Raw genomic sequence first — 57,671 nt, forward strand, 5'->3', positions numbered from 1 at the left:
TGGCTATCAATTCAATTTTTCCTTAATTATATAAAAGTTAAAAAATTATAAAAATAGAATATATAATAAATATATATTTTAATTTAATAATATTAGTTTAATTAAATTTTATTTAAATGTTCATTCATTTTTAGAAAAAAAATAATAAGAAGATTTATGGAAATAATTTACTTAAATATTATGATTTAATTTTTTCTAATTCGCTTAGATCTTTTAAACCATAATGTTTGAGAAATTCTTTAGTAGTTCCATACAGGCTGGGACGACCTGGGGCTTCAAGTTTGCCAACTATTTCAATTAGTTGACGTTCAATTAATTGAGCAAGTATGCCTGAAGAATCAACACCTCGAATCGCGTCAATTTGAGGTCTTGTAATAGGTTGTCGATAAGCAACAATCGCCAATACTTCAGTGGCAGCACAAGAAATTTTTTCCGTTCTTTTTTGCCGATGTAAAATATCTAAATAGGGGGCATATTCTTCATGTGTGCGCAAGACATAACCTTGAGCAATTTCTTCCAATTTGAAAGCACGTTGATGAGCAATGAATTCTTGTCTCAAAGAATTAATAATTTGTCTTAATTGCTTAGGTCGTAAAGGATAAAGAGTATCTGTAATTTCACGAATTTTAGATAGGGGAAGAGGGTCGGAACTTGTGAAAAGCAGTGCTTCAATGACTTTTTTAATGGTTTGTTGTATTTGATGATCGAGTTGAATTATTTCTTCGATCTCATCAGAAGGTTCTTGCTCATGATATTCATTTGAGATTTCAACGTTGAGATTGGGTTTTTCATGAATAGAGGTTGAAGTAGTAGGAGATGGTTTTTGATCTCGAGACGAAGGAAAAGCAAATTCAGCCTGAAAAAAATTCCACTCTTTACTCATTTATCATCCTTTTGCTTAAGATATACCAAAACCTGAGATTCGGGATTTTTGCCAATACCTATACTTCCAATTTTCATCAATTCTAAAATAGCTAAAAAGATGACAATTAATTCTAAGCGAGGCATATCTGATAAAAATAAATAATCAAAAGGAAAAGAAGATTGTTTTTGTAGTTGTAATTTTATGAAGCGAATTTTATCGCTTACACGCCAATTTTCTTCTAAAATTTTTCCTTTCACTTGTTCTGCACGTTTGGCCATTTCCTTAAATAAAATTGATAATTCTTCTAGTGAAATATCTTTTAATCCCAAAGGCTTTTTCCACGCATTCTTTGAAGTTCCCCGGAAATAACAGGCTAGTTGCTTATCCTGTCTGGCTGAAAGTTCTTTAGCAGCTTGCTTAAAACGACAGTAATCCAAAAGGTGATGAATAATTTCAAAATGAGGATCTTCCTGAACTGTTTCTGCTTCTAAAGAAAGTTCCTCAATTGGTAGCAACATTTTACTTTTCAACCAAACTAAATAAGAAGCGCTTCCTACAAATTCGGCTCCTTTTTCTAAATAATGAGTTTCCCATTCTTTCAATTTTTCTAGAAATTGTTGAGTGAGCTCTTGAATAGAAACGTCATAAATATTGATTTCTTCTTTTTGAATTAATGAAAGGAGAAACTCTAGCGGTCCTTCAAAATTTTCTAAAGAGAAACGATTGTAAGTTTGAATCATAAACAAAAATCTATATTTTTTTAGTATTTGCAGAATAAAATACCTAAATTTGATTTCTTATGCTACTGAGATTGTGTTGATTTAAATATTTAACATGTATCTAAAATTAGATGTAGCGAGTCTAATCGTGAAAGATTTGGCTAAAAGCGAAAAATTAACTGCCATTTCTTAATTGGATCAAAAAAAATAAAGATAAAAGTAACTAAGAAATTTTTTACAGCCTGATTGAAAATAAATTTTAACACGTTTGACGAGTAAATAATTATCAATGCTAAATTTAAGTGGAGGCGAATAACTTTTCCTATGCTACGCGATTTGTACCCATAACAACTTGTGTTTTCCACACGAAATACTAGATATGGCTAATATATCCTTCAACTTCTTCAAGTGAATGAATATATAATAAGCAACTTAATTGTGTTAAACAGCATTCAGTCTATAGGGGTTTTCACATTTAAAAATTACGTAAGGTTCCCCAAGTTTACAACTTCATTACCGATTAAAAAAGGATTTGCTTCTGTATGAAATGCGATTCTTTGAACATGTAGTTTTTTGGATATAAAAATATTTACAGAAGAAGGACAACAAAATTGTCTTATTGAAAGCTTATCCGGATAAAATGGATATGCAAACGAAGGATAATCAATGAGACACAATGTTCAACTTCCTCCAATAACCAGCTAGTTTTAAACCGTACTTTTCAAAAGTTTTTATTTCGGGTTTGATTACATAAAATTCGAATTAAGTATTTTATAGGCTATTTTTTTCTTCTAAAAGGAATAACAAATCGCTATCATCATTCCAATTAATAAAAGGTTTTTGACACACGAATCCAATAAAAATCTCCCCAAATGCTACAAATATAATGCTAAATTCTTCCGCGACTTTATTAAAATCTCGCATATGTAATAAATTAGACTGATTGTTTCAGGTATTAATTCCAATTCTTTGATAATTTGTTTTTGAATAGCTATTTCTTCAATAAAATTAGGTATAGTTAGGAATATTAGCCTGAATTTTTGATAACTAATGTGAGAATTTCAAAGCGACAGGAATTTTAATATTATAGATTAAGCGGTTCTTTAAGGGAAATTTTATGAAGAAAGATGATTAAATTTTGATTGAATATGTTTTGTTTAAAGAATAGGGGCTATAGCATCTAAAAGAAATTCAGGTGAAAGGTAATGGCAGTAAATCCAAGCTTATTTTGTTTCTTAAATCATTACATAAAATGGTATTATTTTCATTAATAGTAATATATTTTCTAATATTTTATTTAATTTATTAGAGTGAAAAAAAGTTAGGATTTTTAGTTTGTCCAGCAGCTAAATGTTACGATATTTTTCAATGAATTATAGTAAGAAAATTATCAGTTAAATTATTATTATAAAATTGATTTTCTCTATATTTTTCATTGTTTATAATTTATAAAATTCTATTTTAAATTTTAAAGTGTCAATTTTTTTATTTATTTGTATATAAAAATTAACTTTAATAAATACTCCAAAAAAAACGATTGTTGTTTTAATAGACTTCTTGCATAACTCGCTTTTGGTAGATATTTTGGCTAATTTAAAGATACCTAAAGTTTTTGCCGATCTCTTAAATCCATCACATTTGAATATACTGGAAATTTTGAATTGAGAATGGATAAGATTTAAAAATCAATGATCATTCCCTTTTGGTAAAAATAGCTGTTTTAAGGAGCGTTATTTATGAATAAAAATTGGTTGAAGCTATGGTTTGTAACTTTGATGACTATCTTAGTTTCTATAGAAGCTCGAGAGCAAGATTTATTAAAATCTAGTGATATCGATCGAATCATGAGCCAGATTTTAAGCCAGCATGTCGATAAGCGAACCATGACGAGTAAAATTTTGAATAGCTCTATAGCGATTTTTATTAATCAATTCGATCCTGAACGTATTTACCTACTAGAGAGCGAAATAGCTCCTTATGCGCATTTATCTCAAAAGCAACTTGATGAATTAGTGGAACAATATAAACAAAACGATTTTGAATTTTTTGAGCAAATAAACAAAGTTTTTCAAAATGCTATTGAGCGTTCAAAAAAACTTCGTCATGAAATAGAAATTAAAGATAAAGAAGCCTTGTTTCAAACAACAAGGCCCTCGATTCAAAAAATTGAAGAAAGATTATTTGCTAAGGATGAAAAAGAATTAAAAAAACGGCTGCTAAAAAATTTAGAAAATTTTATTAGCCTATATAAAAGTCGTCATGGAGAGCTTTCTACAAGTTCTAAAAAAGAATTTGTTTTGAAAACTTATGAAAATCATTTAACAGAATTCGAAAATCAATATCTTTATCAAGATGATCAGGGAAAACCTTTATCTTACGCACAACAAGATAATTTATTGACGATTCATATTTTAAAAGCCCTTGCGAATAGTTTAGATTCTCACACGACTTTTTATCAAACTCACGAAGCTTATGACATGAAAGTTCGATTGCAAAAAGAATTTCAAGGAATTGGACTGATTTTACGCGATCAAGGAGATAAAATTATTGTATCTCGAATGTTAGAGGGTGGGCCAGCCGCAAAAAGTGAAGTTATCCAGGCAGGAGATATTTTGCTAGGAGTAGATGGAATTTCAACAGAAAAACTTTCTTTTGATAAAGTCATGGAAATGTTGCATGAATCTAAACAAGCACAAGTAGAGCTGTCTTTCAAACGAAAAGAAAAAGATAAGATAGAAGATAAAATTTTTAAAGTAGAACTTCAAAAAGAAGAAATTGTTTTAAACAATAATCGAGTTGATGTTAGCGAAGAGACTTTTGGCAATGGAATTATTGGCAAAATTACCCTTCATTCTTTTTATCAAGGAAATGGAATTTCCAGTGAAAAAGATGTTCGAGACGCGATTGTAGAATTAGAAAAAAAAGGTAATTTAAGAGGGTTGATTTTAGATCTTCGAGAAAATAGTGGCGGATTTCTTTCGCAAGCTGTTAAAGTAGCAGGCCTTTTTATTACTAACGGGGTCATTGTTATTTCTAAGTACTCCACTGGTGAAGAGCGCTTTTATCGCGATGTGGATGGAAAAATAGCTTACGATGGACCTCTCGTTGTTTTGATTTCTAAAGCTACGGCTTCTGCTGCAGAAATTGTGGCTCAAGCATTACAAGATTATGGTGTCGCCATTGTAGTTGGGGATGAGCATACCTATGGGAAAGGGACCATTCAAACCCAAACCGTAACCGATGATCAAAGTACGTCTTATTTTAAAGTAACAGTTGGAAAATATTATACAGTTTCTGGAAAGACTCCTCAAAAAAATGGGGTAAAAGCCGATGTCATAGCTCCTGGACCTTGGAGTCTTAAAAATATTGGGGAAGTAGATTCTAGCTCTCTCACTTCCGACTTCATTTCTGATGCTTATGAAGACAACTTATCTGACATCGCTCCGGATGTTAAATCGTGGTATTTGAAATATTATGTTCCAACCATTCAGAAACGTACTGATCAATGGAAAGATTTAATTCCCACACTCCGAAAAAATAGCGAATATCGACTAGCGCATAATAAAAACTATCAATTATTTCTAAAAGGAAAAGCGCTTGATCTAGAAAATGAAGAGCAAGATGAAGAGTCGGAATGGTTATCAACTGGGAAAAAAGCTAAGAATTTTGGGGTTGACGATTTGCAAATGCAAGAAGCTGTCAACGTAATCAAAGATATGATTGTTCTCTATTCTATTGAAAAGAAAAAATAGAGGTGTCAAGCCTCCTGATACAGATTCAGGAGGCTTGATAAAAGGTAAGAAAAGAAACTTATATAAAAACGTTGCACAAAAAACAACCATTCAATAAAGTACTTTCTTTAAGTTTGGCCAGATAGCTCAGTCGGTAGAGCAGAGGACTGAAAATCCTTGTGTCGCTGGTTCGATTCCAGTTCTGGCCATTCTTCTTTATTTCACTCATTAGTCAACTCTCGACTTTTATACTTATATTATGGCTGCCATAATGAATGAAAAATAAGAAAATTTGAGTCTGACTGTTAAAAATGCAAATTCCGTTAAATTGAGATAAGGAAATGTTTTTTTAACTAACTTGGAATCGGAAGCTTAGTTTTTTCGTTAGCAATCTAGTGCAATGTAAGTGACAAATATTTAAAATATTATGATCGGCTAAGAGAAAAATAATAAACGTGTTGAAATTAGATGAAAGTTTTTTTCTGATTGATTTCAAACGATAATTAGGGTAAACTTCGTTTTCTATTGATTTTTTAAACATCAGAAGACTGATTATTTATTGTTAAGGGGTTCACAATGTACGCCATTATTAAAACAGGTGGAAAGCAGTATCGTGTCCAAGAAGGAGACATCATTGATGTAGAACTGCTCAATACCGACCCAGGCGCTCAAGTTGAGTTTGGAGAAGTCTTATTCGCTTTTGACGGTGCGAAGACACAGATTGGCAAACCGGGTATTCCAAATTTTCTTGTTTACGGCGAAGTGGTAGGAACAGTTAAAGGGGAAAAAGTGACAAGCTTAAAATACAAGCCTAGTCATAATCAGTGTCGTAAGTGGGGTCATCGCCAGCACTATACACGTGTTAAAATAACTGGTATTGGAAGCAAGCGTAAAGGAAAGGAAGGAAATCATGGCTCATAAGAAAGGTCAAGGGTCAACCCGTAACGGAAGAGATTCTCATTCAAAACGTTTGGGAATCAAAGTTGGTTCAGGCGAAGTTGTTAGAGCTGGAAGCATTCTTGTTAGACAACGCGGTACAAAATGGCATCCTGCTAAAAATGTTGGCCGTGGAACAGATGATACTCTTTTTGCCCTAGCAGATGGAGTTGTAGCCTTTCGTAAGTCTAACAAAACTTATATTTCAATCGAAACTGGTGCATAATCTCCTCTCGATTCTTTTGATTTGAAACCTAGCTTAACTAGGTTTCAAACTTTCTTTGTTTTTTCTTCTTTATCTGTCAAATTTATATTAATTACTTATTGTTACTCCTAGAGGGATCATGTTTGTTGATCGTGTAATCATTGAATTGATAGCTGGCAAAGGCGGAAATGGTGTTGTGGCATGGCGTAGAGAAAAATATATTCCTAAAGGTGGTCCGGCTGGAGGAAATGGGGGGCGAGGAGGTTCTGTTATTTTAGAAGCAGATACCCAAATTTCATCTTTGGATTGGTTTCGCCATCGTCGCATATTAAAAGCTCAGAGTGGAGGAGATGGAGGAGGAAATTGCCGCCAGGGAAAAAATGGAGCAGATTTAATTTTGAAAGTTCCTTGTGGTACCCTCCTCAAAGATGCCAAATCAGGTAAAGTCATACATGACTTTGTAGAAGATAAAGAAAAATTTGTGCTCTGCAAAGGTGGGAGAGGAGGAAGAGGAAATGACAGCTTTAAGACCCCTACTCATCAAGCTCCTAATATTTGTACAGAGGGAACACTTGGTGAAATTCATCACATAGAGCTGGAGCTAAAGCTAATTGCAGATGTAGGATTGGTTGGTTTTCCAAATGCAGGTAAATCAACTTTGATTTCCTCATTAGCAGGATTGAGAGTGAAAGTAGCAGCCTATCCTTTTACTACACTACAACCTAACTTGGGATTTATTGAATTAGATAATTATAAACGCATTTATATTGCTGATATTCCAGGAATTATTGAAGGAGCTAGCCATAATCGAGGTTTGGGATTAGAGTTTCTAAGGCATATTGAAAGGACTAAACTTCTTATTTTTATTTTAGATGCATCAGGCATTGATGGAAGAACCCCTTCTCATGATTTTCGAATTCTCCGTGAAGAAATTGGAGCTTATAATCCTGAATTATTAGAAAGGCCCTATCTAGTGGTATTAAATAAAATAGATACAGAAGATTCGCCTTCTCATATTCAAGAATTTGAAAAAAACTTCTCTATTTCATCTGATATGCTTTTTAAAATTTCAGCTGTTTATGGCGAAGGTTTACAAGAGTTAATTGAAAAAATGACACAACGCCTTTCTCAGAAAAAAGAAATCGAGTATTAGTCAGATTTTAGTTCTTGCTTGGTAAAAGCACAATACGAAATATTAATCTTTGCTAATTCAAAAAATGGTAAAATTTGTTTTGAAATATTTTTTTTAAAAAACTATTTTTTATTTCTTAGAATTAAATTTTAACGAAGATCGTTTATGATGAGTCAAACCTTGAAAAGGTTTGACTCATAAAAATTTGCTGAGTTTCCATTTAGCTATTGCACTCGCTGACTAAATGAAGCAGGTTGAAAAGGTTGGCCAGTCAAAGCATTCCATTCTGATGCTGAAATTGAACCGTCTGGATTAAGGACCTCAAAACGGTAAACAGGTAAGAAAATTTCTTTTTCATTTCTAATTTTGAAATCGTTTCCAAAAGCCACTTGAGCTAAATTGACGATTTGATTGCGTGTATAAGTTTTGCTAGCTTTTTGATCATTAGTAACAGGTTTTGAAACAATTTGCTGTTTTAGCCTGGTTTGAGGAAGGATTAAAAAACGTGGATTTTCAAAATGAAGCTGTAAAATTTGTCCTTTTTGGATAATAAGATGTTTTTGTTTAGCACTCTCAATCCAAGGTTCAAAAATTTCTTTTTCAATTTTTAATTCTTTTTGAAGTTCATCTATGGTTAAAGCTCCTTGACGTCGAGCTAGAGCTTGGATAATTTTAAAATCATTTTTAGAAGCTCCACAATCTAAGCAATCTTTAAACCCATGTGTCGTTTCCCATGTATCACTATTAAGAACAATTTCTCCATTAGTTAATCCCCAAAGAACAACTCCTTCTCGAGGCCTTTGATCTTCTGTGTATTTCACATCTAAAAGTAGATAGGGGTAATATTTTTGAATGGGTTCTTGAAGTGTTTTACGATCACTATCGACTAGTTCTTGTCGATGAGTATTAATAATTTGTTCGGGAGAATACTTGGATTCAAGGGTTGAGATATCTTGATTATCCACGTAATGCAAAAGGCGATCTTTCCAGTCTGCTACTAATGTACTGTTTTCCCAAGCCCACCAACCACCAGCAGATGCAGCGATTAATAAGATAATTAAAAAGGGACGAAAAAAAGGCGATTGGTTATGCTGTTCTTTTTTACTCATACTTCACTCCATTTTCTGTTAAGAGATATGGGAAAGCATAATAAGACAGGTTTTTGTCGTCAATGTCATCGATTAATTTTGTTTCAAAATCGAATGTAAACAATCGTTATTTGTGGAGAGAAATTTTATGAAAAGGGCCTGAAGTTAAAGTTCAGACCCTTTGAGAGATTAATCTTTCATGGAGAGAAGAAATTCCACATTGCTACCTGTCTTTTTCAAGCGCCCTAATAAAAGATTCATTGCATCTCCCGGAGCTAAGTCGGCAACAGCTTGACGAAGAAGATAAATTTTTTCTAATTCATTAGGATGATAAAGTAACTCTTCTTTACGAGTTCCACTCTTAATCAAATCAATAGCTGGATAAATGCGACGATCAGCCAAGCGACGATCGAGCACTAATTCCATATTACCAGTTCCTTTGAATTCTTCAAAAATGACTTCATCCATGCGCGAACCTGTGTCGATCAAAGCCGTTGCAATGATTGTTAGAGAACCGCCTTGCTCAATATTACGAGCAGCTCCAAAGAAACGTTTAGGTTTATGTAAAGCATTTGCATCAATACCACCTGTTAAGATTTTACCAGAATGTGGTTGGATAGTATTATAAGCGCGCGCTAAACGAGTAATCGAGTCTAAAAGAATGACAACATCATTTCCATGTTCCACCAAGCGACGGGCTTTTTCAATCGCCATTTCGGCAACTTGAACGTGTCTTTCAGGAGGTTCATCAAAAGTGGAAGAAATGACTTCGCCGCGCACAATACGTTGCATGTCTGTTACTTCTTCGGGGCGTTCATCGATAAGCAAAACGATTAGTACAATTTCAGGATTGTTACAAGCGATCGCGTTGGCAATATTTTGTAAAAGAATGGTTTTACCTGATCTTGGTGGAGCAACGATTAAACCTCTCTGACCTTTACCAACAGGAGCGGCTAGGTCTAATACTCGTGTGGATAACTTTTCCTTGGATGTTTCCATCACCATTCGTTCATTAGGATAAAGCGGGGTCAAATTTTCAAATAAGATTCTCTCTTTTGCTTTTTCTGGTGGTCGACCATTGATTTTATCGACTTTGAGTAATGCAAAATATTTCTCTTTATCCTTTGGTGGTCGAATTGTTCCACAAAGAGTATCACCCTTTTTTAAATCAAATCGCCGAATTTGTGCAGGAGAAACATAAATGTCTTCAGCCGAAGGGAGATAATTATAGTTAGGAGAACGAAGGAAACCGAAACCATCTGGAAGAATTTCTAAAACACCTTCTCCATATAGAACTTCATTTGGATTTTCAGAGATTGCTTTGACAATTTCAAATACCATCTGAGACTTAGTTAAAGAGCCAAGGTGTTTAAGGCCAATTTTTTTGCCATATTGATTGAGCTGATCAATATTCATCCGTTGGATATCGGCAATTTTAGTAATTATCTCAGGTTGTTGAGATCTTTCCTGAACAATTTGTTGATGATATTGTTCAGAGTTTTGCTTATCAACTGAATTGTCCTCACATGTCAACGAGGTATCAACTGAAGTGTTCTCTTTGTTCTCTGGGTCCATTAAAAATAAGACTCCAATGTAAATGGTTAATAGTTAAATATATATTTTTAATTCTTGGTATAATTCTCTCAGGGATTGTTGAAGTTCTGATAAAGTTCCATTATTTAAGACGACATAGTCGGCTCGAATAGCTTTTTCTAATGGCGATATCTGCCTTGCCATTCTGCTTTGAAACTCTTTTTCACTCTTATGAGTATGTGTTTTGAATCTCTGAAGGCTGATTTCTGGATCAGCAACAACCGAAATAATAGTGTCAAAAAATTTTGCACCGTCACTTTCATATAAGAGGGGAACTTCCGCAATGAAGAAAGGAAACTGATTTTTGCTATCCTGTTGTTTTTGATATTGTTGTTCTATTTCGCCATACACAGCCGGATGCAGAATTTTTTCTAAACCGGTTAAAAGTCGATAATTTTGAAAAACTCGCTCTGCTAATAAAGAACGATGGATTTGATTGTTTTTTAGAATAGATTTTCCTAATAAATCAACAACCTTTTGGCTAACGTTTACATCGGATGACAATAAGTGATGGACAATTTCGTCAGCGCTTACAGCGTAAGCCCCAAGTTCTTTTAAGATACGGCAAACTGAAGATTTACCACATGAAAGACCGCCTGTTATGGCTACTTTTCTTAATTTTAACATTCTTTCCAATTTTTGCCAATATGGATATTAACAATCAACGGTACCTTTAGATTTATAATATTTTCCATGGTATTCTTAACTAAATGAGAAATGGATTCTAACTCTTGGTTGGGAACCTCAAAAATAAGTTCATCATGAATTTGTAAAATCATAAATCCTTTTTTCTTTTCTTGTATAAGAAGGTTATTGATTTTTAGCATGGCCATTTTAATCAAATCAGCTTGCGTCCCTTGGATAGGAGTATTTACTGCAAATCGATCTGCTGTTGCTCGAATCATGGCATTTTGACTTCTAATTTCTGGAAGCAGTCTTTCCCTCCCATACATTGTTACAGCCTTGCCAGTCTCTCTTGCTGATTGTTTGCAAGCTTCTAAAAATTCTTTGACCTTTCCATAACGCTCAAAATAACGTTGAATAAAAGCAGCAGCAGTTTTTGTATCAATTCCTAGTTCATGAGCTAAGCCAAACGCTTGTTGTCCATAAATCAAACCAAAATTAACTGCTTTAGCTTGATAACGTTGTTCAGAGGAAACTTGTTGAAGAGGAACATCAAAAATTAAAGAAGCGGTATATTTGTGAATATCTTCATTGGATAAGAAAGCTTTAATTAGCACAGGATCTTCGCTTAAGTGAGCAAGCAAACGAAGTTCAATTTGAGAATAGTCTGCTGACAAATAGCTCCACCCTTCTTTTTCAGGTCGAAATGCCTCTCTAATTTGACGACCGACTTCAGTGCGGACAGGAATATTTTGTAAATTTGGATCTTGGCAAGACAGTCGACCTGTTGCCGCCATAGACTGATTAAAATTACAGTGAATACGTCCAGTTTTAGCGTTAACTTGAAGGGGTAATGAGTTAACATAAGTTGAGCGAAGTTTTTCTAAAGTCCGATATTCGAGGAGTTTTTCGGCAATGGGATAAGCATGTTTGAGAATTTCTAGAACTTCCGCATTTGTTGAGTGACCTGTGGCAATTTTTTTAGGGGGTTTGATTCCAAGTTTATGAAATAAAATTTGACTGAGTTGTTTGGGAGAGTTGAGGTTAAAAATTTCTCCTGCTAACGCATAAATATTTTGTTCTAAGCAATGAATTTCTTGCCCAATAAACTGGGATAAATGTTTTAGATAAGCCGTATCAATAAAAATCCCATTTCTTTCCATTTGTGCAAGAACGGACAATAAAGGAAGTTCTAAATCAAATAAAAGAGAAGTTAATTTTCGCTCCTCTAGTTGAGATAACAAAATGTTTTTAAGTCTAACGGTATAATCTACATCTTCACAACAATAATGGCATATTTTATCTAAAGCCACATTCTTCATGTTAAGCTGGTTTTTTCCTTTCCCGATTAATTCTTGTATAGCGATTTTAACCTTATCAAATAATTCTAGAGCCAAATGATCTAATGAATGTTGTCTTTTATGAGAATTAAGAAGATAAGAGGCTAAAATCGTATCAAAACTTATATTTGCAACAGAAATATTGTGATTTCTTAAAACATGATAATCGTATTTAAAATTGTGTCCATAAAAACCAATTGAAGGATTTTCAAGTAGTGGTTTAAGTTGACTTAAAACGAAATCACCATTTAATTGCCCGTTCAAGGGAATGTACCAAGCTTTCTTTGGTTCTACACCTAAACCAATTCCGACAAGTTGGGCTTCTAGAGGACGAAGATCCGTTGTTTCAGTATCTAGACAAATTTCTTTTTGCTGCGATAGATAGGAAATAAGGTTAGCTAAGGTTTCTTCATCATTAACAAGCTGATAAACTACCTCATTTTGACTCTCTAGGTCTGAAAAACTAATCCCACTTTTTACAGCTTCCAACTCTCGAATTAAAGAAGAGAAATTCATTTCCGCGTAAAATTCTTTTAAGCTTTGATAAGCAGGGGATGTTAATTTAAAAAAATCTTCTTGGTTGGGAAAGGAAACAGTTGTATCGACAATAACAAGTTTTTTACTTAACAAAACTTTTTCTTTTTCAGATATTAGCGTGTCTTGTTTTTTTTTGCCTGAAACTTCCAAAGGATGTTCTAAAATATAATCTAATGAACCAAATTTTTCTAGTAAGTCGGCAGCAGTTTTAGGTCCAAAGCCCGTAAGGCCTGGAATGTTGTCGGATGCATCTCCTATTATTGCTAAGTAGTCAATTATTTGTGCAGGCATCACACCAAACTGTTCTTTCACACCATTAGCATCAATAATTAAATTATCCTTAAAAGTGTTCAAAATCAAAATTTGGTTGCTGACAAGTTGGCACATATCTTTATCGCTAGTACATATATACGCTGTGGTGTTGAGGGTTGCAGCCCATTTGGCAATGCTGCCCATTGTATCATCAGCTTCAACACCTGGAACCATTAATTCTGGAATCCCCATCAGTTGACAAAATCTTTGCGACCATAAAATTTGGTAAAGCAAATCTTTAGGCATCTCTTTTCGATGAGCCTTGTAGGCAGGATAGAGTTCTGTTCTTTTTTGGGAGTTGTTAGGTCCATCAAAAACAGCTACAAGATGAGTTGGATTAAAATCTTTAATTAATTTTAAAACTGAACGGACGAAACCAAAAAGAGCATTGGTAGATTCACCTCTGGCATTGGTCATTTGTCGAATCGCGAAATAAGAACGATAAATGTAGCCAGAGGCATCTAGAATATAGAGTTTATCCATGATAAATCATTAGTGCCTTAAATTTATTGAGGATAATAAAGGTAAAGGTATTGATTTTGCAACAAAAGGTTGATGACAGGAGATACAGAAGCTTCATGTTTAATTGTCCCATTCAGCAAAGAGGACTGAGAAGAAAACAATCCTTTCCACCATCCTTTATTTTCAAGTCTAATCACTTGATAATGGTCATTATCAATACCAATTGTTATTAATAGTTCTTTGAGGGTTTCGCTGATTGTAGCTCCGCTTACGTCAATATACCCTTTTTCTACAGCATTTGGAGCAGGAAAAACATGAGCTCCATAATCTTTTACGAGTTTTTCTTTAGAAAGAGCAGGGCGATGAGAAGAGACAAGATCAACAAAATGAGTATAGTAATAATCAATAATTTGTCTATAGTTGTCTTCTTCCCCTGGTTTCCAAGGGCGAAGTGGATTCATCGCGTCTTTATCTTTACCCGCAGAAATGGTAAGTGTTTCAACCCCCAATTTGTCCAATAATTTTGTGACATTCATAAATGTAGGGGCAATAACGCCCACACTTCCAATCAAACTAATGTCACTAGCATAAATTTTGTCGGCTGCAAGAGCAATATACATACCTCCTGAAGCACATAAACCATCAATGTAAGCATAAACAGGGACTTGATATTTTTTTTTGTAATCAGCGAGCAGTTGGAAAATTCCATCTGCATCAGCAACAGTTCCACCGGGCGTATTAATATAAAGAAGAAGGGCTTTGACGCGATTATTTTTATAAGCTCCTTCCCGGGATTCGATTAGCTGTTGTCTTACCGTCTGTGTATTTAAATTTTCTGTTCCAATGATTCCATCAATATTCAATTGTAAAATGACGGGTGCATCACTTGCCACAACTTCTCGTTTACCTTTAGCATTAGGTAAAATTTCTTCTGTATTCACAAAGCTAATTTGGCTATCTTTTGAGGTTCCAGACAATCCTATCAGTATTCCTATAGCCAAAAAGCCCAAACAAATCCCAATAATAGCGCAAAAAGCGACGAATAGTGCTTTAAGAGCAGAGTAAAAAATAGAGTCGCGCATAAATACCAAACCTTTTTACAAGTACGTGATAAAATAATTTGTCTTACTTGTTAGTTGATGAGTGAAATAAAAAAAGATTGTTATAAACAATTACCTGTTTTTAGGAAAGTAAACAAGGAATTTGTTTTTATGCGCAAGTACACTTAAAACGTTACTTTTGCGAATAATTATTGTAAATAAATATAAACTTTTAATCTTAAAACATTTATATTTTATAGGAGCCTTGCTAAGAATAAATTTTTTTTGAGATATTAAATTTCGTACTATTTTTCTTGCTTGTCAATTAGTTGAGTATAATCAAGCAAGGCAGTAAAATATTTCTCTGATGCAAAAAAGTAGGTTTTTTATGAGAGTTTGGAAATTAATTATTTTAGTGGGTTTGTTTGGTTGGAGCATGACAAATGCAACAATTTCATCTCAGGAGTCGACCACTTTAATTCCAAGACATCTTCTATTTGGAAATCCTGAGAAAACAAATCCTCGATTATCTCCAAATGGTCAATATTTGGCTTATCTAGCGCCTGATGCCCAAAACGTTTTAAATGTTTGGTTAAAAAATTTAAAAACAGCAGAAAAAGACAGACAAGTTACGGCAGATAAAAAAAGAGGAATCCGCTCATTTTTATGGCAATTTGACGGGGACCATATTTTGTACGAGCAAGATAAAGATGGGGATGAAAATTGGCATCTTTATCAAACGCATATTCAATCTAATCTTACAAGAGATTTGACTCCATACGAAGGCGTGAAAGCTGAAATTGTGCAATACGATCCTAAATTCCCTCAAGATTTGTTAGTGCAATTGAACCTGCGCAATCCTCAACTCTTTGACGTATATCGTCTCGATTTGCAAACGAGAAATTTACAGCTTGATACGGAAAATCAGGCAAATGTCATTAGATGGGTGGCAGATCACAATCTTTGTATTCGGATTGCTCAATCTTATAATGATGATGGGTCAATGCTAATTAGAACAAGAGAGGGCAAAGATCAATCTTGGAAAGACTTTTTGAAACTTGATGCTAGTGAAATTAACGGGGAAGTTTACGGTTTTACAGCTGATAATCAATCAATTTATTTAATCTCTAGTTTGCAGGGAAATACGGCAGGTCTTTTATTAGTTGATCTGACGACAGGAAAACAAAATTTAATTGTGGATGATCCCGTATACGATTTATCCACTTTGATGACGCATCCAACAACTTATGCTCTTGAAGCAGTAGGATTTGATAAGGAAAAGTTTGAATGGAAAGCTTTAGACAATGCCGTCAAAATTGATTTTTCTTTATTATCAACGAAATTAAATACTCCTTTTAAGATCATTAACTCAGATCTAGCCAATCAAAAGTGGATTGTTGCTTCTTTGTCTGATCAGCGCCCTGTTCGTTATTATCTATATGAAAGACAGTCTAAATTTTTAACCTTTCTTTTTAGTGCTCAAAGTTCCTTGGAGAATTTCACTCTAAGTGCCATGTCACCTATCTCCTTATCGGCAAGAGATGGAATGAAGCTTTACGGTTACCTGACTTTACCGTCTGGAAAAGAACCTAGAAACTTGCCAATGATTTTACTTGTTCATGGAGGTCCTTGGGCAAGGGATTCTTGGGGATTAAATCCAACTGTTCAGTGGTTAGCTAATCGCGGTTATGCTGTCGTGCAATTGAATTACAGAGGCTCAAGTGGATACGGCAAACATTATTTGAATGCGGGAAATCGAGAGTGGTCTAAAAAAATGCACACTGATCTACTGGATGCAAAGCAATGGATGATTGACCAAGGATATGTTGATCCTCATAAAGTAGCTATTTATGGAGGTAGTTATGGTGGGTATGCCACACTGGTAGGGCTGACATTTACTCCTGATGAATTTTGTTGTGGGGTTGATATTGTCGGCCCTTCTAACCTCGTAACTCTTTTGCAAACACTCCCTCCCTATTGGGCTCCTTTAAAAGCAAAAATGGAGCTTCGTTTAGGGAATTTAGATACAGACGCCGAATTTTTAAAAGCATGTTCCCCTCTTTTTAAAGTTGACCAAATTAAAAAACCTCTCTTAATCGCGCAAGGTGCCAATGATCCTCGGGTAAAGCAGTCAGAGAGTGATCAAATTGTTAAAGCGATGCGAGAGAAAAATTTACCTGTCGAATATTTATTATTTCCTGATGAAGGCCATGGTTTCGCAAGGCCGGAAAATCGATTGAAATTTGCAGCTGCGGCAGAAGATTTTCTGGTGAAGTATTTAGGTGGAAGAAGTGAGCCCGCCTCTTCAGCCGAAGATTGGAAAACTCTTAGAAAATAAAGGATTTTATGAATTATTCTACATATAATAAACAAAATCCTTTTTTAGCTACGGTTAGAAATCGATACCAACTATCAAAATCTGGATCTCAAAAAAATACGCAACATCTTGTTCTTGATTTGCGAGGATCTCAGTTGACTTATGAAGCAGGGGATAGTATTGGAGTTTATCCCAGACATGATCCAGAGCTTATTAATAAAACATTGATTGCAGCAAGAGCCAGTGGTGAAGAATATATTCAATCAAAACAAACTGGTGAAACAATTTCTTTAAGAGATTTCTTTTCTAAACAAGGAAATATCACGGACGTAAGTCAGAAACTTTTAAAAGAGTTATATAATCGGCAAACAAATTTAGACAAAAAACACCAATTAGAACTGCTTTTAGATGAAAATAATCGAGTAGCATTGAAAGCATACTTGGCTTTACATGAGGTTTGGGATTTATTATTATTTCATGTTGAAGTGCATTTCACTCCTCAAAAACTTGCTGATTTGCTAATGCCTCTTTTACCCCGTTTTTACTCTATTTCTTCTTCTCAGAAATATGTGGGAGAAGAGGTGCACTTAACAATTGCTCATTTAGAATATGAAACAAATGGCCATAAAAGAAGGGGAGTTTGTACTCATTATCTATGTGAATTAGCGAAATTGCATAATCCTGAGGTTCCGGTTTTTATTCAGCCTTCTCACAGTTTTAGATTACCTGAAGATTTACACGCTCCTCTTGTCATGATCGGACCTGGAACAGGTGTTGCTCCTTTCCGAGCATTTTTACAAGAACGGGTACTGCACCACCAAACCAAAGGAAAACACTGGCTGTTTTTTGGTGAGAGGAATCGCTCTTCAGATTTCTTGTACGAAGAAGATTGGCGATTATTTGAACAACATGGACATTTACGATTAGATGCCGTTTTTTCGAGAGATCAGGAAGAAAAAGTTTATGTTCAACATAAGATGTTTGAACATGGGGAAGAGTTATTTAAATGGCTTGAAGAAGGGGCTTATCTTTTTGTTTGTGGTGATGCAGAGAGAATGGCAAAGGATGTTGAGATAACTCTCCTTGCAATTATTCAAGAATTTGGTAAAAAAGATTTTCAAGAAGCTCGTGAATATGTGAAACGCCTACGGCAACAAAAAAAATATTTAAGAGATGTGTATTAACGTTTTGATCAGGACTATTTTAAAGTAGTGATTCAAGATTTTATTTTAGACTGCTTCATGGTATTTTTTTAAATATCGGAGCATTCGATAGACATCTCTTGCTCTAATTGCCATTCCACCTACCATTCCTAAAAATGATGCGTGATTCGCCCCGGAAAACAAAAATAGGAATGTTTTGCATGTCGGAAGCAGTTCATTGAGAATCTCCGAAATAAAATCATTTCAAAAAAACATTACCTTTTTTAAAAAAAATAAAAAATTTTATTGAGTTGTTCAGATGTTTATCTGACAACAATAGCAATTTGAAATCACTACCTATTTAGAATTACCAGATTTTCCTTGTTGATCAATTTGTAACGCCAATATTTTTTTAGTAAAAAAAATTTGAATTGTTGATGAGGAAGTTTGCATTTTTATTTGTAAAACATTTCAATTTTGTTTGAAATTTAGTAGTTACAAAAAATAATTAATTTTTTTAATTATTCAGTCGTTGTGACAATAGCAAATGCTTGAACCCCATCTCCGCATCCAAAATCGGTTAATCCTTCACCTGAAGTCGCTGTCACTCCTACCTGAGTAATATCAAGGTTCATGACACGAGCAATATTTTGGCGCATTTCAAGAAGACGATGCTTAAATTTGGGTTTTTTTCCTTCTATAGTAATCGCAACATGAGTAACTTTTTGCCTTTCTAGAGTTTTCATCGCTTTGATTAAATAGATTTCACTATCAGTAATCCCATCTTTCAAACATAAATCATCAGCGATATTTCCTAGAATAAGAATTCCTGTTAAGGATGTAATGGCATTACAAATCGCATGAAATACGACATCTCCATCAGAATTAGCATTAAAACCTGGAGCATCATCAAAAATAATTCCTCCAATAATGCACAATTTAGATGAGTCTTGAGATAAAAAACGATGGCTATCTTGCCCAATACCAGTACGCACAGTCATAAAATCTCCTTTAGATAACCAGAAATTTACATAGCTAAGGGTTTTAATTTCATAGAATTTTTTGAATTAAACGGAATTTTCTCACAGGGATTCTTTAAAGTGAAAGAGAAAAATTTAAACATTCTTTTATCATGCTACCATAAATTAAAGTAATGATAAGTTAAAAAAGAAATATTTTATGCCTGTTTATTTGAATAATACTGATTTTGAGTTTGAATTGGCTAACCCTAGGCAAATGATATCTCAAAATTGGGAGCAATATCCTTTATGTCAACAGCTTCAATTTATTCCTCTTTTATACGCTTGTTCAGATGATGTCATTGCTGTTTCCACTTTTCCATCGGATCAATTCTTATGTTATTTACGCAATTTAAGTTGGAGAAAAAATCAACCTTTAGCCAAATTAGTTAATTGGCAAGATAAATGCGCATTTAAAAAACAGGTTGGTCGAGTTTGGGGCGCTTCTCAGCAAACTCAAATTTGGGCAGAAGAAAGAGAAATTTATTATCATTTTCCAATTAATTGGGAGATGATACGAGAAATTAATAGCAAAGCTTATAGCTTTAAATACACTACTCTTTCAAAAGCTGCTTTGATAGAAAATTTTGTTCAGTTAGAAAAGTGGTTTGAGCAAGTTAAGGGTGAAAAAGTGCTCAAATCATGTTTTGGATTATCTGGAAAAGGAAATCTGTTGATCAAACAATCGACTCTAACACCAGCTACGTTGAATTTTTGTGAAAAGGAATGGAAAGCTGGCAGAGTCATTATTGCAGAACCTTGGCTTGAGCGTTTTTTTGACTTCAGTTCTCAGTGGGTAATTCATTCAAATGGATCTCATGAATTATTAGGCTCAACTGTCTTTGAAACCGATCAAAGAGGGATGTATTTAGGAACTTTAGCCGGTGATGAAAAAAAACTTTTTAAAAACTTTTTTAAAGAACTTTCGGAACATTATCACTTTGTACAGAGAGTTTTAGATGATTTATTCAAAAAAGGCTTTTTTGGAAATGTAGGGATTGATGCTTTCCTCTATCAGTCGGGAGCTAAAATCCACCTTTATCCAGTTGTGGAAATAAATGCTCGACAAACAATGTCTTTAGTCGCTTTACGCTTACAAAGAAAATGGTTCCCCAATCAAACGATTCGGTTAAGATTTGCCTCCCTTCAAGATTTACAACCTTCTCTTTTACCTTTAGAAATTTTTAAAGAGCAGGAAACAATTCCTTACCAATTTTTTAAAAGAAAGCTTGTTTTAGATGTTATTTAATATGTATAAAAAAAAAATGGCTAAATAATTTACATCTTTTGGAAAAGAAAATTTTTTGTTAAGTGAAAATTTCTACCTTGACTTATAATAATTTATTATCCTTTTTATTCGGATTAATGACATTATTTCTAATAAATGATATAAGCTTGTTCTCAATTAAAAAGTGATAGGTAATAGGGATGGATGTGTTAAAAATTACAGGTGGGATTCCCTTAAAAGGGCAAGTCAAAGCTGCCGGAGCGAAAAATGCCATGACCAAATTGCTGGTCGCCTCTCTTTTATCTGATAAAAAATGCATTTTTTATAATGTTCCCAATATTGGGGATGTTGAAGTAACAGTTTCACTTTGCCAAGAAATTGGCATGGAAGTGAGATGGGATCGCTCAGCGGGAATCATGGAAGTCATTACAAAAGAACTTAAAACTTCTTATATTCCACAAAGATTTTCGGGATCTAATCGCATTCCTATTTTGATGATAGGGGCTTTATTAGGAAGAACAGACCAAGATATTATAGTTCCTACAGCTGGAGGATGTCCTATTGGACAACGGCCAGTGGATTTTCACATTCAAGCATTAGAGCAGCTTGGAGCAGTCATTGAATATCGAGGAATGAAAAGGGAAGGGGCCTACTTCGCGCATGCTCATAATGGTTTGAAAGGAACGCTTATCACATTGCCTTATCCTTCAGTTGGGGCGACAGAAAATACGATTTTAGCCGGAATCACTGCACGGGGTGTAACTGTCATTAAAAATGCTGCAATTGAACCTGAAATTGTCGAATTGATTCTCTTTTTACAAAAACTCGGAGCCATTATTACAATTGATGTCGATAGAACAATTCGAATTCAAGGTACTCGCCGTTTTTATGAAGTCGAACATACAGTCATTCCAGATCGAATTGAAGCAGCTTCTTGGGGTATGGCAGCGATTAGCTCAAAGGGAAAAGTGTTTGTAGAAGGGGCTCAGCATTTGAATATGATTACTTTCCTTAATAAGCTTCGAGAAGTAGGTGGAGGGTTCGATGTTCGTAGCAATGGAATTGAGTTTTTCTATGATGGGCCTTTACAAGGAGGCTTACATCTAGAAACAGATGTTCATCCAGGCTTTATGACAGATTGGCAGCAACCCTTTGTCGTTTTATTAACGCAGTCTTCTGGCACATCTGTAGTTCATGAGACAGTTTATGAAAATCGTTTTGGCTATACAGATACTTTAAAAGAAATGGGAGCTGATATTACCCCTTTTAGGCAGTGTCTGGGAGGTAAATCATGTCGATTTGCTTCGCAAAGTTTTAGTCATAGTGCGATTATTAAAGGGGCAACACCATTAGTTGGAAAGGAAATTCGCATTCCAGATTTAAGAGCTGGTTTTGCTTATATTATGGCAGCTTTAATTGCTAACGATACAAGTACAATTTCAGGACTTCCTTTTATTCAACGTGGTTATGAAAACTTTATTGGTAAATTAGCTGATCTTGGTGCCAATGTCAGTTTGGTTGAAGAAGAAAAAAACGTAAAAGAGATGACTGAAAACTCCTCCAAACTTCCTTTATTTGCCGAATTGCAGGTGAATTAAAATAAATGAATAGTTTGTTTTCAAACACCGGATGTTAAAAAAATCTAATAAATTTACGATAATTTAAAATCATTATTTTAGAATTGTTAAATGCTATTTTGTAGCAGTCCTTTTTATTTTGATATTTTTCTTTAAACATTTCTTTAACCAATTCTATGATTAATGTAAAAACAACTTTTAACTTGATTGCTTCAAAATCCCAATGCTTTATTGACTTGAATCCCCCAGAATCTTGGCGCCTTATCCAGAGAAAGAATTTCACGAATTTAAAAATTTTAGCAGATTTTTTAGCTTTAAATTTTGAGCAAAGAAAACAGCTTTTAGATAAACCTCCCTTTGCAATTAATGTTCCTTATCGTCTCGCGCAAAAAATGGCAAAAGGGAGTTTAGAAGATCCGCTAGTAAAACAATTTTTACCTTTCAAAAGTGAATTTGAAAATCATGATCTTTTTGTTCAAGATCCTGTGGGAGATGAACAATGTCGCCGCACAGCTCAATTGTTGCACAAATATCGGGGACGTGTTTTATTGGTTTGTACAAGTGCTTGTGCTATGCATTGTCGTTATTGCTTTAGACAAAATTTTTCCTATCAATCTCATGATAAGACTTTTCTTAAAGAATTAGACCTCATCCGGCAAGATTCGTCCATTCATGAAGTTATTTTAAGCGGCGGGGATCCTCTTTCTTTATCTAATGATATTTTGGCTAAATTATTCGAAGAGTTAAATGGAATTTCTCATCTTAAGCGAATTCGTTTCCATACACGTTTTCCAATTGGTATTCCAGAAAGAATAGATAAAGAATTTTTAAATATCATTGAAAACTGTCCTAAACAGATATTTTTTGTTATTCATTGTAACCACCCTTTAGAATTAGATGAGGATATCTTTGAGCGTTTGAAGGCTCTTCACCTTAGAGGTTGCGTACTACTTAATCAATCAGTTTTATTAAAAGGAGTAAATGACCGGATAGAGGTTTTAGAAGAACTTTGCGAGCTCCTTTCTGATCATGGAATTATTCCTTATTATCTTCACCAATTAGATCGAGTAAAAGGAGCTTCTCATTTTGAATTGGGAGAAAAAGAAGGGGCAGCTTTAATTCAAGAGCTATCCAAACGCTTATCTGGATATGCAATACCTCGCTATGTAAGAGAGATTGCTGGAGAAGCTCACAAAACACCTATTCAATTATTATTTTAGTCATTCAATTCTACATTTTATCAACTGTTGTCAATCCAAGAATGGTTAATCCTTGTTTGAGAACTTTGGCAGTAGCTTCGCATAAAAGTAGGCGTGCGTCTTGCTGAGGGGTCCCTTCCACGCGACAATCTCTAAAAAAGGCATTGAATTTCTCGGCGAGTGTATAAAGATAATCTGTTAAACGATTAGGAAGTAAATCATTAGCCATTAAATTTAGTGTTTCATGAAAACGTAGTATATGGAGCCCTAATTCAATTTCCGTCGAGTGTTCTAAGTTTATATGCGTGTTTTCTAAAACAGAAGGAAGGTTTGCTTTGAGTCGACGTTTGATACCAGCAATCCGCACATAAGCATACATTAAGAAAGCTGCCGTATTTCCTTCAAAACGAAGCATTCTATCGTAACTAAATGTATAATCTCCAACGCGATTACAAGACAAATCTGCGTATTTAATAGCTCCGATTCCAAGTGATTTGGCTAGATGACGTCTCTCCGATTCTTCCATTTCTGGATTTTTTTCGCTTAAAATTTTATCTGCGCAATTAATAGCTGTCCTAAGAAGATCAATTAATTTTTCAGTTTCTCCAGAGCGAGTTCTAAATTTCTTGCCATCTGTTCCTAAAACCAATCCAAAGGGGACATGGTCAACTCGAATTTGTGTTGTGTCAAGGTACTTCGCCTTTTCGGCGGCTTTAAAAATCATTTGAAAATGGGTAGCTTGCCCAGCGTCGGTGATGTAAATTAAGCGATCTCCTTTTTCATGATAAATGCGGTGATAAATGGCCGCCATGTCCGTTGTGTCATAATTATAGCCTCCATCAGATTTTTGAATCATCAATGGAAGATTTTCTCCTTCACGGTTTTGAAACCCTTCTAAGAAAATACATTTTGCCCCATCAGAAATTTTAACTAATCCCTTTTTTTCTAAATCAGAGACGATATTTGATAAAAAAGGATTGTAAAACGATTCACCACGATCTATGATTTTGACATCTAAAAGTTGATAGATTTCTTGGTAGGCTTTTTGGGAGATTTCGCAAATCATTTGCCAAGCTCCCCGAGCTTTTTGTTCACCTTGTTGCAATGCTACTACTTCAAGTTGTGCACGACGTTTAAATTCAGGTTCTTCATCAAATTTTTTTTTGGAAGAGCGATACCAGCTCACTAAATGAGTCAAGTCTGTCTTTTGTTCCCCGGACAAAACATTAGGAGCTTCTTCTTTCATATAGGCAATTAGCATTCCAAATGATGTTCCCCAATCTCCTAAGTGATTGAGGCGAATAACATGATGACCCAGAAATTCAAATAGACGTGCGAGGCTATCTCCAATAACTGTTGAGCGAAGATGTCCCACATGCATTTCTTTGGCAACATTGGGAGAAGAAAAATCAATGATAATTTTTTCTGGTTTTTTGGGAAAAGGAATTCCAAAATGAGCATCTCGTAATAAAATATCGAGATTTTTAGAAAGAAAATCTGTCGAAAAAGTTATGTTAATAAAACCAGGCCCCGCAATTTCGATTTTTGATAGGGGAGGCAAAGAGCTGGTTAATTGATTGACAATAGCTTCTGCAACTTGTCTAGGATTTTTTTTGAGAAGCTTAGCGAGCTTCATCGCGGAATTAAATTGATAATGACCGAATTTTTCTTGAGTACTTGGAGTGATTTCAAGTTGAAAATTGGGATCCAAAACAGAAAGATCTGAAAACGCATTAGCTGTGGCTTGTTGAAAAAGATTTGCTAAAACTGATAAAAGAGTATTCATAATTGTTAAGATAATTTTAAGTTATTTCGGAAATGAAGTTAGAAATTTATTGATCATGCCTGTTGTAGAATTATTTCTCAAGTCACTTACAAATATCCAAAATAACGTTCGAGAATCCAATGATTAAGATCCTTTCAAAATCTGATTTTTACTAAATTTTTATTAATTGATATAAAATAATTAAACTGTTTAGACTAGTTATTGAATATTAAAAAGGATTTAAAAATGAAAAAGATTCTTTTAGTAATTAGCTTTTTAGCTATCTCTTTAATTAAAGCAGAAAATTTAACCATAACAACTGAAGAGAAAGAACTAACTTTATCTTTACAAGAAATTGATCATTTACAAGCTTGGTGGCCTTGGTTAAGTACACCTAAAGACGTCAATCCTAAACCTTTATCTCCTTTTAACGTATTAGAACTAGAAAATAATTTAAGAGAAAAAGTGATTGGACAGTCGCAAGCTGTTAAAAATACGGTTAATGCATTATTATGTTATTATGCAGGAATTAATGATCCAAATAAACCTATTGCTTCGTTTTTGTATGTAGGTCCGACGGGAGTGGGTAAAACAGAGCTTGCTAAAGAGCTTGCACGACAGCTTTTTCAAGATGAAACTAAATTACTTCGTTTTGATATGTCAGAATACGAATCTCAGGTAGGAATTAATCGATTAATAGGGGTTCCTAATGGTTATAAAGATTCTGAACAAGGAGGGCTTCTTTCTAATGCAATCTTAGCGAACCCTCATGCTGTTGTTTTACTAGATGAAATTGAAAAAGCTGATCCAAAAGTAAGAGCTCTATTTCTACATATATTTGACGAAGGTTATTTTACGAGTGGTGTCGGCGAATTGGTTGATTGTCGCAATTGTGTGTTTATTGCTACAACGAACCTTGCCAGCCAAGCGATCTTAAATATTCATCCTTTTTCTTATGAGAAAGCCCTTGATACAATTGAGATTTATCTCATTAATGCTTTAACTCCAGAATTTTACAATCGAATTGAACCAGTCATTTTTCAAGGGTTAGATCGAGAAATGATGAAAGAAATAGCCCAAATTAAGTTAAATCAATTAGCGCAAAATATTTTAAAACAAAAAAAAGTTAAAGTTTATTTTGATGAATTCGTTGTAGACTATATTCAAACAAAGGGATATCATCCCGCGCTGGGCGCAAGACCTATGCAAAGATTGATTAAAAATGAATTGACACCATTAATAGCAAAAACAATTTTGCATGCTCAGTATTTACCTGGTGATGTGATGCATATCTCTTATTTAGAGTCAGAATTGATTATCAGTCGGCTCGCAGAATCAGAAGCTAACGAAATTTTGAGTGCTAATCCTTAAAAATGAAAGAAATCAGCATTAAATTATCAATTTGGTGCAGACAGTTAAAATAGTGTTTTAAGCTAATCCTAAGTGGTAACATACAAGTAAGATTAAAGTTTGCAGATGTTATCAACCCCTTGAGTTTTAACTATTCAAAGTTTAAATTTTCCGAATTTTTTGCATCAAATTCTCCTTGTGAGATAGATGAAAATTGTCTTGTATGATAATATTTTACAAGCTAATCTAATTAGCAGTAATCACAAGTTTATACAATGAGCGCAAAAAATCTTTTTTTTAATTCATTCATACTGGTCTAAAATTAGGCTTAAAACCGCTTTTTTAAAACCAATAAAGAAAAGAATAGTTCGCTCAAAAGTATAATTTTAATCTTAAATTTCCGGTAGAGGTTTTCATGACAAAAGTTGTTATAACTGATGAACAAAAAAAAATGTTAGAACAATTTCTCGATGAAAATCGCCCAGCTGAATTAATCAATACCTATCTGCATTTTATTGAGAGCAAATTCCAACTACAACCCGTACTTTTTCCTAAAGATAAAATTATCTATCAAAGTGCGGAAGATTGTATCAAAAGTCTAGAAAGGGAAGGAAAACTTTGGCATGAAACAGAAATTAAAATTGGTTTTGGTCATGCAAGTGTTAATGAGGAAACTAAGAAAGTTTACATTTGTCCATTCACAGGAAAAGTATTTGGAGATAACACGCATCCAAACCCTCAAGATGCTATTTACGATTGGGTATCTAAATGTCCAGAAAATACTGAAAGAATTGGCGGTTTGAGAGTCAAACGTTTCTTTGTTTCAGAAGATCCAGAGGTTATCAAAAGTTATATCGATAAAACCAAATCACGTAGAGATGCCATTAAGAAAGTTGTTTACTCTTCGGTTTTAAGTGGAAAACTCTTCAATAGTAAAGAAGCTGTGATCGAAGACTTTAAACGAAATTATTTGAAAAAATTGTCTTTAGTCGAAGTACAAATTCAAAATAAATTTAAAATTGAGGATCACTTTTTGGCCTTTATTCAAAAACATTTAGTAGAAGATAAAATCGCATCATTTGTGGAAGCATTAGCGGAGTTTGATGAATTTCTGCCATACGTTGAGCGTTGGGTAGAAGCAGAAGATTAATGCAATGAATTGTTTGCTTAATTTGATTTGTGATGCTCTATGTCTACATTAATACACTATTATTCAAATTCTGCTGAAGAAACACAAGAGGTTGGATTTAATTTTGGTTTAACATTGCCCACCAACTCTGTCATCTGTTTTTTTGGTGATCTAGCTGCTGGTAAAACAACTTTTATTAAAGGTTTGGTTGCAGGAGCATCTCAACTTGATCCAAATATTGTGCAAAGTCCAACTTTTTCTTATCTTCACATTTATGAGGGAAAGCAAATTGTTTACCACTTTGATTTATATCGATTGAAAGATGTGAATGAGTTTCTGAGCATGGGATTTGATGAATATTTTGAATCTGGCGGAATTTGTTGTGTGGAATGGTCTGAACGAATTCATTCGATACTCCCTCCTAATTGCTTATTTGTGATATTAACTCATCAAACAGAGAATCGCAGAGAAATTAAGATTATTGAGAAGGATATAAAATGAAAAAGGCGGTTCAGGCTAAGTTTATTAAAACTGCTATTTTGAATAAAGATTACCCTATAATCCGTTCTCCGTCTGGTGATATTCTTCCCGAAGTCGCAGTTGTAGGAAGATCAAATGTAGGAAAATCTAGCCTACTCAATCATTTATTTGAAGCTAAGCATCTAGTGAAAACTTCTGCCACACCTGGTAAAACGCAAGCTTTAAATTTTTTTAGCTTAAATGATCAGATTGCTTTCGCTGATTTGCCCGGTTATGGCTATGCTAAAGTGCCCCTTTCTGTTAGAAAAGAATGGGGACCCATGGTTCGCTCCTATTTGGAAAGTCGGGAAAGTTTAAAACTTATTTTATTTTTGTTGGATATTAGACGCATTCCTAATGAAGAAGACATTCAATTTTTAGAGTGGGTTCTTTATCACGAGAAAGCTCTTATATTAGTTTTAACGAAAATTGATAAAGTTAATCAGAAAGAGTTAAGGCTCAATACGACAAAAATCTTAGATACGCTAAGTTTAATGAATTTACACCACCTTTATTATTCAGTCCCTAAAAATCGGGGTAGAAAAGAGCTCATGATAATGATTCAAGAGGCTTTGAATGATGAAGATAAACAAGAATAGAGACTATGCCCGATATAGAAAAACATAAATTTATTTGCATTGATTGTGAAACAACTGGTTTAGATCCTCAACAAGATCGTATTATTGAAGTTGCTGTCATGTGTTTTGACGGGAATCAAGTTTATGCACAAATGGAAAGCCTTATTAATCCTGAATGTCCGATACCTGAAACGTCTATAGCTATTCATCATATTACTCAAGATATGGTAAAAGATAAACCGACAATCAATCATGTTCTACCACAAATTTTAGAATTGATTAGTGATCATATTATTATTGGTCATGGTGTAGGATTTGATATTGAAATTCTGGCAGTCGCAGCGGAAAGGCATGGCATCCCTTGCAAAATCAGAAAAAATCGATTTTTAGATACTTTAAGGATGGCCCGACTTTATGGAGAAAGCCCTGTTAATTCCCTTGAATATTTACGCAAGCACTTTAATATTCCGCTTGAAGGAGCTCATCGTGCCATGAGTGACGTAATTGTCAATAAAGAAGTATTTAAACATTTATCGAAGCGTTATCGAACTACAGAACAGCTTTTTGAAGTTTTATCAAAGCCAATTTTGATGAACACAATGCCCCTTGGTAAACATAAAGGACGGCTTCTTAAAGAAATTCCCTTGCAATATTTACAATGGGTTTGCAATAAAGATTTTGATCAAGATTTGCTTTTTTCTGTGCGAACCGAGTTAAAAAGACGTAAACATGGAAATCAATTTAATCAATCCAGTAATCCTTTCTTAAAACTTTAATGCATAGGGGTAGACATGGGACAATCTAATCAAACTGAAAAAGGATCATTTGAAATTAAAGTTGCCTTGGCAGAGATGTTGAAAGGAGGAGTGATCATGGATGTCACAAACTCAGAGCAAGCTAAAATTGCAGAGGATGCTGGGGCAGTTGCCGTTATGGCTTTAGAAAGAATTCCGTCTGATATTCGTGTTCAGGGCGGAATCGCCCGCATGTCAAATCCTGAACTTATCCAGAAAATTCAAGAAACAGTTTCAATACCTGTTATGGCTAAATGTCGAATTGGACATTTTGTAGAAGCGCAAATTTTAGAGTCATTACAAGTTGATTTTATTGATGAAAGCGAAGTTTTAACGCCTGCTGATGAAGAAAACCATATCGATAAACATATTTTTAAAGTTCCCTTTGTTTGTGGTTGTCGAGATTTAGGGGAAGCTTTAAGAAGGATTGGTGAAGGGGCTGCAATGATTCGAACGAAAGGGGAAGCCGGCACAGGAAATGTTGTCGAGGCTGTTCGACATATGCGGGCTATTAATCGAGAAATCAGGCATTTAATGCTGATGGATTCTTCGGAACTCATGGCAGAAGCTAAACGATTAGGTGCTCCCTTTCATTTAGTCCAAATGGTTGCAAAATCTGGTGCGCTCCCTGTGCCTAATTTCGCTGCAGGTGGAATTGCCACTCCAGCAGATGCTGCTTTGATGATGCAATTAGGGGCACAATCTGTTTTTGTAGGATCGGGAATTTTTAAATCAGAAGATCCTGCAAAAAGAGCTCGTGCAATAGTCGGGGCCACCACATTTTTTCAAAATCCTGAAAAATTAGCTCAATTTTCGATGGATCTTCTTGATGCAATGAAAGGGATTGATATTAGACAACTTAAACGAGAAGATTTAATGGCTCAAAGAGGTTGGTAGAGCATGCTGATAGGTATATTAGCATTACAGGGAGATTTCTTTAAACATCAAGAAATGCTTCATTCTCTTGGTATAGAAACGATCCAAGTTAAAACTCGAAATGAGTTAGATATTTGTGATGCTCTTATTATTCCTGGTGGGGAATCTACTGTGATGATGCGACAACTTGAAACAACAAATCTTAAAGATCTATTAGTTCATTTTGCGATCCATAAACCTGTTTTTGGAACTTGTGCTGGCCTTATTTTAATGTCTTCTCACGTTCAAAATTCTGCAATGATGCCGCTTGGACTGTTACACATTGCTGTCGAACGAAATGCGTTTGGGCGGCAAGTCGATTCTTTTCAAGTGGATGTGCCTGTTTATTTAAAACCAGGAGACGAAATATGTTTTCCTGCTTTTTTTATTCGAGCTCCACGTATTCGAACAAGTGAAACTCCCGTGCAAATTCTTGCTTCTTATGAAGGGGAGCCTATTTTGGTTCGGCAAGGGCATCATTTAGGAGCATCGTTTCATCCGGAGTTAACAGTCAACCCTTCTATTCATCTTTATTTTCTTGAAATGGTCAAAGAAAACTTAGAAAATCACAAGAAATAGAACTTTTTTCATTAGTTTTTTGTCTGTTAATAAGAAACTTGACAAGACTTTTTGATTAAGTTATTAACTCATTTCATAAATGAATGAAGGAGGATGACGGTGAAGGATAAATTATCGATTCGCGATTTAAATTTGAAAGACAAGAAAGCCTTAATTCGTGTCGATTTTAACGTCCCTTTAGAAAAAGGTTTGATTACAGATGATAGTCGTATTCAAGCCTCTCTTCCCACAATTCAATATGTTTTAGATCAAGGAGGAGCCGTTATTTTGATGAGCCATCTCGGTCGTCCTAAAGGTTTGTTTGATTCTAAATTTTCGTTGGCTCCTTGCGCTAAACGTTTATCAGAATTATTAAAGAAGCCTGTAAAAATGGCTGCAGATTGTTGTGGATTAGACGTTGAACAGATGGTTCGTCAGCTAAAATCAGGAGAAGTTTTATTGCTTGAAAATTTACGTTTTCACAAAGGCGAAGAAAGGCCTGATGATGAACCTAATTTTACAAGTTCTTTGTCAGAGTTGGGAGATGTTTATATCAATGATGCTTTTGGAACTGCTCATCGTGCTCATGCTTCGACAACAAAAATTGCAAAATTTTTTCCCAATCGTGCAGCAGCGGGTTTGTTACTTGAAAAAGAAATTTCTTATCTAGGTTGTGCTTTAACGAATCCTAAACGTCCTTTTTGTGCAGTGTTGGGAGGTGCAAAAATCTCCACGAAGTTTAAAGTCATTGAAGCTTTACAGTCTAAAGCAGATGTTTTATTGATAGGGGGAGCGATGGCCTTCACTTTTTTCAAATCTGAAGGAATACCTATTGGGGATTCACTTTACGAAAGCGAATTCGTTGCTGTCGCTCGTGAATTGATAGGTGTTGAGACACAGTCTCGCTGCCGCCTTTTACTACCCATAGACTTGGTCATTGCTAAAAAAATGAATGAATCCTCCTCTGAAACGAGAATTATTTCAGTTAAAGAAGGAATTCCTGATGGGTATCAAGGGGTAGATATTGGGCCAGACACTATTAAACTTTATCAAGAAGAATTGAACAGAGCAGCTACAATTTTTTGGAACGGCCCTTTAGGAGTATTTGAAGTTCCCGCTTTTTCTAGAGGGACTCAAACTATTGCTCAAACTCTTGCTGTTGTCAACGCAATTACTATTGTTGGGGGAGGGGATTCCTTAGCTGCTATAGAACAAACTGGGGTTTCTAAACAAATAAACCATCTTTCAACTGGAGGGGGTGCCTCTTTAGAATTTATAGAATTTGGGCAATTACCTGGGATTGAAGCTCTATCAGATAAATAAATCTTAAAGTTCGAATTTGTTTGAACTACAGCTAGTCAAAAAAAATATAACACTGCTAAGAAATTTTATTTTTAACTCTCGGTGTGATATAGCTATCCTTTCTATTACGACCAGTTGTCCAGTTCTTCCAAACTCCTTATTTTTTACTATCCTGTACAAATCTCTTAATGATCATTAAAACCATTTTCCCTTCTTTTATTTTCGATTTTTTTTATTTCTAATGCAAAAATTAAATATAGATTAATAAGTAATTTGTTTTTTTATTATTAAATAATATTGATTATATCAAATTAATTTATTGATAAATAACGGTTTTATGCAAATCAGAAATAATGGCTTGATAAAATAGGCTTAAAACTGTATAAGGTTAGATCTAAGGTTTTTCATTTAGCTAAAAATGAGGTAAAGAGAAAATTTAGAGCCTAACCTGTAAATAAACTGAAAGGTTAGAAGCTTGCAAGTATCCTTATTTGTGAAACTTAAGGATAAAAAGTTGCCGATCTTAATCATAAGAAAAGGTTAGCATGTCACAGACACCAACAGGGTCCCGTGAATTTAGTCCATGGCGGAGCAATCTTTGGCCCGTTCATCGCTATGAGCTTAAAAAACTCATCCCAATGTTGTTAATATTCTTTTTTATTTCTTTTGATTACAACATATTACGTACTTTAAAAGACTCACTACTTATAACTGCAAAATCTTCAGGTGCTGAAGTCATTCCTTTTGTAAAGGTTTGGGCTATGTTCCCTGGAGCTATTTTAATGACCCTTTTGTTCACTTGGTTGTCTAATCGCCTGTCAAGAGAAATCGTTTTTTACCTTATCACTTCTCTTTTTTTATCTTATTTTTTTATTTTCACTTTTATTCTCTATCCTATTCGAGATATTATCCATCCTCACGCAACTGCTGACTATCTTGAAACAATTTTGCCGATTGGATTTAAAGGGCTAGTTGCGATGTTTCGTTACTGGACTTTTACTATTTTCTATGTGATGTCAGAACTTTGGGGAAGTACTGTCTTATTTGTCTTATTTTGGGGCTTCGCTAATCAAGTGACTAAAATTAGTGAGGCAAAAAGATTTTACGGTCTGTTTGGGGTAGGTGCTAATTTTTCAGGTATTTTCGCAGGACAAGCCTCTGTTTACTGTTGTCAATTTAATAAGCAGAACGATTTGGGAATTCTTGGTAGTGATCCATGGTATCAATCATTAGTGATGATGGTTTCTTTAATTTTATTATCAGGTGCTTTAGCTTTAGCTTTATTTCGTTGGATGAATGTAGAAGTCTTAACCGATAAACGTTTTTATGATCCTTCTTCGGTTAAAACAGAAGGAGAAGCTAAAGGTAAGCTTTCTCTAAAGCAAAGCTTTTCCTATCTCCTTCGCTCTAATTACTTACTTTGTATTGCTCTTATTGTTATTTCTTATAACCTAGTTATTAACCTCACAGAAGTTTTATGGAAACATCAAGTCCGAGAGCTATATCCTGATCCTAATGATTATACTTTATATATGAATCATATCGTATCCATTATTGGGGTAGTAGCGACCTTAAGTTCCCTTTTCGTATCAGGAAATGCGATTCGCAAATTTGGGTGGACCACCACTGCTTTAATTACACCTATCATTTTAGCTGTAACAAGTTTGGGCTTTTTCTCCTTTTTCTTCCTTAAAAAGGCATCTCCCGAACTTTTCTTAACTTTTTCCGGAGTAACTCCTTTGGTTTTAGTGGTTTTCTTTGGAACTGCTCAAAACATATTGAGTCGAGGAGCTAAATACTCTGTATTTGATGCAACTAAAGAAATGAGTTTTGTTCCTTTAAATCCTGAATCCAAACTCGTTGGAAAAGCGGCGATTGATGGAGTTTGTTCTCGCCTCGGAAAATCGGGTGGATCTGTGGTTCATCAGAGCCTTCTACTTTTGTTTTCTACAATTAATGCAAGTGCTCCTTATGTAGCTATCGTCTTGTTCGCCGTAATTGTAGTCTGGGCAATGGCAATTCGCGTTTTAGGTAAACAATTTAATGAATTGACAAGTCAGGTAGAAAACAATGAAACTTCTGAGACATTGATGACTCCTATTCGAGCTGTTAATATTCTTTCAGACACAATTTTGAAAGAACAGAAAGCTGTATAATTTTAAAATCAAAGCACATTAGTAGTATTTATTATTAATGTGCTTTTTATTTTTTTATTAATTAAATAGTTGAGAATTAATAAAAAATATAATATACTATTTTATAACAAAAGGTTTAAAATGTCTCAACAAGAATCAGAGTTTGGTAAACTGAGGGCATTTTTTTGGCCTATTCACGGCCATGAAGTCAAAAAAGTGCTGCCGATGATGTTGATGCTATTTTTGATTTGTTTCAACTATAGTATTTTACGCAATGTTAAAGATGCTGTTGTTGTGACTGCTAAGGCTTCAGGGGCTGAAGTTATTCCATTTATTAAAGTATGGGTGCTGTTACCCACGGCAGTCTTATTTACTTTAATTTTTACTAAGTTGTCTAACCGTTTTAGCCAAGAAAAAGTTTTTTATATTGTCATTTCTACATTTTTGCTATTTTTTGGTTCGTTTACTTATATTTTTTATCCTTTACGTGACGTACTACATCCTCATCAACTATGCGATTACTTAGAAACGATTTTACCAGCGGGATTTAAAGGATTAATTGCCATGTTCCGTAATTGGTCATTTACTTTGTTTTATGTAATTTGTGAACTTTGGGGTAGTATTGTTTTAACTGTCCTTTTTTGGGGATTTGCGAATGAAATCACAAAAATGACTGAAGCTCGTCGTTTTTATAGTATGCTTGGTGTCATTGCAAGTTTTGCCGCGACAATAGCAGGAATCATAGCCAATCTTCTCTCTAATGATCAAAGTTGGGAACAGACTTTAAATATTCTCATGGTTGCTGTGATTGTAAGTGGAACAATAGCCATGGTTATTTTTCGTTGGATGAATAAAAATGTACTCAATGGTCCAGAATTCCAAGAGTTCCATGAAGCAAAACGCATTCAAAAAATGAAAAAAAGATTATCGATCCGAGAAAGTTTTAACTATCTCGCTAATTCTAAATATCTTATTTGTATTGCAGTTTTAGTTATTTCTTATAATCTTGTCATTAACTTAGTTGAAATTGTATGGAAAGACCAGCTTCGTCAAATTTATTCGTCAGCCCTTGATTATAATCGCTATATGAATAACATGACATCAGCAGTCGGAATTATTGCCACAATCACATCCTTATTTATGTCTACAATGATTACTCGGTTTGGATGGACACGGACAGCTTTAGTAACACCGACTATTATGCTTGTCACAAGTGTGGGATTTTTTGCTTTTATGCTATTTCGAAATGATTTGGCTGATCCTGTTTATATATTAACAGGAACGACACCTTTAACTATAGCCGTCTTTTTTGGTGCAGCTCAAGTCTGCATGAGTAAAGCCTGTAAGTATTCTGTTTTTGATTCTACAAAAGAAATGGCTTTTATCCCTTTGGATTATGAAAGTAAATTGAAAGGAAAAGCTGCGATTGATGGTGTGGGTTCTCGTCTTGGTAAATCGGGCGGTTCCTTAATTCATCAAAGTTTATTGATGATTTTTGCAACTGTTAGCTCCAGCGCTCCTTATGTAGCTGTCATCTTAATTGGCGTTATCATTGTTTGGATGCTTTGCGTACGTTCATTAGGTAAGCAATTTGCTGCTATTATTGGGGAAAAGGCTCGAGAAGATATTGGTGAATCTACGTCAAGAACGAGTGAAGAGCAAGTTTTACATTCCTTAAAAGCTGCATCTTAATAATATCATGTTCTGGTGCAGCAAGAGTTACTAAAAAACAAGCGTTAAGGGTGGATATATATATATATATATGAGTTTATTTTCAAATATCATTTAATGGGAGGTTTGTTGTAAGTAAACCTTCGATTATACATAAATGAAAATTGCTATTCTGCTTTTTTTGACTTTCGCAATTCGAAAAAGCTAATTTATTTAATACGTTTATAGTGCGTAAGAGAATTTATCGATGTCAAATTGAATTTGTTCGTTTAATTTAGGTTATAGGGATATAGGACGGGCGATTTTAATCTTTAATTCTTTTTTCTCAACGATGTATAGTTCACATAGAGCTACAAAACCTAGCAAAATGAAAGAATAAAATACGAAGTGAGGAATCGTATAGTGAAATGTTAAGGCTAATAAAACAAAAAATTGTAAAGCTGTTGTCACTTTACCAGACCAGATAGAACGAAATCGAAATGCCCAATTTCCTTTAATAGCTAGATAAAGCCCAAACAATAATACAGCGAAGTCTCGCGAAATTAAGGTCAAGGCTTCCCAAGTCTCCAATCTCCCTTCATACATAAATATAAGAGCAACTGTAAAAACAAATATCTTATCCATCAAAGGGTCTAGGAAAGCTCCAATCTGGCTTGTCATTCGAAATCGACGAGCAAGATATCCATCTAAGCTATCCGTTAACATGGCTAAAATGATTACTAAACTTCTATAAAAAGGATGATCAACAATAAATGCCAGTGCGAGTGGCCCTCTTAAAAAAGACAGAACATTTGATGGTGTAAAAATTAGCATAAAATTAAAAAAATTAAGTGGTTGAGTATAATAAGACTAATTGTAGCTTTTTTGGCTGTTTATAGCTACTACTACTAAAGTTCTCACTTGTTGTACGTGTTGATTAAGAAGAAGTGGATAATGATGGTTTTGATGGTTCCACATTAAGAATCAATTGCATTCCAGATGCTATCTGAATAGTTTGTGGAGAGATAGCAATAGAGGCTCCGTGACTCCGAATAAGGTCGGCAATTTTTAATAAAATATCCTGTCGAATACTGGGGAAATCTGCCTGGCCTAAATGAATATAAGCAGAAATACTAATATTTAAAGCAAAATCTCCAAAGCTTACAAAATAAACATCTACTCTTTGTTCATGATCTACCTGTGGATGCTTAAGAAGCATTAATTTGATATCAGCAACTATTTGTTTAATAGAATCGATATCACTATAGCGCAATCCAATTGTATGAAAAAAACGTTCATGACTCATTCGAGAAGGAGTAATGACAATCGTTTGTGTAAAAACTGAATTGGGAACATAAATAGGTCGTTTGTCTAGATTCCGAATACGAGTCATGTACCAACCAATTTCTTCCACATGTCCTTCAATTTTTTTTTCAGGAATATTAATGAGTTCTCCGATGCTAAAAGGTTGTGTGAGATAGACCATGACCCCACCAAAAAAATTTGCAATGGCTTGTTGCGACGCAAAAGCAATGGCTAAACCACCAATTCCTCCAAATGCAATCACCGTTTGCATGTCGCGACCCGTAACATCCATAGCTAGAAAAACTGTTAAAAAAATAATAACAATAGTCGCTAGCTTACTAATCAAATCTAATTTAGCTGGAGTAAGGTTAATGCGGTGCTGGTAGCTCATACTCAGCATGTCTTGTAAAACTTTATTATTCCATCTTAAGAGAAACCAACCGATGGCTAAAACTGCCCCTAGATTTAGAATGACATGTACATTAAAAAGATGATGTTCTAAAAATCGATTGATTGCTGCGTCAAGAGCACAAATACAAGCAATAAACCAAGCATAATAATTAAGGGGTTTTTCAATCGCTGAAACAAAACTAGAAGACCAAATTTTATTTTGACTTAAAAAACGTTTTTTTAATTTAGTTAAACCAACTTTAATAAGAAAATTAAAAAATAGTAAAAAGAGAACAATACTTAAGATCTGTAAAAATAGCCCATAGGAGCCTTCTAAGACTTGAGAAGAAAGTTGAAAAAAAGAAAAAGCATGTGCAGTCATATCCATTTTATCTCTCCTATACTTGCATAAATCAATGCTGAATTAAATCTCATTCATTCAGCATTAATTAAAAGAATTTTTAATCCTTGATCATGAGCGGTTGACCGCTTTTTTCTTGCCAGGCCTTTTTGAGGCTGGCCATTTTTTTATTTGAAATTCCTCCTAAATATTCCATCGCTTTAAGCAGTCGCGCACGTGTACGATCTTTCCCTAAAAGGTTGACAGAATCAAAGAGAGGAGGACCTTGTGTTTTACCCATCAAACTAGCAAAGAGAATTGGCATGACAATTTTCTTATGATTAACTCCAAAGATTTCTGCAATCTCTCTGGAAGCTTGATTGACACCTGTTCCGTTCCAATTTTCTAATTCATCCAAACGCCAAATTAAAGATTGAATCAAGTAGCAAATTTGTTCTTTAGATAGATCTTTAACGACAAATATCGCATCATGGTAATGAAGATGATTGATGAATAAAAAGTTAAACAGATCCATAAAATCGCCAAAAGTTTTAATGCGAGAATGGCAAAGAGGCATTAGGCGTTGCATAAATTCATCGTTAAAGCTCCATTCTTTGATCCTATCCCAAAGTTGCTCAACAGAAATATTTTTAATGAGGTACTGTTGATTCACCCAGTCTAACTTCTGCACATCAAAAATAGCTCCGGAGACGCCAATCCGTTTGTAATCAAATTCTCGTATAATGTCATCTAAGCTATAAATTTCTTGATCGCCAGTCATACTAAAGCCCATCAATGTTAAGAAATTAATGAAAGCTTCGGATAAATAACCGCTATCTCTATAAAAAAAAATGGAAGTCGGATTTTTTCGTTTAGACAATTTTTTACCATCTTTACCTAATAAAAGAGGCATATGCAAGAACGTTGGAGGAGTCCATCCAAAAGATTCATATAGCAAGATGTGCTTTGGAGTAGAACTCATCCATTCATCGCCTCGAATCACATGAGAAATTTTCATCAGATAATCATCGACAACGTTTGCCAGGTGGTAGGTGGGAAAACCATCTGATTTGAGAAGAACTTGATCGTCTATATCAGCCCAAGGAAAGGTCATCCGTTTTTTAATCGCATCTTCATAAACACATTCACCGTTTAAAGGGACTTTTAAACGAATGACATACGAAAGCTCGGCTTGCTCTCTCTCAATTATCTCATCAGGAGTCAGGTGTCTGCAACGTCTATCATAACCTTGTCTTCCACCCTGTTTAGCGCTCAACTCTCTCATTTCATCAAGTTCAGCAGCAGTGCAAAAACATTTATAGGCTTTCCCTTTAGATAAAAGTTCTTCAGCATATTGTTTATAAATATCAAATCTTTCTGATTGTCGGTAAGGACCATAAGCACCCCCAATATCTGGGCCTTCATCCCATTGGATATTTGCCCATTTGAGGGCTGAATAAATATTTTCTTCATATTCTGGTCGGCTACGAGCCTGATCTGTATCTTCAATACGAAGAATAAATGTTCCGTTGTAATGACGTGCAAAAATCATATTAAACAAAGCCATATAGGCTGTTCCAACGTGGGGATCACCTGTTGGAGAAGGCGCAATGCGCACGCGAACTGTCATAAAACTAAGGCCTTTTCTTTAAAATCTGTAGTGACCCTTCTAAATAAGAAGGTTTAATAAATAGTGGGTGAATTTGTATTTAACAATTCTTTTTACAAGTATAATAAAGAGAAAATGATATCTTTTAAATCTAAAAGACTAAAAAACATGCTTTATTTATTTTTTTTGATTAGGAAAATTCATCCGCAATATTTACCTAATGAGCTTCAACCTATAAAAAATTAACATTATTGTTTAATTTAACGAGGTTGGATTAAGGCTGGTCATGAATTCAGTATTGACTTTATGTGTAAAACGTCTGAAAAATCATTTCAAATATGGAAAAATTCGACGTCCCAACAATAAGTAAGAGCCAATATCATAAGGTAAGGTTGTGACAAGTGGAATGAAAGGCTGATTTTCAAATGAAGCGCGAAAACCATTTAAAAGCGCATGCCCAATAAAAGTGATACCCGTAGTTAAATAAATAGAACTGGCTGGATTACCTTGAGAGTTTGCAATAAATCCAATAATTGTTAGACCTATTCCTGATACGGCTTCAATACTCGCCAGCCCACCTCGGACATAAGCAGAGACTGTTCCTATGCCTGGAATGTAGCCTGCAAAATTCAAGGTTTTTTCAACTAATTCAAGAATGATAAAAGTATTTTCAAAAATTCTGTTAACGCGCATAAAATATCTTTTTAGTAATGAATAAAATGTTTATAATCGATTTTGTTTTTTTGCAATATTATTAAGATTCTATATTTAAAAAGAACTTTCCTATAATTTTGAAGAAATAAGAGGAATTCCTTTTTCTTGCATCATAATTAATAAGTCCTTCATGATTTTATAAGCTTCTTCTAATTGTAAATCGTTTTGACCAAAGTCTTCCATGCTTTCTATATCACTATTTTCCTTCTTTCTTATTTCTTTAAGCATATTTTGATAATTGGGGTCGTTTTCTAAGCGTTTGGAAGAATTCTTTTTTAATACTTCAAAATATGGCTGATAAGTGTCTAACTTCTCTTGAAGACCAAATTTATACAGCTTACGAATTTTATCTCGCTGTAAAAAGGGAACATCAGAAAGATCATCATCAAAATTTGCTTTGATGTGATCGTTTTCAAGAGGATATTTGGTATACTTCTCTCCAATTTCTGACTCTGATAATACACCTGGTATAGAAATGTCAGATAATACACCTGATAATTGGGGGGTTTTACCAGAAACGGTATAATAACGCCCTCTTGTGACTTTATATTCCCCTTGAGGATTGACTTGTTCGTGTTCGGTTGTTGTCAAAGTGAATGTTTGATATGACCCCTTTCCATATGTATGATCGTCTCCAACAATGATTGCTCTACCGTAGTCTTGAAGTGTTTGCGCCACAATTTCTGAGGCTGAAGCACTCATGCGATTCACCAAAATAATGAGTGGGCCATCCCAAGTTGATGTTCCATCTAAGTCTCTTAAATGTTGAATTTTTCCGTTTTCATCTTTAATGGAGACTACAATCCCTTTAGTAATAAATAAACTTGTTACGGCAACAGCTTGAGATAAAAGGCCTCCTGAGTTATATCTTAGATCAAGAATAAGACCAAACATGTTTTGATTTTTTTTAAGTTTGTTAATTTCTTCTTCCAAATCTGTTGCGGATGAACTATCTCGATCCTGATAGAAAGAATATAGTTTTAAATAACCGATTATCCCATTTCCATAAGGTTCGTAAGAACTTTTGAAACGACTTTCTTTTAAAATAACCTCTCCTCTTAAAATAGTCACATCCAATTTTTCTTCAGTTTTTTCACCGGCAGCACTTGTCGTTTCTCGAATGACTGTCAAAATAACGGGAGTATGTTCTTCCCCTCGAATTAAATCAACTGCATCTGTAATATCCATTCCGACAACAGGTTCCCCATTGACTGCAACAATGCGATCTTTTAATTTAAGTTCTTTACCTAAGGCTGCGGGGCCACCCTCAATAATTTTTATTACGGTAAATCCATTAATGTCATCACGCAATTGAGCGCCAATCCCGAATAAACGCTGTTGAACATTAATCATAAATTGCGCAGCCTCACCAGGTGTAAAATAAGCTGTATGGGCGTCTAAAGCAGATGCTGTGGCTTTTAAAACGTTAGATAAGATTAAAGGTTGCTTTTCTTGTTCTTTTGGATTTAATGCCTCTTCTTCGTATTTTGCTTGTCGTTTGCCGATTCTTTGAAGAGCATTTTCCTTCATATTATCGTTTAATTTTGCTGCAGTTTCAATTTGTAAAGCTCGTATGCGTTTTAATCGTTCAATAAGCTCTTCTTCAGTTTGGACCCATGGAATATCTTTAAATTCTTCTGCTCGGACATTTTTAGGCAAGCTTTGATAGTCTATTTTATTTTCTAGTTGACGCCGTTTTAAAATAGCTTTAATTAGAGCAGTATGAATACTTTCAAAAGTAGAAAAATTACTGTTATTGTAATCATCAATAATGTTTGTGAGGAGCTCATCGGTTGGATGAGTCCATTCATAAATATCTGATTCAATGAAGTAAGTTTTATTAGGATCTAAATTTTCTAAATAGTTATTTAAAATTCGACGAGTAAGAGTGGGGGAAAGTTGTTTTTGCGAAGCATGAGCTTTCATAATTTCGTTTGCTTTAAACGTGACTTCTTTAGGGCTCAAATCAGGTGATTTGGCTTCCAAAACAAAACTTGTTAAACAAATTAAACAAATTAAAAATTTGTACATTAAAATTTCCTCAATCTTTTAAGATAAGCCGGAGATAAAGTTTTAATCATAACCAAAAACTTATTATTAGGCGAGTTTTGGATGGTTATTCTTGTAGAAAATAGCCAAGATAAATTCCAATTATTGAATTTATCCTTTTAGAGAGAACTTAAATTTTTCATGCTTATTTCTTTTTTTGCTATTACTAACCTCTTTTGAGTCAGATAAATAAAAAAATAAATTGATTAATAATAAAAGTTTTTGTATATTAAGAGCGTTTTCCAATTAAGATTTCTGGCTGTTAAAAATCGTTTATTCCCATAATTATACTCATTTTATTAATCTATTAATTAATTATCTGTTTATATTTGTTTAAAAATTAAATTTAAAAAAATTCAAAAATAATTTTAAATCATTGATTTAAATTCTTTACTATGTAAAGATTATTTTTCCTTAAATAAATTATAAATTTATTAAAAAAAAAGGAAATTACATATTTAATATATTGTGGAGGTAATATTATGTCTCAGAATAAAACTGATGATAAAAAAGTAGTTTCAATTACAGAAGCTGCCAAATTAAATAAAGTAACAAGACAAGCTATTTATGTTGCCATTAAATTAAATAAATTAAAAGCTACTAAAGAGACAACTCGTTGGACAATTAGCTTAGAAGATTTAGAAGATTACCGTCTTCAAAAATATTCTAGAACAAAATCTACTTTTAACGGTGAATTATTATTTGATAATTTAAAAGGATATTATTCTGTTAATCAAGTAGCGGAATTGTTAAGTGTCCCTGCACAAAAAATTTATTACGCGACTCGTATTGGTTTGCTGAAAGCAGAGCGAAAAGGGGCTGCATGGGTTATTCATTCTGATAGTATGAAAGAATATCAAGAAAAATTTATGCAGAAAAAAAATCGTCGTCAAGCTAGCTGAAATCAGCTAGCTTCTAAGCAGCCGGCAATGAATTATTGCTGAGTTAAGTCATTCTTCTTCAAAAAATCTAAATGCATTGATTGAGCAACAACTTTATAACCTTTCAATTCTTTTTTTTAAAAAATTGAGAGGTTATATTTTTTTTAAGATGAACAAGTGTTTCGACATGGCTAGTTTGTGGAAACATATCATACGCAGTACACTCGTGAATTTCATATAAATCTTCGCACAAAATAGACAAATCACGAGCTAAAGTAGAAGGCATACAAGAGATATAAATCATGTCTTCAGGTAAGGCACTCATTAATATTTTGATTACTGATTTAGATAAACCAATTCTTGGAGGATTGACAATAACTAAATCTACACATTTTTGAGACTTTAAACAAATAGGTAAAATTTTTTCTACATCTCCTTCGAGAAATTCGACATGAGGCAAATGGTTCAACTTGCTATTTTCTTTCGCAAATCGAATGGCGTCAGAATTATATTCAATGCCAGTTACGAAATGTCCTTGACTAGCAAGGAGTAAAGAGGTAATTCCAAACCCACAGTAAAGATCTAAAATTTTTTTTGATTTTAGTTGTGTCGTTAACGAACAAATTTTTTTATAAATATAAAGGCTTTGTTCAGGGTGATTTTGTATAAAGGCTTGAGGAGTAAACCGAAAAATTAAATTTTCAATTTTTTGTTCTGAGTAGGGGTTACCTATTATCCACTGTTTCTTGGGAGACGTTACTAGAATACCCGAAAAAATAGGATATTTTTCTAAAGCCTCTTGAAACAAGATTCGATTAAGTTCATTCAATGAACAAAATTGAAATGATAAAATATATTGAGAATTTTGGTTTTTTAACAATGTCAATCGGCCATCTTGCTGATTGGGATTAGGCAAAGTACTAATAAATTTTTGTAATATGCTAATGATAGGGTCATGAAGGTTATTAAAAATAGGACATATATCGATTGAAATAAGAGAAAAATGATCTGTTGCTATATAACCTGCTTGAAAACTTTGATTAAAAGATTTTAAATGAAGGGTAATATGTCGCCTGTAGGCCCAATTCAATTGAGCAGTACTCATTTTAACAGAAGGTACTTTAAGATGACCAATTCGTTTAAGATTGTCAGTGATGGCAGTAAGTTTATAGTTTAATTGTGTTTGTTCGTTTAAATGCTGAAGTTGACATCCTCCACATTTCCCAAAATATGGACAAAGGGGCTGAACTCTTAAAGAGCTAGGTTGTTTGAGTTTGACAAGTTCTGCTACTGCAAAAGATTTTTTTATTTCGATGATACGACAAATAATTTGATCGCCAGGAGCAGTAAAAGGAACAAAAATTACAAATCCATGATATCTTAAAATTCCTGCACCTCCAAAAGCAATCGCTGTAATTTCTCCCTCAACTTGAGTATGGATAGTCAATAGATGGGTCATAAATTTTGATATTGAGTGGGTTCCAATTCAGTAAAAGTGGCAGGCACTTCTTCTAAAACTTTAAAATCACGAATGAGTAATTGAATACTGGATTTGTTAATTTGAGGGGTAAAAGCAATGCGCAGTTTTAAATTCTTTTTCCTTAGTTGTTGGCTATAAGTTGCTTTTCCAAGCGCAACACCTTCCAGAACTCTATCTCCTTGTTCTAAATAAAGCTTCAAATGCGTTTTACCAACAATCTTTGGGGGCCAGGTCTGCCAAGCGTCGCAATACAAAATGGGTTGAGGATTTTCATTTCCATATGGCTCTAATAGCCTTGCTGATTCAATAAAATCAAAAGTTAATTCACTAAATTTAATTTCTGCATCAAGATAAAGTTTACTCATAACATCTGTATCAGCAAGCTTTTTATTAGCCGAAGCAATAAAATGATTTTTAAATTGTTCAACGTGCTCTTCTTTAATAGTTAATCCTGCAGCGAAATCATGTCCACCGAAATTGACCAAAATATCTGAACATTCTTTTAAAGTTGGTAGAAGGGGAAATTCGCGGATAGAGCGAATGGAACCTTTTCCAATTCCTTTATCAAGAGCAATCATCACAGTAGGTCTGTTGTATTGTTTTGAAATTCGTGTCGATATTATGGCAATGACACCTGGATGCCATTTATCAGAAACCATCACAATTGCTTTGTTAGATAAAATAGCAGGTATTTGTTGGATAGTACTATCTACATCGGAAGACATTGTTCTTTCAATTTTTTGCCTTTCGATATTATTAAGGTCTAGCTCTAATGCCATCTTTTCTGCCAAATCAGCATTTTTTACAAGTAACATTTGGACACCTTTACGAGGGTCAGCAATACGTCCTAAACTGTTTAAACGAGGTGCAATTTTTGAGGCTATGGTAAATGTATTTAAATCATTGAGATCGACATCACAAATAGAAAAAAGTTTTGCTAGACCCATCCGTTTGCCTTTACGCAACTGGCGAAGACCATAGCGAACTAAGATTCTATTTTCTGTGTCAAGCAATGAACCCATATCAGAGATAGTTCCTAATGCTACCAAGTCTAAATATTTTTTCAAATCAATCTTAGAAGGAGGAATTTTTCCTTCAGATGTCAGTTGATTAGTGATTCCGTGAGCTAGTTTAAAAGCGACGCCAACTCCTGTTAAATCTCGATTCGGATAAGGGTTGTTAACAAGTTTTGGGTTTAGAGTTGCTACACAATGAGGAATTTTATCTGTCGGTTCGTGGTGATCAGTGATAATCACATCGACGTTTTGTGCAGCTACTTTAGCTATTTCCACAGCAGCAGTGATACCGCAATCTACAGTAATAAGTAATTTGCAATTATTAATGAGAGCATATTCTAAAGCTTCGACGATTAAACTTTGTCGAAGCGCTCCTCTATTGGATACATAGAAGAAAACATTTGCGCCTAAATCTTGTAGAAATTCGGTCAACAAAGTAGTTCCAGTCATTCCATCAACATCATTATCGCCATAGATAAGAATGTTTTCATGATCACGGATAGCACGGCAAACTCGTTCAACCGCTTGAGGCATTTCTGCCATTAAAAAAGGATCGTGCAATTCTGGTAATTTAGCATATAAATAATCGTGAATTTGTTGAAAAGAAGTAAATCCTCTGGAAACCAAAATTTGTGCTATAACAGGATGAAGTTTAAATTCTTTAACAATGCTTTCTTTTAATGCTTCGTCCATTGGGGGATAAACCCATATTGGATCCTCTTGGACATTTGTTGTGAAATGCATTAAAATCTAGCTCCGTTTCTATAAATCGAGTGTTTTTCGTTAGAGTTTGGCTAATACACATGTATATAACTTATCTCGTTTATTCATCTAAATCATTTTCTATACAATAGTCTAAAAGATAAATAGATTAAATCAGTAATTTTTTAACCTACCTGAGAGATGCGGCATCAAGGTTTAGTTTTGCTTTAATTTATAAGACTAAAGCTAGATTTGTCAATGAACTGTTGATCTCTGTTTCAACATTGTAGCTTTCAAAACTCCCTTGTCAAGTGAAATCATTTAACATGAAATCGACTAAAAGTTGTCAAACAAGGATGGACCGCTAATCTATTTTTATTGTTAGTCGTTTTAAAGCAGGAGAAAAATAATTCACGAAGTTAGGTTTAAAAAGTATTTGAAAAATCTAAGTAAAATGTTTCCTTTCGATCTGGAATTTTAGCTAGTCTGTCAGAACGGTACAACGAAAAATTCTAAATTTAATTAATTGCCATTTTAAAAATGACTTATAAAAAAATTTAAAAGATTGTAATTGAATAGTAAAAAAAAATTCTTGAAAAATTATTCATGATTTGATCGTTGAGTTCTTATCATCAATAAATAGGGCGAAACACAAATTCGATATAAAAAATGATTCTGTTACTGAATTTAGCTTTCATTCTCATAAGAGCTAAATTTTTTCTTTTAATATAATTTAATTTATCTCAATGTATTAAAGATAATTTTCCATACAATTAGTGTTTTTAATCCGTAAGGAGGTTGTTTGTAGTTTTTTCTTGCTTTTTTAGATAAATGGCTTGATAATCCCGAATACTTAGTAATATTTTTACACAAAATTACGAAAACTCACAATTTATTATCAAAAATTTGCAAACAATAAACTAGTTCGAGGTTTTACTATGTCGCAAGATGCGAAACAAGACTTTGGTAAGTGGAGGGCATTCTTTTGGCCTGTACACGGTTATGAACTTAAAAAACTTCTTCCAATGTTTTTTATGTTCTTTTTTATTTCTTTCAATTACACAATTTTAAGAGATACAAAAGATACTTTAATCGTGACCTCTGCAGGTGCGGAAGCCATTCCATTTTTGAAGTCTTTTGGTGTTGTCCCTGCAGCTATTCTTTTTATGATCATTTATGCCAAGCTTAGCAATACGCTAAGCAGAGAAAATTTATTTTACGTTACGCTTTTACCTTTTATCATTTTCTTCGGCTTATTTGCTTTTGTCATGTATCCAGCTAGAGAAGTTTTAATGCCTCATGCTTCTGCTGAAGCTTTAAAAGCTTATTTACCTGGCGGTTGGACCGGGCTTGCGGCGGCATATGAAAACTGGATGTATTCGATTTTTTACATTTTAGCTGAACTTTGGGGAAGCGTTGTATTATCTCTTCTTTTTTGGGGATTTGCTAACCAAATTACCCGTGTAAATGAAGCTAAACGTTTTTATAGCCTTTTCGGTTTGGGTGCTAATTTAGCACTTTTAGTTTCAGGTCCTGCTATTGTATATGTATCAGATATTCGCAAGCATTTACCTGCCAATGTTGATGCATGGCAAATTTCTTTAAATTATTTAATGGGTATGGTTGTCATTGCCGGATTAGCAATTTTAGCTATCTACTGGTGGATTAATCGTGCAGTTTTAACAGATCCACGTTTTTATGATGTAAATCAAGAAAAAGCTCCTGGTAAAAAGAAAAAAGCTAAAATGTCTCTTGGAGAAAGCTTCAAATTTCTCTTTACCTCTAAGTATATCCTTTGTTTGGCGATATTGGTTATTGCTTACGGTATTTCTATTAACTTAGTAGAAATTACTTGGAAGAGCCAGGTGAAACTTCAATATCCTAATCCGAATGATTACAGCACGTTCATGGGATGGTTCTCAACAATGACAGGTGCCGTCACAATTTTGATGATGCTATTCGTTGGTGGTAACGTGATTCGTTATAAAGGTTGGGGATTTGCAGCTTTAATTACTCCAGTTGTTTTATTAGTCACCGGGATTGCTTTTTTCTCATTCGTGATTTTTAAAGATCACTTAGCTGGATATATTGCTGCCTTAGGAACTACTCCACTATTCTTAGCTGTCATTTTTGGTGCGGCTCAAAATATTATGAGTAAATCTGCTAAATACTCTTTATTTGATCCAACAAAAGAAATGGCTTACATTCCTTTAGATGATGAATCTAAAGTAAAAGGTAAAGCCGCTGTTGACGTAGTAGGAGCTCGTTTAGGAAAATCTGGCGGATCTATTATTCAAATGGGATTACTTGCATTTGGAACGTTAGCAACTATTACACCTTATATTGGCGCGATTTTGATGGTTATTATTGCTGTCTGGATTGTGGCTGCCCGTTCATTAAGCAAACAATTTACTCAATTGACTGCTGAGCAGAATATTGAGAAAAATATTGATAAAACACCGGAAATAGCTACTAGCTAAATTTGATGTCTTAAAAATATGCTTGTTCATACCCTCCTTTATAAAAAAAGGAGGGTTTTTTATTTTCTATTTTAAATTCAGAGGATGTAGGAAATTTTTAATGGCCAGAACAGTTTATTATTTCTTGATTGTTAATTCATTTTCGAAATTCTCTATTTTGAATTGAGCAAAGATCATAGATTAAATCTCTCAGTGTTCCATTCGCCATTTTATAGATAAAATCCGTGTTTAATGAAATTGGTTTTATGTAGACAGAATGCATAATGATTTGTTATGCTTTTCCTTTGTCTTAGAGAGCCTTCACTTTGTAAAGGCGCTTTTTGATGTCCCACATTCATTCACAGTTAATTTCATTTTGAGTTAGAGTTGAAAACCTCATTTAGGCGAGGCTTCCATAGCTTTCAAAAGGAAATTCACAATCATAGAAGGAATCATGAAAATATGGAAAAACAGAAGCGTTGGCAATTCTATTTGATTGTTGCCGTCTTGGCAATTACGCTTTATAACATTCTCCCCACTTTATTTTTTTATTCGAAACCTCTGAAATCTTCGATTGATGCTCCGCGTGCACAGCACGTTGCGTCCGGGATTGTGGAAAGAGTGAATCAAACAGAAGTGGATTCAAAAGAATGGTTATATTCTTTTTGTCGTTTATTAGGAATTAAACCAATCTCTATTGATTTAGTTACAACGAATAATGGATTATTTCAAATTTCATTTAAAAATGAACAAGATGCTGAGTTATTTAAGCGATTTTTACCAAGAGCTGGAGCGTTAATTCCATTTGTACCTAATCAGCTTGAGCTAAGTTCTATCACAGCCAATGTCGATCCTACTCAAGTGTTGGTTCGACGTAACGTTGCTGTTCGATTAGATGCGAGCGACATGGATAAGTTATTCCAATTTACTCCAAAATATAGTCATGATCACCAAATCGCAGATCTTTACCGTAAAATTATTGATGATCGAGTGACTCAAGTCGCTCTAGCAATTGCAGGACCTAGTAAAACCGCTTTGCAAATGTTTGCAACAACTAGTGAAGCAGGTAATGATCCTAGTTATGACGAAATAATTATTACATTAGCAAAAGAAATTGTTGATGTAGATAATATTTTAGGAAAAAATAATCCGATTACAAAACGTTACTACGAAACGTTTTCTCAATTATCCTCTAAAGAACGTGAAGGATTAAATACTAAATTTATTGCTAAGATGGAAACACTTAGTAAAAAAATTAAAGAAAAGCAAGCTAGTTTATATGGAGATTCTTCAGCTGAAGCTGTACAAAATCTAGCAGTTTCAAATAATCAAATTCAAGCGCTGGATTCAGCTGTTACGATTATGCGTGAAAACAAAGAATTTCAAAAAGGGAAAGAGCCTTTAACAAATGAAAATATTCAGCAGTTGTTAAAACAAAACTTCAATCATGAAATGCAAATTGTCGATTTAAGGGGCTATCATCCTTTTATCAAAGGATTAACAATCAACTGGGAAAGTGGTTTATTGTTAGTTAATTTGTATGACGATGTACAATCTTTGCGTTTTTCAGAAGGAAAAACTGAAAAAGATGCATTTGCCAAAGACAGAATTAACCAATATTTAATCAATGATATTGCACGTATTGCCCGTTTATCAGATGAAACATTTAAACCTAATGAAGAAAGTTTTGTTATAAATTTTGATAATCTAACAAATAGTCAAAGTTATTTGACTCTGAATTTAGGCTATTTAGCAGATAAAATAGCTCAGCAAGTCACAGATCAAATTATTCTTTCTTGGTCTCCAGCCCATGCAGATTTGATTAAAGATGTTTATCCGATTCGATCTTATAATGATTATCAAACAGAAAAATCAGAAGATCAAAAGCTAGGTCTTGTGGTTTATGCTCCTGCTATGTATTCAGCTGCAGCGCCTACAGGCTTCCGAACTGGATCGATCTATGTAATCGCAAAAGGAATGGATGCTCTTGTTCAGAAGTATCAGGAAGCTCCAGAAGCGGAAGAAAATCAAGTTTTAGCTACAGATTTTAACCAACTCAATACCCTTTTACAGCAAATGGGTTTTATTGGTTATCCTGGCTCAGCCTTTAATTTACCAAAAGAATTTAATAAAGATTATATTTTTGAATTGAATGATTATTATAGCACTCTTTTAAAAGCTTCTCGAGAAGATTTTCAAGCCAAAGGAAGTAAACGTTTTGCTGTCTTAGACTTTTCTGATGTAGAGCAACGTTTGTTAACTATCAACAAAATTGATGATCGCATACAAGAAGACCTTCTGAAATGGAAAGAATCTTATAATGCTGCTCAAGTTGATTTAAACTTAACAAGCAAATACACAGTTCCAGCACCAACTAAAAATGTTTATTGGGAAAATTTGAAACTAAGCGTAGTAAAATTTTTTAGAGGAGATGATCGAAAAGTTCTTAAATGGGGTCTTGACTTATCTGGTGGGAAAACAGTCCGCATTGGTCTTTTAGATCAAAATGGTCGCACTGTGACAAATCCAGAAGATCTCAAACAAGCCGTCAATGAACTTTACACACGTATCAATAAAATGGGTGTAGCAGAAAGAACGATTCGAATTGAAAATTCTAATATATTATTAGATTTTCCAGGTTCTCAAAATTTGTCCGCTTCTGAATTGGTAAAAGCTTCTGCAATGTATTTTCATATTGTCAATGAAAAATTTGGGCCTTTAAATACAGCCCTTGCTGGAGCTGTCAATCAGTTTTTACAAGATATTTGGAACGAAGCCGTTGTAACAAATCGTAGAGATATAGAAAGCATCAACGAAATTGCTTGGCAGCATTTAGGTGGAGATGTGGAATCTACTATCACTATGCGTCCAAGAACAGATCATGCAAAAATTCTTTATGAAAATGGTTTGCGTTTAGCTAACCCTAAAAATCGCGTGGTTACTCAAGCCTTTGATGAGTCGCTTTCAACCTTGGCCATGTTTAGAGGTGGAGATTCTACTGAGTGGGATAATCAAACACATCCTTTATTAGTGGTTTTTCATAATTTTGCTTTGGAAGGATCTAACTTAGAAAACATTCAACCGGGTTATGATGCAACACAAGGAAATATTTTAACATTTGGAATTAAACGCTCTTTCGATTCAGGTGAGCATGCAAGTGGCAGCCCTCGAGACAATTTTTTTAATTGGACTTCACAATTTGCAGAAGATAAAATTGCAGGAACACCTAAAGAAGTTTACTCTAACGGGCGTGGTTGGAGAATGGCTGTTATTCTTAATGGTAGCATTATTACAGCTCCTTCATTAAATGCAGCACTTCGTGATGGAGGAACGATTAGCGGTCGTTTTTCTCAGCGAGAAGTGACCCAACTTGCAGCAGATTTAAAAGCTGGTTCTTTAAGTTTTACGCCACGTATTTTGTCGGAAGAAAATGTAAGCCCAGAACTTGGTCGTGAAGAAAGAACCAAAGGGATTATCGCTTCTTTAGTCGCTTTAGCTTTAGTCGTGATAGCTATGATCGGTTACTATCATTTTGCAGGTTTTGTTGCTTCTTGTGCAGTTTTGCTTAATATTTTTATCATGTGGGGTGTATTGCAAAATTTAGGAGCAGCCTTGACGTTACCTGGAATTGCAGGAATTGTTTTAACAATTGGAATGGCTGTTGATGCAAATGTTCTTGTCTTTGAAAGAATCCGAGAAGAGTTTAAAGTGACTGGTCGGATTGCTTCCGCAATTCAAGCAGGTTACCGCAAAGCTTTTAGTGCTATCATTGACTCGAATATTACCACAATTATTGCAGCTATTATCTTAATTCAGTTCGATTCTGGACCAATTAAGGGTTTTGCTGTGACATTGATCATTGGTATTATTTCTTCTATGTTTACAGCCTTGTTTATGACTCGTTATTTCTTTGCTGGGTGGGTTAAAAAACCTGAGCATAAGCAATTATCAATGGCCCAGTTCTTGAAGGAAACACATTTTGACTTCTTAAAACAAGCTAAGAAGGCTATCGTGATTTCGCTAATCGTGATGGGAATAGGCACTTATTTCCTTGTTTCTGAACGTAAAACTATTTTTGGAATGGATTTTACTGGAGGTTACTCTCTAACACTAGATGTTGCGGAGAAGGCAGAAAAACCTGATTATCGTTTAGAGGCTATCAATGCTTTCTTAGATAAGGGGGCTTCACGCAGGGATTTCGAAGTACGTGAATTAAGCAGACCTAATCAATTGCGCATTCAACTAGGAACAAGTATGGATGAAAAAGGGCATCCTTTTTATCAGATGCCTGAAATCAATCCAGATAGTAAATATGCTTTTGATTATCAAAAAGATCCTCGTTTGAGTTGGGTTGTTGAAACGCTTCAATCTCATGGATTAGATGTTCAACAGTCTCAGTTAACGACTCTTCAGAAAAATTGGACTATCATGAGTGGACAATTTTCTGATACGATGCGAAATAATGCTATTGTTGCACTTGGCGCAGCATTAATAGCGATCTTAATTTATATTACTTTCCGATTTGAGTTTAAGTTCGCAATTGGAGCAGTAATTGGGCTCGTTCACGATGTGATTATTACACTTGGCATTTTAGCAATTTTCCATGCGATAGGATTTCCTGTGCAAATTGATTTACAGGTCGTGGGAGCAATTATGACAATTATCGGCTATTCATTAAATGATACGATTATTGTATTCGATCGAATTCGTGAAGATATGAAGACTCTTCGTCGCTTGTCATTCAGAGAAATCATTAATCATGCTTTGAATGTTACATTAAGTCGTACGATCATGACATCTGGAACAACTTTGCTTGTGCTTTTAGCACTTGTTTTATTAGGAGGGCAATCTATTTTTGCCTTTTCACTAGTGATGACAGTAGGTGTTTTGGTAGGAACTTTATCTTCGCTATTCATTGCTTCTCCGGTTATGCTGTACTTCCATAATAAAGAAGTAGAGCATCAACATACGGAGTCTTCTGTCAAACGTGCTTAAAGTACTAAAAAACAAAGAGGTTATTAAAGCCTCTTTGTTTTTCTTTTTAAATTTCTTTGCAAATTCCTCCGATTTTAAAACCATCCTTTTTTAATCTTCTCCTGTTGCTGGCGAGGCTGCTTCATATTCTTCAATAACTTCCATGAAAGTTCTTTTTTTTGTTGTTTTAATAAGAAGAAGTGAGCATTTAGTAGCCGTAAAAAAAGGTGTTTGAAACAAGAAGTGATTCATCAAATATTCTAACAATCTATCGGAATGGACTTTATAATAATGACCTAAAAAAACTTTTAAATTTGAATGGCGTTCTGGGAAAAAACTTAACTCTTTAAGAAGTTTATTTATTTGATTTTTCAGTTCAACTAACTCTAAAAGTGGGTTAGCTCCCACCCAAATCGTCCCCTGCTGAGACTTAAAATGATCATTTCCTATTTCTTTCAATTGCAAGGAAAAGGAATTAAAAAAAAGAGAATTTAAGCATTTTTGAATTTCTTCTAATTTTTCTAAAGAAAGTTGTCCAAAAGAGCGAAGCTGCAAATAAAAATCATTGGAATCCAACCAATTTACATTAGGAATGCCATAACAGATTTGAGCTAATTGCCTTTGAATAGAAGAGGGGATATTAATAGCTAATAGATAAGAGTTCATATCAAATCGATTTAAAATTATTAAATTAAATTTGCTTTTATTTATTCGAAGCCTATAACTTTATTTAATTTTTTCGCTTTTGTCTTAGAAAATGCTAGATTTAATAGGATATATGGAAAGATATCAAAAGTATTTATTAATAATCAAAATGATTTCAAGTAAATAAATTATTAAAGATAAAAAAATTAATCTTATTGATATACGAACATTCGATTGATTTTTTGCGGATGAGATTTTAAAATCAGCCCTATCAAAAATAAGGGCTGATAAAAGAGAAAAAATGAGAGTTTTTTAGATCGATGCAGGCGCTGCATTAGAGGGAATAGTAGCTAGATTGGCTTGTGCAGCCATCGCTTCAACATACATATTCCATAGTTCTGGTTCGATTCTGCCGTGACGGATAGAAGAGATCAATTCTCTTTTCACTGTTCTTAAATCTTTCTTAGGTGTCAATTTACGGACCATTTCTTTATCGCCAGCAATCCGTGCCATATTAAGCATTCTTTCTAAATCTTGCTTAGAAAAAGTAAATAAATCCCTTCTTTTTCGAGAGCCTCTAGCAGCACGAGGTTTTGGAGTAACTTCTTGAGGATTACTGCAATTAATAATGTATTTATTAATCATATCAGCTAACTGTTGGGGATTCTCAGTTTTCATTTTTCGCATAGTAAAGTGGTGGATGTAACCTCCGGTTCCGATTGGTAAATAATGACATATATCATTTTCCTTTTTACCACCTACTTTTTTTGTAGCAGTCTGAATTAATTGCTCGAGTTGTTTATTATCCATTTTTTTCCTCAATATTGGTTTAAAATTCGGGCCAATGCCACAAGGCCCTTTGGTAATTTTGAATTACCTTTTGTAACAATAATTGTTACGATTTATCAATGCTTCAATTGTGAAATTTAAAATAAGCGATTCACTATTAAATTCATGTTATTAATTTCACAAGATTTTATTCGAAGTAAATTTGCTATTCACTTTATTAACTTCATTAAAATATTGTTTAAAATCAAAAAACAAATAATATCATTTTAAGAGCTTTTGAATATTGTTGAAATTATTTTTAAATAAACAAGTACAAAAAATTAACTTCTTTCTATTGAATAACTTCATTGTCGCTTTTTTTTATTGGGAAATAAAGAGATATTTACAAATCTAGCCTTTAATAGACAATTTATTTTTGGATATTGATTTTTGACTAAGTCTAATATTAAGTCATCGAAGCTTAGTCAAGATAATCGAAAAAATCTGTTATAGATTTGTAAAATTCTCTATCGAAGCAAATTATTGCTTCTCTTTAATTTATTAATGAAAATTTAAGAAATTATAAATTTTTGCGCAAGATAAATTAATCAGAAAAACTGTTTTTTTCTAATAATCTAATTTCAAAATTAAACGGTATAATTCCTGACTAAGCATAGAAGCAATAATTATCTATAATCATCCGAGTGAATGAATAAGAAAGATCAAATTAAAAAAATGAAATTGTACTTAAAAATATTAAAGTTTTTAAACACTCTCAGATATTTGAGAATAAGTTTTACTAGTCAACCAAAATTCAATGAATTACACTATATTTCATGATCATCTGAATAAAAAAAATTAATTAACGGATTGTTTTATGGGAGTAAGGTATGCCTTTAGAAATGTATCAAGCTATTCCACCTTTAGCTTCTATTAAATCGACTATCGGTATCGCAGCTGGAAAAGGGGGGGTAGGAAAGTCAACTGTTACTGTTAATTTAGCGCTAGCTTTAAAAGGTCTGGGATATCGTATAGGTATCATGGATACAGATCTTTATGGTCCATCCATCAGAAAAATGTTGCCTGAAGATTGTTTACCTTCTCAAAAAGGAGAAATCATTCAACCTGCACTCTGCAACGGAATTAAAATGATTTCAATGGCTTATTTTAGAAAAGAAACAGAAGCGACTGCTGTAAGAGCACCTATTGCCAATAGACTAATTTCTCAGTTTATTAATCAGGTAGCTTGGGGTGAGCTAGACTATTTATTGATAGATTTTCCTCCTGGCACAGGTGATATTCAAATCACTCTAAGTCAAAAATCTCATTTAACAGGGGCCTTATTGGTAACGACTCCACAAGAAGTAGCTCTTTTAGATGTGCAGAAAGCTATGTCGCTGTTCAATCAAGTTAAAGTACCGATTGTTGGTATCGTCGAAAATATGAGTTATTATGTAGACCCCCATTCAAATGAGCCTGTTTATTTATTTGGAAAAGAGGGAGGAAAGCGGTTAGCTCGCGAAACTGGCTACCCTTGTTTAGGGCAAATACCTTTAGATCCTTTGGTGGGAACTTGTGGGGATAAAGGGAAATCTTTGTTCTCCATGGATTCTCAATCTGAAAAAGCTGTTACTCAAGCGTTTATTCAATTAGCTCAGTTGCTTGTTGAACAAGTAGAATCTATCCAAAATCAAATGAATACGACTTTGTCAAATGTCGAGCTTGTTTGGAAGGAAATGAAACATATATGAATTTACCTATCGCTATTAATCAAATTCTTCAAAAAGATAATCATACTTTTTTAGTTATTTGGAGCGATGGAAAAAAACAGGAATTTCGCTTGAGTCAATTACAAGAAAAATGTCCGTGTGCGAATTGTCGGGATAAAAACAATGGGAATAGATTGTTGAATCTTATAAGTGTTAAGGAAGATGTTAAAGCTTTTTCAATTCGCAATGTGGGTCGTTATGCATTACAAATTCACTTCAATACAGGATGTTCCATGGGAATTTATAGTTTTGAAATGCTTCGGCAAATGGAGAAAGAATGAGACAGTATCTTCTTGTTGTTTTAAGTTTCGTGGGACTATTAGCATTAATAGGCTGTTCTAAAGTTACACATTCTAAAAGGCACGCTGAGTTCCAACAATGGATCTATGCAAATGATAAAATCAAAGTTTTAAGCACAACAGCGATGATTAATGATTTGGTACAAAAAGTCGGTGGTGACCGAGTTGACACATTCACTCTCATTCAAGGGGAGTTAGATCCTCATTCTTACCAATTAGTAAAAGGAGATGATGAAAAATTAATGTTTGCTCATCTGATTTTCTATAATGGGCTTGGTTTGGAGCACGGACCTAGTTTGCATTATCATTTAGCTGAAAATCCCAAAGCTTATGCTCTTGGAGACTGGGTTGAGAAGCAAGATCCTTCAGCTATTATTTATGTCAATGGACAAAAAGATCCCCATCTATGGATGGATATTTCTTTATGGTTGAAAACAATTCCTTTAATTGTTGAAAGATTGAGCGAGCAAGATCCTTTACATGCTGACCTATTTCGTAAAAACGCCAATG

At 34.1% G+C, this 57,671-nt stretch carries 43 protein-coding genes and 1 tRNA gene (1 of these 44 running past the window's edge); 26 read left to right on the forward strand and 18 right to left on the reverse strand.

The features are described from left to right. Positions 1-178: 178 nt before the first annotated feature. Positions 179-883, reverse strand: coding sequence for an SMC-Scp complex subunit ScpB (gene scpB, locus BU804_RS10675; RefSeq protein ID WP_075884052.1), 705 nt, complete (start codon positions 881-883; stop codon positions 179-181). Then, complete coding sequence (locus tag BU804_RS10680; protein WP_075884053.1) at positions 880-1,605, reverse strand: segregation and condensation protein A; 726 nt, start codon at positions 1,603-1,605, stop codon at positions 880-882. The genes scpB and BU804_RS10680 overlap by 4 nt, the downstream gene beginning before the upstream one ends. Positions 1,606-3,320: 1,715 nt before the next feature. On the opposite strand from BU804_RS10680, the gene tsp (BU804_RS10685) reads away from it, so the two are divergent. The 5 genes from tsp (BU804_RS10685) (at position 3,321) to obgE (ending at position 7,609) form a co-directional block, all read left to right on the forward strand. Further along, a complete protein-coding gene (gene tsp, locus BU804_RS10685; RefSeq protein ID WP_079988715.1) occupies positions 3,321-5,336 on the forward strand; it encodes a tail-specific protease Tsp in 2,016 nt (671 codons plus the stop codon). Positions 5,337-5,451: 115 nt separating this feature from the next. Continuing rightward, positions 5,452-5,524: transfer RNA gene (locus tag BU804_RS10690), tRNA-Phe, on the forward strand. Between the two features lie 367 nt (positions 5,525-5,891). Beyond that, positions 5,892-6,236 carry a 50S ribosomal protein L21 gene (rplU, locus tag BU804_RS10695; protein WP_011174767.1) on the forward strand — a complete coding sequence of 115 codons (345 nt, stop codon included), beginning with the start codon at positions 5,892-5,894 and terminating at the stop codon, positions 6,234-6,236. Further along, the gene (gene rpmA, locus BU804_RS10700) at positions 6,226-6,477 is read left to right on the forward strand and encodes a 50S ribosomal protein L27 (protein ID WP_011174768.1); all 252 of its coding nucleotides are present in this window, start codon (positions 6,226-6,228) and stop codon (positions 6,475-6,477) included. The genes rplU and rpmA overlap by 11 nt, the downstream gene beginning before the upstream one ends. Before the next feature lie 118 nt (positions 6,478-6,595). Next, positions 6,596-7,609, forward strand: a complete 1,014-nt coding sequence (gene obgE / locus BU804_RS10705; protein ID WP_075884054.1) for a GTPase ObgE — start codon at positions 6,596-6,598, stop codon at positions 7,607-7,609. Positions 7,610-7,812: 203 nt separating this feature from the next. On the opposite strand, the gene BU804_RS10710 is transcribed toward obgE, so the two are convergent. From BU804_RS10710 to BU804_RS10730, 5 genes are all read right to left on the reverse strand, one after another. Continuing rightward, positions 7,813-8,697 (reverse strand): hypothetical protein, encoded by an 885-nt coding sequence (locus BU804_RS10710; RefSeq protein WP_226996194.1) that lies wholly within the window; start codon positions 8,695-8,697, stop codon positions 7,813-7,815. A gap of 168 nt (positions 8,698-8,865) precedes the next feature. Next, positions 8,866-10,251 (reverse strand): transcription termination factor Rho, encoded by a 1,386-nt coding sequence (rho, locus tag BU804_RS10715; RefSeq protein ID WP_102035395.1) that lies wholly within the window; start codon positions 10,249-10,251, stop codon positions 8,866-8,868. Between the two features lie 33 nt (positions 10,252-10,284). Next, entirely contained in the window at positions 10,285-10,896 is a 612-nt protein-coding gene (gene coaE, locus BU804_RS10720; RefSeq protein WP_011174772.1) for a dephospho-CoA kinase, read from the reverse strand. Further along, positions 10,890-13,565: a DNA polymerase I gene (polA, locus tag BU804_RS10725; protein ID WP_075884055.1), complete on the reverse strand. Its 2,676-nt coding sequence runs from the start codon at positions 13,563-13,565 to the stop codon at positions 10,890-10,892. The genes coaE and polA overlap by 7 nt, the downstream gene beginning before the upstream one ends. A 23-nt stretch (positions 13,566-13,588) precedes the next feature. Further along, positions 13,589-14,626 carry a S49 family peptidase gene (locus BU804_RS10730; RefSeq protein WP_075884056.1) on the reverse strand — a complete coding sequence of 346 codons (1,038 nt, stop codon included), beginning with the start codon at positions 14,624-14,626 and terminating at the stop codon, positions 13,589-13,591. A gap of 346 nt (positions 14,627-14,972) precedes the next feature. Here BU804_RS10730 and BU804_RS10735 point away from each other — a divergent pair, with 346 nt between their 5' ends. Both BU804_RS10735 and BU804_RS10740 read left to right on the forward strand, forming a co-directional pair. Continuing rightward, complete coding sequence (locus tag BU804_RS10735) at positions 14,973-16,922, forward strand: S9 family peptidase (protein ID WP_079988716.1); 1,950 nt, start codon at positions 14,973-14,975, stop codon at positions 16,920-16,922. A gap of 8 nt (positions 16,923-16,930) precedes the next feature. Continuing rightward, the gene (locus BU804_RS10740; RefSeq protein ID WP_075884057.1) at positions 16,931-18,085 is read left to right on the forward strand and encodes a sulfite reductase; all 1,155 of its coding nucleotides are present in this window, start codon (positions 16,931-16,933) and stop codon (positions 18,083-18,085) included. A 479-nt stretch (positions 18,086-18,564) separates the two neighbouring features. Here the strand turns inward: BU804_RS10740 and ispF are convergent, their stop codons facing one another. Next, complete coding sequence (gene ispF, locus BU804_RS10745) at positions 18,565-19,044, reverse strand: 2-C-methyl-D-erythritol 2,4-cyclodiphosphate synthase (RefSeq protein WP_075884058.1); 480 nt, start codon at positions 19,042-19,044, stop codon at positions 18,565-18,567. A gap of 178 nt (positions 19,045-19,222) precedes the next feature. On the opposite strand from ispF, the gene BU804_RS10750 reads away from it, so the two are divergent. The 3 genes from BU804_RS10750 (at position 19,223) to BU804_RS10760 (ending at position 23,087) form a co-directional block, all read left to right on the forward strand. Continuing rightward, complete coding sequence (locus BU804_RS10750) at positions 19,223-20,311, forward strand: hypothetical protein (RefSeq protein ID WP_075884059.1); 1,089 nt, start codon at positions 19,223-19,225, stop codon at positions 20,309-20,311. Positions 20,312-20,490: 179 nt separating this feature from the next. Then, on the forward strand, positions 20,491-21,888 hold the full coding sequence (gene murA, locus BU804_RS10755) for a UDP-N-acetylglucosamine 1-carboxyvinyltransferase (protein WP_075884060.1): 1,398 nt from the start codon (positions 20,491-20,493) through the stop codon (positions 21,886-21,888). A 155-nt stretch (positions 21,889-22,043) separates the two neighbouring features. Beyond that, positions 22,044-23,087: a KamA family radical SAM protein gene (locus BU804_RS10760; RefSeq protein WP_075884061.1), complete on the forward strand. Its 1,044-nt coding sequence runs from the start codon at positions 22,044-22,046 to the stop codon at positions 23,085-23,087. A gap of 10 nt (positions 23,088-23,097) precedes the next feature. Here BU804_RS10760 and argS read toward each other — a convergent pair whose 3' ends face one another. Beyond that, positions 23,098-24,852 (reverse strand): arginine--tRNA ligase, encoded by a 1,755-nt coding sequence (gene argS, locus BU804_RS10765; RefSeq protein ID WP_075884062.1) that lies wholly within the window; start codon positions 24,850-24,852, stop codon positions 23,098-23,100. 225 nt (positions 24,853-25,077) lie between these two features. Here argS and BU804_RS10770 point away from each other — a divergent pair, with 225 nt between their 5' ends. From BU804_RS10770 to BU804_RS10815, 10 genes are all read left to right on the forward strand, one after another. After that, on the forward strand, positions 25,078-26,202 hold the full coding sequence (locus BU804_RS10770) for an AAA family ATPase (protein WP_075884063.1): 1,125 nt from the start codon (positions 25,078-25,080) through the stop codon (positions 26,200-26,202). A gap of 394 nt (positions 26,203-26,596) precedes the next feature. Beyond that, positions 26,597-27,331 carry a DUF2709 domain-containing protein gene (locus BU804_RS10775; RefSeq protein ID WP_075884064.1) on the forward strand — a complete coding sequence of 245 codons (735 nt, stop codon included), beginning with the start codon at positions 26,597-26,599 and terminating at the stop codon, positions 27,329-27,331. Positions 27,332-27,370: 39 nt separating this feature from the next. After that, positions 27,371-27,811, forward strand: a complete 441-nt coding sequence (gene tsaE, locus BU804_RS10780) for a tRNA (adenosine(37)-N6)-threonylcarbamoyltransferase complex ATPase subunit type 1 TsaE (protein ID WP_075884065.1) — start codon at positions 27,371-27,373, stop codon at positions 27,809-27,811. After that, positions 27,808-28,428, forward strand: a complete 621-nt coding sequence (gene yihA, locus BU804_RS10785; RefSeq protein ID WP_075884066.1) for a ribosome biogenesis GTP-binding protein YihA/YsxC — start codon at positions 27,808-27,810, stop codon at positions 28,426-28,428. The genes tsaE and yihA overlap by 4 nt, the downstream gene beginning before the upstream one ends. Positions 28,429-28,433: 5 nt before the next feature. Next, positions 28,434-29,183, forward strand: coding sequence for a putative quorum-sensing-regulated virulence factor (locus BU804_RS10790; protein ID WP_042280894.1), 750 nt, complete (start codon positions 28,434-28,436; stop codon positions 29,181-29,183). Positions 29,184-29,198: 15 nt separating this feature from the next. Continuing rightward, positions 29,199-30,098, forward strand: coding sequence for a pyridoxal 5'-phosphate synthase lyase subunit PdxS (gene pdxS / locus BU804_RS10795; RefSeq protein ID WP_075884067.1), 900 nt, complete (start codon positions 29,199-29,201; stop codon positions 30,096-30,098). A gap of 3 nt (positions 30,099-30,101) precedes the next feature. Further along, a complete protein-coding gene (pdxT, locus tag BU804_RS10800) occupies positions 30,102-30,695 on the forward strand; it encodes a pyridoxal 5'-phosphate synthase glutaminase subunit PdxT (RefSeq protein ID WP_075884068.1) in 594 nt (197 codons plus the stop codon). A gap of 93 nt (positions 30,696-30,788) precedes the next feature. Further along, positions 30,789-31,997, forward strand: a complete 1,209-nt coding sequence (locus BU804_RS10805) for a phosphoglycerate kinase (protein WP_075884069.1) — start codon at positions 30,789-30,791, stop codon at positions 31,995-31,997. A 524-nt stretch (positions 31,998-32,521) separates the two neighbouring features. Then, entirely contained in the window at positions 32,522-34,132 is a 1,611-nt protein-coding gene (locus BU804_RS10810) for an NTP/NDP exchange transporter (protein ID WP_075884070.1), read from the forward strand. 120 nt (positions 34,133-34,252) lie between these two features. Next, positions 34,253-35,803, forward strand: coding sequence for an NTP/NDP exchange transporter (locus tag BU804_RS10815; RefSeq protein WP_075884071.1), 1,551 nt, complete (start codon positions 34,253-34,255; stop codon positions 35,801-35,803). Between the two features lie 258 nt (positions 35,804-36,061). Here BU804_RS10815 and BU804_RS10820 read toward each other — a convergent pair whose 3' ends face one another. The 5 genes from BU804_RS10820 to tsp (BU804_RS10840) form a co-directional block, all read right to left on the reverse strand. After that, a complete protein-coding gene (locus tag BU804_RS10820) occupies positions 36,062-36,595 on the reverse strand; it encodes a CDP-alcohol phosphatidyltransferase family protein (RefSeq protein ID WP_075884072.1) in 534 nt (177 codons plus the stop codon). Positions 36,596-36,698: 103 nt separating this feature from the next. After that, positions 36,699-37,844 carry a mechanosensitive ion channel family protein gene (locus BU804_RS10825; RefSeq protein WP_075884073.1) on the reverse strand — a complete coding sequence of 382 codons (1,146 nt, stop codon included), beginning with the start codon at positions 37,842-37,844 and terminating at the stop codon, positions 36,699-36,701. Positions 37,845-37,917: 73 nt separating this feature from the next. Further along, a complete protein-coding gene (gene gltX / locus BU804_RS10830) occupies positions 37,918-39,426 on the reverse strand; it encodes a glutamate--tRNA ligase (RefSeq protein WP_075884074.1) in 1,509 nt (502 codons plus the stop codon). A 306-nt stretch (positions 39,427-39,732) separates the two neighbouring features. Beyond that, complete coding sequence (locus tag BU804_RS10835) at positions 39,733-40,098, reverse strand: hypothetical protein (protein ID WP_075884075.1); 366 nt, start codon at positions 40,096-40,098, stop codon at positions 39,733-39,735. Positions 40,099-40,188: 90 nt separating this feature from the next. Next, complete coding sequence (gene tsp / locus BU804_RS10840; protein ID WP_075884076.1) at positions 40,189-42,150, reverse strand: tail-specific protease Tsp; 1,962 nt, start codon at positions 42,148-42,150, stop codon at positions 40,189-40,191. A gap of 500 nt (positions 42,151-42,650) precedes the next feature. Between tsp (BU804_RS10840) and BU804_RS10845 the strand changes: the two genes are divergently transcribed. Beyond that, the gene (locus BU804_RS10845; RefSeq protein WP_075884077.1) at positions 42,651-43,070 is read left to right on the forward strand and encodes a helix-turn-helix domain-containing protein; all 420 of its coding nucleotides are present in this window, start codon (positions 42,651-42,653) and stop codon (positions 43,068-43,070) included. A gap of 103 nt (positions 43,071-43,173) precedes the next feature. Here the strand turns inward: BU804_RS10845 and rlmD are convergent, their stop codons facing one another. Beyond that, positions 43,174-44,508 carry a 23S rRNA (uracil(1939)-C(5))-methyltransferase RlmD gene (gene rlmD, locus BU804_RS10850; RefSeq protein WP_075884078.1) on the reverse strand — a complete coding sequence of 445 codons (1,335 nt, stop codon included), beginning with the start codon at positions 44,506-44,508 and terminating at the stop codon, positions 43,174-43,176. Beyond that, positions 44,505-46,289 carry a single-stranded-DNA-specific exonuclease RecJ gene (gene recJ / locus BU804_RS10855; protein ID WP_075884079.1) on the reverse strand — a complete coding sequence of 595 codons (1,785 nt, stop codon included), beginning with the start codon at positions 46,287-46,289 and terminating at the stop codon, positions 44,505-44,507. Before recJ ends, rlmD begins: the two co-directional genes overlap by 4 nt. 896 nt (positions 46,290-47,185) lie before the next feature. On the opposite strand from recJ, the gene BU804_RS10860 reads away from it, so the two are divergent. Next, on the forward strand, positions 47,186-48,727 hold the full coding sequence (locus BU804_RS10860) for an NTP/NDP exchange transporter (RefSeq protein WP_075884080.1): 1,542 nt from the start codon (positions 47,186-47,188) through the stop codon (positions 48,725-48,727). A gap of 441 nt (positions 48,728-49,168) precedes the next feature. Then, the gene (locus BU804_RS10865; RefSeq protein ID WP_075884081.1) at positions 49,169-53,701 is read left to right on the forward strand and encodes a protein translocase subunit SecDF; all 4,533 of its coding nucleotides are present in this window, start codon (positions 49,169-49,171) and stop codon (positions 53,699-53,701) included. 90 nt (positions 53,702-53,791) lie between these two features. Here BU804_RS10865 and BU804_RS10870 read toward each other — a convergent pair whose 3' ends face one another. Then, positions 53,792-54,346 (reverse strand): 2'-5' RNA ligase family protein, encoded by a 555-nt coding sequence (locus tag BU804_RS10870; RefSeq protein WP_075884082.1) that lies wholly within the window; start codon positions 54,344-54,346, stop codon positions 53,792-53,794. A gap of 291 nt (positions 54,347-54,637) precedes the next feature. Then, positions 54,638-55,135 carry a hypothetical protein gene (locus tag BU804_RS10875; RefSeq protein WP_042280863.1) on the reverse strand — a complete coding sequence of 166 codons (498 nt, stop codon included), beginning with the start codon at positions 55,133-55,135 and terminating at the stop codon, positions 54,638-54,640. Between the two features lie 848 nt (positions 55,136-55,983). Here BU804_RS10875 and BU804_RS10880 point away from each other — a divergent pair. The 3 genes in view from BU804_RS10880 to BU804_RS10890 are tightly spaced (each overlapping or abutting the next) and all read left to right on the forward strand, a layout consistent with a single transcriptional unit that may run on beyond the window. Further along, the gene (locus tag BU804_RS10880; RefSeq protein WP_075884083.1) at positions 55,984-56,844 is read left to right on the forward strand and encodes an Mrp/NBP35 family ATP-binding protein; all 861 of its coding nucleotides are present in this window, start codon (positions 55,984-55,986) and stop codon (positions 56,842-56,844) included. Further along, the gene (locus BU804_RS10885) at positions 56,841-57,143 is read left to right on the forward strand and encodes a DUF971 domain-containing protein (protein ID WP_226996195.1); all 303 of its coding nucleotides are present in this window, start codon (positions 56,841-56,843) and stop codon (positions 57,141-57,143) included. The genes BU804_RS10880 and BU804_RS10885 overlap by 4 nt, the downstream gene beginning before the upstream one ends. Further along, positions 57,140-57,671, forward strand: partial view of a metal ABC transporter solute-binding protein, Zn/Mn family gene (locus BU804_RS10890; protein ID WP_075884085.1) — the 5' portion only. Its footprint extends 479 nt past the window's final position; only the first 532 of its 1,011 coding nucleotides appear in the window; the start codon lies at positions 57,140-57,142; its stop codon lies beyond the right edge, outside the window. The genes BU804_RS10885 and BU804_RS10890 overlap by 4 nt, the downstream gene beginning before the upstream one ends.

It is taken from the genome of Candidatus Protochlamydia sp. W-9, from assembly GCF_001950615.1.
GTDB classification, from domain to species: domain Bacteria; phylum Chlamydiota; class Chlamydiia; order Chlamydiales; family Parachlamydiaceae; genus Protochlamydia; species Protochlamydia amoebophila.

What these genes read in the sequence shown, in the direction of transcription:
- scpB (WP_075884052.1), bottom strand. Translation starts at nt 883, where the DNA reads ATGAGTAAAGAGTGGAATTTTTTTCAGGCTGAATTTGCTTTTCCTTCG.
- BU804_RS10680 (WP_075884053.1), bottom strand. Translation starts at nt 1,605, where the DNA reads ATGATTCAAACTTACAATCGTTTCTCTTTAGAAAATTTTGAAGGACCG.
- tsp (WP_079988715.1), top strand. Translation starts at nt 3,321, where the DNA reads ATGAATAAAAATTGGTTGAAGCTATGGTTTGTAACTTTGATGACTATC.
- rplU (WP_011174767.1), top strand. Translation starts at nt 5,892, where the DNA reads ATGTACGCCATTATTAAAACAGGTGGAAAGCAGTATCGTGTCCAAGAA.
- rpmA (WP_011174768.1), top strand. Translation starts at nt 6,226, where the DNA reads ATGGCTCATAAGAAAGGTCAAGGGTCAACCCGTAACGGAAGAGATTCT.
- obgE (WP_075884054.1), top strand. Translation starts at nt 6,596, where the DNA reads ATGTTTGTTGATCGTGTAATCATTGAATTGATAGCTGGCAAAGGCGGA.
- BU804_RS10710 (WP_226996194.1), bottom strand. Translation starts at nt 8,697, where the DNA reads ATGAGTAAAAAAGAACAGCATAACCAATCGCCTTTTTTTCGTCCCTTT.
- rho (WP_102035395.1), bottom strand. Translation starts at nt 10,251, where the DNA reads ATGGACCCAGAGAACAAAGAGAACACTTCAGTTGATACCTCGTTGACA.
- coaE (WP_011174772.1), bottom strand. Translation starts at nt 10,896, where the DNA reads ATGTTAAAATTAAGAAAAGTAGCCATAACAGGCGGTCTTTCATGTGGT.
- polA (WP_075884055.1), bottom strand. Translation starts at nt 13,565, where the DNA reads ATGGATAAACTCTATATTCTAGATGCCTCTGGCTACATTTATCGTTCT.
- BU804_RS10730 (WP_075884056.1), bottom strand. Translation starts at nt 14,626, where the DNA reads ATGCGCGACTCTATTTTTTACTCTGCTCTTAAAGCACTATTCGTCGCT.
- BU804_RS10735 (WP_079988716.1), top strand. Translation starts at nt 14,973, where the DNA reads ATGAGAGTTTGGAAATTAATTATTTTAGTGGGTTTGTTTGGTTGGAGC.
- BU804_RS10740 (WP_075884057.1), top strand. Translation starts at nt 16,931, where the DNA reads ATGAATTATTCTACATATAATAAACAAAATCCTTTTTTAGCTACGGTT.
- ispF (WP_075884058.1), bottom strand. Translation starts at nt 19,044, where the DNA reads ATGACTGTGCGTACTGGTATTGGGCAAGATAGCCATCGTTTTTTATCT.
- BU804_RS10750 (WP_075884059.1), top strand. Translation starts at nt 19,223, where the DNA reads ATGCCTGTTTATTTGAATAATACTGATTTTGAGTTTGAATTGGCTAAC.
- murA (WP_075884060.1), top strand. Translation starts at nt 20,491, where the DNA reads ATGGATGTGTTAAAAATTACAGGTGGGATTCCCTTAAAAGGGCAAGTC.
- BU804_RS10760 (WP_075884061.1), top strand. Translation starts at nt 22,044, where the DNA reads ATGATTAATGTAAAAACAACTTTTAACTTGATTGCTTCAAAATCCCAA.
- argS (WP_075884062.1), bottom strand. Translation starts at nt 24,852, where the DNA reads ATGAATACTCTTTTATCAGTTTTAGCAAATCTTTTTCAACAAGCCACA.
- BU804_RS10770 (WP_075884063.1), top strand. Translation starts at nt 25,078, where the DNA reads ATGAAAAAGATTCTTTTAGTAATTAGCTTTTTAGCTATCTCTTTAATT.
- BU804_RS10775 (WP_075884064.1), top strand. Translation starts at nt 26,597, where the DNA reads ATGACAAAAGTTGTTATAACTGATGAACAAAAAAAAATGTTAGAACAA.
- tsaE (WP_075884065.1), top strand. Translation starts at nt 27,371, where the DNA reads ATGTCTACATTAATACACTATTATTCAAATTCTGCTGAAGAAACACAA.
- yihA (WP_075884066.1), top strand. Translation starts at nt 27,808, where the DNA reads ATGAAAAAGGCGGTTCAGGCTAAGTTTATTAAAACTGCTATTTTGAAT.
- BU804_RS10790 (WP_042280894.1), top strand. Translation starts at nt 28,434, where the DNA reads ATGCCCGATATAGAAAAACATAAATTTATTTGCATTGATTGTGAAACA.
- pdxS (WP_075884067.1), top strand. Translation starts at nt 29,199, where the DNA reads ATGGGACAATCTAATCAAACTGAAAAAGGATCATTTGAAATTAAAGTT.
- pdxT (WP_075884068.1), top strand. Translation starts at nt 30,102, where the DNA reads ATGCTGATAGGTATATTAGCATTACAGGGAGATTTCTTTAAACATCAA.
- BU804_RS10805 (WP_075884069.1), top strand. Translation starts at nt 30,789, where the DNA reads ATGACGGTGAAGGATAAATTATCGATTCGCGATTTAAATTTGAAAGAC.
- BU804_RS10810 (WP_075884070.1), top strand. Translation starts at nt 32,522, where the DNA reads ATGTCACAGACACCAACAGGGTCCCGTGAATTTAGTCCATGGCGGAGC.
- BU804_RS10815 (WP_075884071.1), top strand. Translation starts at nt 34,253, where the DNA reads ATGTCTCAACAAGAATCAGAGTTTGGTAAACTGAGGGCATTTTTTTGG.
- BU804_RS10820 (WP_075884072.1), bottom strand. Translation starts at nt 36,595, where the DNA reads ATGCTAATTTTTACACCATCAAATGTTCTGTCTTTTTTAAGAGGGCCA.
- BU804_RS10825 (WP_075884073.1), bottom strand. Translation starts at nt 37,844, where the DNA reads ATGGATATGACTGCACATGCTTTTTCTTTTTTTCAACTTTCTTCTCAA.
- gltX (WP_075884074.1), bottom strand. Translation starts at nt 39,426, where the DNA reads ATGACAGTTCGCGTGCGCATTGCGCCTTCTCCAACAGGTGATCCCCAC.
- BU804_RS10835 (WP_075884075.1), bottom strand. Translation starts at nt 40,098, where the DNA reads ATGCGCGTTAACAGAATTTTTGAAAATACTTTTATCATTCTTGAATTA.
- tsp (WP_075884076.1), bottom strand. Translation starts at nt 42,150, where the DNA reads ATGTACAAATTTTTAATTTGTTTAATTTGTTTAACAAGTTTTGTTTTG.
- BU804_RS10845 (WP_075884077.1), top strand. Translation starts at nt 42,651, where the DNA reads ATGTCTCAGAATAAAACTGATGATAAAAAAGTAGTTTCAATTACAGAA.
- rlmD (WP_075884078.1), bottom strand. Translation starts at nt 44,508, where the DNA reads ATGACCCATCTATTGACTATCCATACTCAAGTTGAGGGAGAAATTACA.
- recJ (WP_075884079.1), bottom strand. Translation starts at nt 46,289, where the DNA reads ATGCATTTCACAACAAATGTCCAAGAGGATCCAATATGGGTTTATCCC.
- BU804_RS10860 (WP_075884080.1), top strand. Translation starts at nt 47,186, where the DNA reads ATGTCGCAAGATGCGAAACAAGACTTTGGTAAGTGGAGGGCATTCTTT.
- BU804_RS10865 (WP_075884081.1), top strand. Translation starts at nt 49,169, where the DNA reads ATGGAAAAACAGAAGCGTTGGCAATTCTATTTGATTGTTGCCGTCTTG.
- BU804_RS10870 (WP_075884082.1), bottom strand. Translation starts at nt 54,346, where the DNA reads ATGAACTCTTATCTATTAGCTATTAATATCCCCTCTTCTATTCAAAGG.
- BU804_RS10875 (WP_042280863.1), bottom strand. Translation starts at nt 55,135, where the DNA reads ATGGATAATAAACAACTCGAGCAATTAATTCAGACTGCTACAAAAAAA.
- BU804_RS10880 (WP_075884083.1), top strand. Translation starts at nt 55,984, where the DNA reads ATGCCTTTAGAAATGTATCAAGCTATTCCACCTTTAGCTTCTATTAAA.
- BU804_RS10885 (WP_226996195.1), top strand. Translation starts at nt 56,841, where the DNA reads ATGAATTTACCTATCGCTATTAATCAAATTCTTCAAAAAGATAATCAT.